The organism is Cohnella suwonensis (assembly GCF_042655365.1).
In the GTDB taxonomy this organism is placed as follows: Bacteria; Bacillota; Bacilli; order Paenibacillales; family Paenibacillaceae; genus Cohnella; species Cohnella suwonensis.
Genome location: NZ_JBHSMH010000025.1, coordinates 1 through 57,671 on the forward strand (window position 1 = coordinate 1; position 57,671 = coordinate 57,671).

At 47.7% G+C, this 57,671-nt stretch carries 55 protein-coding genes and 5 pseudogenes (1 of these 60 running past the window's edge); 49 read left to right on the forward strand and 11 right to left on the reverse strand.

The annotated features are described in order from the left end of the window. On the reverse strand, positions 1-191 hold a 191-nt coding region (locus ACFPPD_RS10090; RefSeq protein ID WP_378082086.1), incomplete at its 3' end, for an ATP-binding cassette domain-containing protein. Between the two features lie 131 nt (positions 192-322). Between ACFPPD_RS10090 and ACFPPD_RS10095 the strand changes: the two genes are divergently transcribed. From ACFPPD_RS10095 to ACFPPD_RS10200, 22 genes and pseudogenes are all read left to right on the forward strand, one after another. Further along, positions 323-628, forward strand: coding sequence for a PadR family transcriptional regulator (locus ACFPPD_RS10095; protein ID WP_378082140.1), 306 nt, complete (start codon positions 323-325; stop codon positions 626-628). After that, the gene (locus ACFPPD_RS10100; RefSeq protein ID WP_209748781.1) at positions 628-975 is read left to right on the forward strand and encodes a DUF1048 domain-containing protein; all 348 of its coding nucleotides are present in this window, start codon (positions 628-630) and stop codon (positions 973-975) included. The genes ACFPPD_RS10095 and ACFPPD_RS10100 overlap by 1 nt, the downstream gene beginning before the upstream one ends. A 12-nt stretch (positions 976-987) precedes the next feature. Beyond that, entirely contained in the window at positions 988-1,338 is a 351-nt protein-coding gene (locus ACFPPD_RS10105; protein ID WP_209748782.1) for a DUF1048 domain-containing protein, read from the forward strand. A 15-nt stretch (positions 1,339-1,353) separates the two neighbouring features. Next, positions 1,354-2,112, forward strand: coding sequence for an ABC transporter ATP-binding protein (locus ACFPPD_RS10110; protein ID WP_209748783.1), 759 nt, complete (start codon positions 1,354-1,356; stop codon positions 2,110-2,112). Next, positions 2,113-2,883 carry an ABC transporter permease gene (locus ACFPPD_RS10115; protein ID WP_209748784.1) on the forward strand — a complete coding sequence of 257 codons (771 nt, stop codon included), beginning with the start codon at positions 2,113-2,115 and terminating at the stop codon, positions 2,881-2,883. Positions 2,884-3,025: 142 nt separating this feature from the next. Beyond that, positions 3,026-3,585 (forward strand): annotated as a pseudogene (locus ACFPPD_RS10120) (amino acid permease); the annotation flags it as partial. Positions 3,586-3,935: 350 nt separating this feature from the next. Beyond that, positions 3,936-4,607 carry a Crp/Fnr family transcriptional regulator gene (locus ACFPPD_RS10125; protein ID WP_209748785.1) on the forward strand — a complete coding sequence of 224 codons (672 nt, stop codon included), beginning with the start codon at positions 3,936-3,938 and terminating at the stop codon, positions 4,605-4,607. Positions 4,608-4,619: 12 nt separating this feature from the next. Continuing rightward, positions 4,620-5,246 (forward strand): peroxiredoxin family protein, encoded by a 627-nt coding sequence (locus ACFPPD_RS10130; protein ID WP_209748786.1) that lies wholly within the window; start codon positions 4,620-4,622, stop codon positions 5,244-5,246. A 441-nt stretch (positions 5,247-5,687) separates the two neighbouring features. Then, positions 5,688-5,789, forward strand: a pseudogene (locus ACFPPD_RS10135) (VOC family protein); the annotation flags it as partial. Between the two features lie 437 nt (positions 5,790-6,226). Further along, positions 6,227-7,603 carry an ABC transporter substrate-binding protein gene (locus tag ACFPPD_RS10140; protein WP_209748787.1) on the forward strand — a complete coding sequence of 459 codons (1,377 nt, stop codon included), beginning with the start codon at positions 6,227-6,229 and terminating at the stop codon, positions 7,601-7,603. A 71-nt stretch (positions 7,604-7,674) separates the two neighbouring features. Beyond that, positions 7,675-8,577: a carbohydrate ABC transporter permease gene (locus ACFPPD_RS10145; RefSeq protein WP_209748788.1), complete on the forward strand. Its 903-nt coding sequence runs from the start codon at positions 7,675-7,677 to the stop codon at positions 8,575-8,577. Then, the gene (locus tag ACFPPD_RS10150; protein WP_209748789.1) at positions 8,574-9,410 is read left to right on the forward strand and encodes a carbohydrate ABC transporter permease; all 837 of its coding nucleotides are present in this window, start codon (positions 8,574-8,576) and stop codon (positions 9,408-9,410) included. Before ACFPPD_RS10145 ends, ACFPPD_RS10150 begins: the two co-directional genes overlap by 4 nt. Before the next feature lie 68 nt (positions 9,411-9,478). Continuing rightward, positions 9,479-11,239 carry a sensor histidine kinase gene (locus ACFPPD_RS10155; protein ID WP_209748790.1) on the forward strand — a complete coding sequence of 587 codons (1,761 nt, stop codon included), beginning with the start codon at positions 9,479-9,481 and terminating at the stop codon, positions 11,237-11,239. Next, positions 11,220-11,672, forward strand: coding sequence for a response regulator (locus tag ACFPPD_RS10160; RefSeq protein WP_209748791.1), 453 nt, complete (start codon positions 11,220-11,222; stop codon positions 11,670-11,672). The genes ACFPPD_RS10155 and ACFPPD_RS10160 overlap by 20 nt, the downstream gene beginning before the upstream one ends. An 11-nt stretch (positions 11,673-11,683) precedes the next feature. Next, on the forward strand, positions 11,684-12,817 hold the full coding sequence (locus tag ACFPPD_RS10165; protein WP_209748792.1) for a helix-turn-helix domain-containing protein: 1,134 nt from the start codon (positions 11,684-11,686) through the stop codon (positions 12,815-12,817). A 344-nt stretch (positions 12,818-13,161) separates the two neighbouring features. Next, positions 13,162-14,184, forward strand: coding sequence for a hypothetical protein (locus ACFPPD_RS10170; RefSeq protein ID WP_378082094.1), 1,023 nt, complete (start codon positions 13,162-13,164; stop codon positions 14,182-14,184). Positions 14,185-14,221: 37 nt separating this feature from the next. Continuing rightward, positions 14,222-14,929 carry a hypothetical protein gene (locus tag ACFPPD_RS10175; protein ID WP_378082097.1) on the forward strand — a complete coding sequence of 236 codons (708 nt, stop codon included), beginning with the start codon at positions 14,222-14,224 and terminating at the stop codon, positions 14,927-14,929. A 27-nt stretch (positions 14,930-14,956) separates the two neighbouring features. Beyond that, entirely contained in the window at positions 14,957-15,208 is a 252-nt protein-coding gene (locus ACFPPD_RS10180; protein WP_378082098.1) for a hypothetical protein, read from the forward strand. A 205-nt stretch (positions 15,209-15,413) separates the two neighbouring features. After that, on the forward strand, positions 15,414-15,602 hold the full coding sequence (locus tag ACFPPD_RS10185; RefSeq protein WP_209748793.1) for a zinc-binding dehydrogenase: 189 nt from the start codon (positions 15,414-15,416) through the stop codon (positions 15,600-15,602). Next, positions 15,580-15,780: a zinc-binding dehydrogenase gene (locus ACFPPD_RS10190; protein ID WP_378082141.1), complete on the forward strand. Its 201-nt coding sequence runs from the start codon at positions 15,580-15,582 to the stop codon at positions 15,778-15,780. Before ACFPPD_RS10185 ends, ACFPPD_RS10190 begins: the two co-directional genes overlap by 23 nt. 436 nt (positions 15,781-16,216) lie before the next feature. Beyond that, on the forward strand, positions 16,217-16,582 hold the full coding sequence (locus ACFPPD_RS10195) for a MarR family winged helix-turn-helix transcriptional regulator (RefSeq protein ID WP_378082101.1): 366 nt from the start codon (positions 16,217-16,219) through the stop codon (positions 16,580-16,582). A gap of 113 nt (positions 16,583-16,695) precedes the next feature. After that, positions 16,696-17,277, forward strand: a complete 582-nt coding sequence (locus ACFPPD_RS10200) for an NAD(P)H-dependent oxidoreductase (protein ID WP_209748796.1) — start codon at positions 16,696-16,698, stop codon at positions 17,275-17,277. 477 nt (positions 17,278-17,754) lie between these two features. On the opposite strand, the gene ACFPPD_RS10205 is transcribed toward ACFPPD_RS10200, so the two are convergent. Continuing rightward, positions 17,755-18,318: a PadR family transcriptional regulator gene (locus tag ACFPPD_RS10205; protein WP_209748797.1), complete on the reverse strand. Its 564-nt coding sequence runs from the start codon at positions 18,316-18,318 to the stop codon at positions 17,755-17,757. Positions 18,319-18,537: 219 nt separating this feature from the next. Between ACFPPD_RS10205 and ACFPPD_RS10210 the strand changes: the two genes are divergently transcribed. Beyond that, entirely contained in the window at positions 18,538-19,011 is a 474-nt protein-coding gene (locus ACFPPD_RS10210) for a tautomerase family protein (RefSeq protein WP_209748798.1), read from the forward strand. 140 nt (positions 19,012-19,151) lie between these two features. On the opposite strand, the gene ACFPPD_RS10215 is transcribed toward ACFPPD_RS10210, so the two are convergent. Further along, on the reverse strand, positions 19,152-20,024 hold the full coding sequence (locus tag ACFPPD_RS10215) for a helix-turn-helix domain-containing protein (protein WP_209748799.1): 873 nt from the start codon (positions 20,022-20,024) through the stop codon (positions 19,152-19,154). Between the two features lie 123 nt (positions 20,025-20,147). Here ACFPPD_RS10215 and ACFPPD_RS10220 point away from each other — a divergent pair, with 123 nt between their 5' ends. Continuing rightward, positions 20,148-22,040 (forward strand): beta-L-arabinofuranosidase domain-containing protein, encoded by a 1,893-nt coding sequence (locus ACFPPD_RS10220; RefSeq protein ID WP_209748800.1) that lies wholly within the window; start codon positions 20,148-20,150, stop codon positions 22,038-22,040. Positions 22,041-22,066: 26 nt separating this feature from the next. Here ACFPPD_RS10220 and ACFPPD_RS10225 read toward each other — a convergent pair whose 3' ends face one another. Together ACFPPD_RS10225 and ACFPPD_RS10230 are read right to left on the reverse strand one after the other, a co-directional pair. Further along, entirely contained in the window at positions 22,067-22,891 is an 825-nt protein-coding gene (locus ACFPPD_RS10225) for an AraC family transcriptional regulator (protein WP_209748801.1), read from the reverse strand. A gap of 29 nt (positions 22,892-22,920) precedes the next feature. Beyond that, on the reverse strand, positions 22,921-23,685 hold the full coding sequence (locus tag ACFPPD_RS10230) for a phytanoyl-CoA dioxygenase family protein (RefSeq protein ID WP_209748802.1): 765 nt from the start codon (positions 23,683-23,685) through the stop codon (positions 22,921-22,923). A gap of 191 nt (positions 23,686-23,876) precedes the next feature. Between ACFPPD_RS10230 and ACFPPD_RS10235 the strand changes: the two genes are divergently transcribed. The 3 genes and pseudogenes from ACFPPD_RS10235 to ACFPPD_RS10245 form a co-directional block, all read left to right on the forward strand. After that, positions 23,877-24,902, forward strand: coding sequence for a helix-turn-helix transcriptional regulator (locus ACFPPD_RS10235; protein WP_209748803.1), 1,026 nt, complete (start codon positions 23,877-23,879; stop codon positions 24,900-24,902). Between the two features lie 44 nt (positions 24,903-24,946). Then, positions 24,947-25,264 (forward strand): annotated as a pseudogene (locus ACFPPD_RS10240) (DinB family protein); the annotation flags it as partial. Positions 25,265-25,291: 27 nt separating this feature from the next. Next, positions 25,292-25,489 (forward strand): annotated as a pseudogene (locus ACFPPD_RS10245) (EVE domain-containing protein); the annotation flags it as partial. A gap of 108 nt (positions 25,490-25,597) precedes the next feature. Here the strand turns inward: ACFPPD_RS10245 and ACFPPD_RS10250 are convergent. Together ACFPPD_RS10250 and ACFPPD_RS10255 are read right to left on the reverse strand one after the other, a co-directional pair. Further along, positions 25,598-26,341: a pirin family protein gene (locus ACFPPD_RS10250; protein ID WP_209748805.1), complete on the reverse strand. Its 744-nt coding sequence runs from the start codon at positions 26,339-26,341 to the stop codon at positions 25,598-25,600. Positions 26,342-26,358: 17 nt separating this feature from the next. Beyond that, entirely contained in the window at positions 26,359-26,949 is a 591-nt protein-coding gene (locus ACFPPD_RS10255) for an isochorismatase family protein (protein WP_209748806.1), read from the reverse strand. A gap of 180 nt (positions 26,950-27,129) precedes the next feature. Here ACFPPD_RS10255 and ACFPPD_RS10260 point away from each other — a divergent pair, with 180 nt between their 5' ends. The 8 genes from ACFPPD_RS10260 to ACFPPD_RS10295 all read left to right on the forward strand — a co-directional run bounded on the left by ACFPPD_RS10260 (position 27,130) and on the right by ACFPPD_RS10295 (position 33,554). Then, entirely contained in the window at positions 27,130-27,474 is a 345-nt protein-coding gene (locus ACFPPD_RS10260; protein WP_209748807.1) for a winged helix-turn-helix transcriptional regulator, read from the forward strand. A 233-nt stretch (positions 27,475-27,707) separates the two neighbouring features. Then, positions 27,708-28,286: a TetR/AcrR family transcriptional regulator gene (locus ACFPPD_RS10265; RefSeq protein ID WP_209748808.1), complete on the forward strand. Its 579-nt coding sequence runs from the start codon at positions 27,708-27,710 to the stop codon at positions 28,284-28,286. 91 nt (positions 28,287-28,377) lie between these two features. Continuing rightward, positions 28,378-29,163 (forward strand): SDR family NAD(P)-dependent oxidoreductase, encoded by a 786-nt coding sequence (locus tag ACFPPD_RS10270; protein WP_209748809.1) that lies wholly within the window; start codon positions 28,378-28,380, stop codon positions 29,161-29,163. Positions 29,164-29,333: 170 nt separating this feature from the next. Further along, positions 29,334-30,389, forward strand: coding sequence for an alkene reductase (locus tag ACFPPD_RS10275; RefSeq protein WP_209748810.1), 1,056 nt, complete (start codon positions 29,334-29,336; stop codon positions 30,387-30,389). 24 nt (positions 30,390-30,413) lie between these two features. Further along, entirely contained in the window at positions 30,414-31,427 is a 1,014-nt protein-coding gene (locus ACFPPD_RS10280; RefSeq protein ID WP_209748811.1) for an NADP-dependent oxidoreductase, read from the forward strand. A gap of 10 nt (positions 31,428-31,437) precedes the next feature. Continuing rightward, entirely contained in the window at positions 31,438-32,448 is a 1,011-nt protein-coding gene (locus ACFPPD_RS10285) for an NADP-dependent oxidoreductase (protein WP_209748867.1), read from the forward strand. A gap of 16 nt (positions 32,449-32,464) precedes the next feature. Continuing rightward, positions 32,465-32,857 (forward strand): hypothetical protein, encoded by a 393-nt coding sequence (locus ACFPPD_RS10290; protein ID WP_209748812.1) that lies wholly within the window; start codon positions 32,465-32,467, stop codon positions 32,855-32,857. Then, positions 32,814-33,554 carry an SDR family oxidoreductase gene (locus ACFPPD_RS10295; RefSeq protein WP_209748813.1) on the forward strand — a complete coding sequence of 247 codons (741 nt, stop codon included), beginning with the start codon at positions 32,814-32,816 and terminating at the stop codon, positions 33,552-33,554. The genes ACFPPD_RS10290 and ACFPPD_RS10295 overlap by 44 nt, the downstream gene beginning before the upstream one ends. A gap of 104 nt (positions 33,555-33,658) precedes the next feature. Here ACFPPD_RS10295 and ACFPPD_RS10300 read toward each other — a convergent pair whose 3' ends face one another. Continuing rightward, entirely contained in the window at positions 33,659-34,438 is a 780-nt protein-coding gene (locus ACFPPD_RS10300; protein ID WP_378082111.1) for a PhzF family phenazine biosynthesis protein, read from the reverse strand. Positions 34,439-34,499: 61 nt separating this feature from the next. Beyond that, complete coding sequence (locus ACFPPD_RS10305) at positions 34,500-35,414, reverse strand: AraC family transcriptional regulator (RefSeq protein ID WP_378082144.1); 915 nt, start codon at positions 35,412-35,414, stop codon at positions 34,500-34,502. A 72-nt stretch (positions 35,415-35,486) separates the two neighbouring features. Between ACFPPD_RS10305 and ACFPPD_RS10310 the strand changes: the two genes are divergently transcribed. From ACFPPD_RS10310 to ACFPPD_RS10365, 13 genes and pseudogenes are all read left to right on the forward strand, one after another. After that, positions 35,487-37,016 carry a glycoside hydrolase family 31 protein gene (locus ACFPPD_RS10310; protein WP_209748815.1) on the forward strand — a complete coding sequence of 510 codons (1,530 nt, stop codon included), beginning with the start codon at positions 35,487-35,489 and terminating at the stop codon, positions 37,014-37,016. A gap of 266 nt (positions 37,017-37,282) precedes the next feature. Further along, positions 37,283-38,974, forward strand: coding sequence for an extracellular solute-binding protein (locus ACFPPD_RS10315; protein ID WP_209748869.1), 1,692 nt, complete (start codon positions 37,283-37,285; stop codon positions 38,972-38,974). A gap of 61 nt (positions 38,975-39,035) precedes the next feature. Further along, the gene (locus ACFPPD_RS10320) at positions 39,036-39,932 is read left to right on the forward strand and encodes an ABC transporter permease (protein ID WP_378082114.1); all 897 of its coding nucleotides are present in this window, start codon (positions 39,036-39,038) and stop codon (positions 39,930-39,932) included. Positions 39,933-39,950: 18 nt separating this feature from the next. Further along, positions 39,951-40,835 carry a carbohydrate ABC transporter permease gene (locus ACFPPD_RS10325; protein ID WP_209748817.1) on the forward strand — a complete coding sequence of 295 codons (885 nt, stop codon included), beginning with the start codon at positions 39,951-39,953 and terminating at the stop codon, positions 40,833-40,835. 82 nt (positions 40,836-40,917) lie between these two features. After that, positions 40,918-41,316 (forward strand): annotated as a pseudogene (locus ACFPPD_RS26970) (response regulator); the annotation flags it as partial. Positions 41,317-41,688: 372 nt separating this feature from the next. Beyond that, positions 41,689-41,991 (forward strand): helix-turn-helix transcriptional regulator, encoded by a 303-nt coding sequence (locus ACFPPD_RS26975; protein WP_417286513.1) that lies wholly within the window; start codon positions 41,689-41,691, stop codon positions 41,989-41,991. Beyond that, entirely contained in the window at positions 41,988-43,706 is a 1,719-nt protein-coding gene (locus ACFPPD_RS10335) for a sensor histidine kinase (protein WP_209748819.1), read from the forward strand. The genes ACFPPD_RS26975 and ACFPPD_RS10335 overlap by 4 nt, the downstream gene beginning before the upstream one ends. A gap of 308 nt (positions 43,707-44,014) precedes the next feature. Continuing rightward, a complete protein-coding gene (locus ACFPPD_RS10340; protein ID WP_209748820.1) occupies positions 44,015-44,908 on the forward strand; it encodes an ABC transporter permease in 894 nt (297 codons plus the stop codon). 3 nt (positions 44,909-44,911) lie between these two features. After that, complete coding sequence (locus ACFPPD_RS10345) at positions 44,912-45,805, forward strand: carbohydrate ABC transporter permease (protein WP_209748821.1); 894 nt, start codon at positions 44,912-44,914, stop codon at positions 45,803-45,805. Between the two features lie 55 nt (positions 45,806-45,860). After that, entirely contained in the window at positions 45,861-47,558 is a 1,698-nt protein-coding gene (locus ACFPPD_RS10350) for a type 2 periplasmic-binding domain-containing protein (protein ID WP_209748822.1), read from the forward strand. 111 nt (positions 47,559-47,669) lie between these two features. Further along, complete coding sequence (locus ACFPPD_RS10355; protein WP_378082118.1) at positions 47,670-49,481, forward strand: sensor histidine kinase; 1,812 nt, start codon at positions 47,670-47,672, stop codon at positions 49,479-49,481. Further along, a complete protein-coding gene (locus ACFPPD_RS10360; RefSeq protein WP_209748824.1) occupies positions 49,456-51,051 on the forward strand; it encodes a response regulator in 1,596 nt (531 codons plus the stop codon). The genes ACFPPD_RS10355 and ACFPPD_RS10360 overlap by 26 nt, the downstream gene beginning before the upstream one ends. A gap of 21 nt (positions 51,052-51,072) precedes the next feature. Further along, positions 51,073-51,966: a helix-turn-helix transcriptional regulator gene (locus tag ACFPPD_RS10365; RefSeq protein WP_209748825.1), complete on the forward strand. Its 894-nt coding sequence runs from the start codon at positions 51,073-51,075 to the stop codon at positions 51,964-51,966. On the opposite strand, the gene ACFPPD_RS10370 is transcribed toward ACFPPD_RS10365, so the two are convergent. Both ACFPPD_RS10370 and ACFPPD_RS10375 read right to left on the reverse strand, forming a co-directional pair. After that, a complete protein-coding gene (locus ACFPPD_RS10370; protein WP_378082147.1) occupies positions 51,900-55,514 on the reverse strand; it encodes a glycosyl hydrolase 115 family protein in 3,615 nt (1,204 codons plus the stop codon). The genes ACFPPD_RS10365 and ACFPPD_RS10370 overlap by 67 nt on opposite strands. 497 nt (positions 55,515-56,011) lie before the next feature. Further along, positions 56,012-56,455: a MerR family transcriptional regulator gene (locus ACFPPD_RS10375; protein WP_209748827.1), complete on the reverse strand. Its 444-nt coding sequence runs from the start codon at positions 56,453-56,455 to the stop codon at positions 56,012-56,014. Between the two features lie 243 nt (positions 56,456-56,698). Here ACFPPD_RS10375 and ACFPPD_RS10380 point away from each other — a divergent pair, with 243 nt between their 5' ends. Then, a protein-coding gene (locus ACFPPD_RS10380) for an NADH-dependent flavin oxidoreductase (protein ID WP_209748828.1) crosses the window boundary here: on the forward strand, positions 56,699-57,671 show its 5' portion. The gene runs 149 nt beyond the window's last position; only the first 973 of its 1,122 coding nucleotides appear in the window; the start codon lies at positions 56,699-56,701; its stop codon lies beyond the right edge, outside the window.

Here is a 57,671-nt window from a genome sequence, read left to right on the forward strand (position 1 = left end):
GCTTCTCTTACCGTAAACCAGGCATAAGTCGAGTCCTGGTCGGATAAGTAGGAGACAAGCGTGCTGATTCTTCGGTGCGCCTTCTCCCCATTTATGGTGATAGAACCGCCCGTTGGCTGAAGAAGTCCCGCAATGAGCTTTAATAAGGTGGACTTTCCGCTACCGTTATCTCCTACGATTCCGATGATCAAAGGTTACGGTTATATAAGGACCGCAATTGACAAACCAACTACTACGTGTTACTTTATAGCGGTAGTAAGTACTACTGAATATCAGTCATACAGAATAGCAAGGAGTGATTGTGCTGGAAAACCTAACGGAAATGCTCAAAGGGGTGCTTGAGGGCTGTGTCCTTGAAATTATTAGCCGCAAAGAAACCTACGGCTACGAAATCACGCGGCAGCTGAACGCCCTCGGCTTCGCAGATGTTGTAGAGGGAACGGTATACACCATCCTGATCCGGCTTGAAAAAAACAAGTTGGTGGAGATCACCAAGAGGCCCTCCGATATGGGACCGCCGCGAAAGTTTTTCGCGATCAACGACGCGGGGCTTGAGGAGCTGCGGAGGTTCTGGGACAAATGGGAGTTCGTATCATCAAAAATGATCGAGTTAAAGGAGAAAAGCTAATGAATTTTTGGGAAAAAATCACGGGCAGCGACATGACCAAAGAAATGAAAAATTTTGAATCGCGAGCCAAAAAGCTTCCGGCCGATTATCAAGCGGCATGGGAAAAAATTAATGCCAATCTTTGGCCGCACTCGGATTTCACCGGTCGCAACCTTATGCCAATTCTTGACGGCGTGCTCGGCTTGCTCGAAGAAACGGCGGCGGACGGTCAGAGTGTCCAAGAGGTTTTGGGTGACGATATCAAAGGCTTCTGTTCAGCGCTGGCCGGCGAAGAAGGGGCAAAGTCTTTTCGCGACAAGTGGCGCGAGCAACTCAACAAAAATATCGCTAAAAAATTAGGTAAATAGGAGGATAAAATAATGAGAATACAAGATATCATCGAAGGCAAAAAAAAGTGGCGAGCGCACGTGGCGCGTGTCAAAGCGCTTCCGCAAGATTATCAGATTGTTTATAAAGAGATTCAAAAATATCTCTTTAAGGTCGGCCCTGTTGAGCTAACCGAAGGGACGGGTTTGCTCTCGGGGATTATCGATCTTTTTGAAGAGGGCGCGGCCTTGGGGAAAGGCGTGCTCGAAGTGACGGGCATTGACGTAGCGGCTTTCTGCGACGATCTAATCAAAGATTCAAAAACTTACGCTGACATCTATCAAGAATCTGTTGACCAAGAAGTTAACAAGGCCATGAAAAAGGTTACGGATAAAACAAAGTAAAAGGGGGATATCGGGATGGAAAAAGCAATTCAAGTGAAGGGACTGCAAAAGTCCTACAAACAGCTTCATGTTCTCAAGGGCGTCGATTTCGAGGTAGAAAAGGGCAGTATTTTCGCCCTGCTCGGCTCCAACGGGGCGGGCAAGACAACGGTTGTCAAAATCCTCACCACGCTGCTCAAACAAGACGGCGGAACCGCCACCGTAAACGGATTCGATGTTGCGTCAAAACCCGAGAATGTGCGGCAGGCAATCAGTCTGACCGGGCAATTCGCCGCCGTGGACGAAATTTTGACCGGACGGGAAAATCTGATCATGATTGCCAAGCTGCGATACCTCAACAATCCGCGTCAGGTTGCGGACGACTTGCTTAGACGCTTCGGCTTGACAGACGCCGCCGACCGCAGGGCGTCTACTTATTCGGGCGGGATGCGCCGCAGACTCGACATCGCCTTGAGCCTCGTGGGTAATCCGCAGATCATATTCCTCGACGAGCCGACGACTGGGCTTGACCCCGAAGCTCGCATCGAGGTTTGGAAGATTGTTAAGGAGCTTGCCAACGGCGGCACGACGGTACTCCTAACCACGCAGTATTTGGAGGAGGCCGAGCAGCTCGCCGACCGAATTGCCATTCTGCATGAGGGTAGGATTATCGCTAGCGGCACGCTCTCGGATCTGAAAAAGCTGTTCCCGTCCGCAAAGGTGGAGTATGTTGAAAAACAACCGACATTGGAGGAAATATTCCTCTCAATCATCGGCAAAAAGGAGGCAAAGTAAATGGAGACGGCAAAAAACCACTTTTTCACCGATATTAGCGTTATGCTTGGACGTTCCATGCGCCATATTTTCCGCAGTATGGACACCATCATCACGGTCTGCATCACTCCGATTGCGATGATGCTGCTGTTCGTCTATGTGTTAGGCGGTGCCATTCAAACCGGAGCGGATAACTATGTGAATTACCTGTTGCCAGGCATACTGCTTATGGCTATTGCAAGCGGAATAGCCTATACGGCATACCGCCTGTTTATGGATAAGCAGCGGGGCATATTCGAGCGGTTTCACACCATGCCGATTTCACGTTCCGCCTTGCTTTGGGGGCATGTGCTGACCTCACTGGTATCCAACGCCATATCGGTTCTCGTCATCATTCTCGTAGCGTTGGTTATGGGCTTTCGTTCGTCCGCGGGAATACTGCCATGGCTTGCCGTAGCAGGCATACTCGCGTTGTTTACGCTGGCCTTAACTTGGGTCGCGGCGATTGCCGGACTATCTGCCAAAACGATAGAAGGTGCAAGCGCGTTTTCCTATCCACTTATCTTCCTACCGTTTATCAGTTCGGCGTTTGTGCCGACCGAGTCGATGCCGTCGGTCGTTCGCGCCTTTGCCGAAAACCAGCCGGTGACCTCGATCGTGAACGCCATCCGTGCGCTACTGTCAGGTCAGCCGGTGGGCAATGATATATGGATCGCGCTTGCTTGGTGCGTCGGAATTATGCTCGTAGCTTATATCTTTGCGATGCGCGCGTACAAACGGAAAGCAACTTAATGATTGCAGGTATTAAAATGATAGTGGTCAACAAAAACATCAAGTAAAGGGCCCTCCGCCAACGACGACGTTACTTGTTGTCAAAGCGCTCGCTTCACCAGTTTTGCTCGTTGAGATCGAGGCTGTCGCAGCGAAGTGATTCTCGATCATATTGATCATTTCTTTCAAAGGGAAGACGGAACATCTCATCCCGCTTTATGCCGTTGGCGTATTTATCCCATTTACCCTCTCCCAGTCGGGCATGGTTGTTAAATGGTTTCGCGAAAAACCCAAAGGATGGGTCACTAAACTATTTATTAACACGACCGGCGCTATTATCAGCTTTATCGTCTCCATGATGTTCTTCTTAACGAAGTTTGGGCAAGTTTGGCCGATATTGATTTTCTTGCCTTTGATCATTTATCTCTTTCATCGAATAAAGTTTATGTTCCTTTTGAAAGGGAAGACGAGACGGCATTCGAGGAAAAATGGCACAACTGGCAGCCTGACGTTCGACTTGTGACGTTACATTCTCCTTATAGAAACATTATTCAACCGTTGTCTAAGTTCATTGACACCGTTCAACGCAAGGCAGCGGAATACAATTACGCGGTCACCGTTGTTATCCCGCAATTCATTCCCAAAAAGGGTTGGCATAATATACTGCACAATCAATCCAGTCTTCTGATTCGAGCACACTTACTCCATCGAAGATTAGAATAAGCTAATGTAAAAGGAGGCGCGCTTGAATAGATCGGACTTCATATCCTGTTGTTCTCGATAGTAGATCGGATTGCTGTTCAGCTGCTTCAACGCTGAGCAGAGCAGTTGGCTATGAATGCCGAATTCAGGGAATTGCTGAATGAGCCAATTGACAGAGTGAGGTTCTGTTGTTGTTCTGAGAAAATAAAGTATTAGACTGAAAAATAAAGTATTAGATTGTGAAAATAAAGTTGTAGACTGGGGGCGAGCATTAAGCTAGCATTACGGTGGAGAAACGAGTGAATCATGAGGAAATATTCGGAAAAATTCAGCCTCCAAAGAAAACGAAATTTTAAGGATGGGAACAGAGCATGACTTCATTCGTCACGGATATGCGGTTGCTGGAAGTTTTCCCGTGTTTGAGGGATGTTTGCCCCGAGGATTGGGCTGAAGCGCAGCCGGATGTACGGACATTCTCTTCCAAATCGCGTATCTTTCAGCAGGAGGAAGCAACGTCCTATGGCATGTTATTGCTGAGAGGTAGCGCTCGCATCAGCCAAATAGGGAAGGATGGGAGCGAGCGGATTGTCAATAAACTTTACCCTGGCGAAATTTGTGCTCTCCTTGTGCTAAGCGGACTGAGCGGACGAGACTACCCAGCCGTCATCGAGGCTGAGACGGAGGTCGAGGCGCTTTTTGTATCCAAACTCAGCTTCCTCCGCTGGGTGCAAGAATATGAGTCGATCCGTAGAACCGTTTTCGGTACCCTGCTCGATGGAATTATGCATATGGGCGAGCAGATTCAAGCGAGGCAGACTAAACCGCTGGATATGCGGCTGGCTGAAGCATTGCTGAGTTCCACGTCGGAGCTGCAGCCGCTGCTCCGAATTACCCATTACGGGCTTGCCTCCGAGATTGGCACCGCCCGTGAAGTCGTGAGCCGTACGCTACAGCGATTTCAGCGGCAGGGGTGGGTGGAGACAGGACGAGGTTGGATACGAATCACCCGCCGCGCCGAATTGTTGGAGATGTTTGGTGACTAGGTTACAGAAGCGGTGCTGTTCTTCTGGTATATTGGATCAGTAAATCATTTTCCCAAGTCCAGGAGGTATCCACCGATGACTCACCAGCTTCAGCAGGGCATGATTGCCCCAGCATTCCGAACCGTCGACCAGTGCGGCAATCCCATATCGCTTGATAGTTATCGCGGCCGCAAAGTGCTGCTCGCCTTTATGCGTTTCTCCGCTTGCGCTCTTTGCAATTTGCGGGTGCATCATTTTATCGACCGATATCCGGATTGGCAACGACAAGGTATGGACGTCATTGCCGTCTTCGAATCGCCGGAGGCGAATATGCGGACTTACGTCGGAGCTCAGAACGCTCCGTTTCCGCTCGTCGCCGACCCGAAGGCGCACTTGTACGATTTGTACGAAGTCGAGATGTCCGAAGAGAAAGTACGTATGACAATGGCCGATGCGAACACGAAAACGTTCGCCGAAGAAGCGGTTGCTGCCGGCTTTGCCCTGACTCCGGAGGAAGGCTCAAACTTCAATCGAATACCTGCCGAATTTTTGATTGATGAGAGCGGTATCGTACGACTGGCGCATTATAGCCGCATTCTTACCGACCATCTCCCGTTTGCGGCGATCGACAGCTTTGCTGCAGGCGAAAAACGACCATGACAAAAAAGACAGTTGTTGTCTGGTGATAAAAATGTGTGGAACCAGAAAAGAATGTGTGGAACCAGATAAAAAGGTGTGGAACTAGTTAAAGTTGTGTGGAACCGGCTGGCGTGAGGTACGGCGGGTTGAGAAGTTATAACGGTATTTTTAAAGACGTAAATATAAGTGGAAAAAATACTACTAATTCCCACGAATAATCGGCTAATTGAAAACTAAAGGGAAAAAATGCATTTAATTCTTCCGAAACGCCTCCATTTGGCTTTGAGAAGGAAAATAAGTGTACTTTTTCCCTTTAGAAAGTCAGGATTTCGAAATACGGCTTATTTAAGTGCATGATTTCCCTCTATATGCTGGTTGAGAAGTTATAACGGTATTTTAAAAGCCGTCAATATAATGTAATCGAATAGCTAAAAATTTGATGAGAGACAGGAGTTAGATACGATGATAAAAGGTTTTGGAGGAATATTTTGGAGAAATAAGAATCTTGAAGTTATAAAAAAATGGTACAGTGAAGTATTAAAGATTGAAATAGAAAATTGGAATGACATGAGTTAAGTTGAGTTTTCATTAGGCTTGGGCATCGATTATCATCATTAATAAGTAGTTTGACGGAAAATACACCGACCGTGCAAAGCAATGGTCGGTGTATTTATTTTTATGTTTAACGAGGAGCCGATAACATATTTATGGGGAATTTTGCTCGGAAAAATGTAAGCATATTACATATTGATGTACAACCATTTCCCATGCAAGAACAAGTATTAAAAATCAATCGTATGGATAAACCGATACATGTATAATTCCTAGGCTGCCCGATTATGTGGATACTTGCGGCGGTCAGTAGTCGATTATACGGAGCTAAATTTTGTATGACAGTAATGAAATTGCATGTTTTCGTAAAGCGCTTTCATGGGATTCGACATTATTCGCAATTATAATTAAGACTGTAAGCGATTTAATACAAACGGGAGGTCAACTAAATGATAAAAGTAAACAAGGCACTGGGGTCTGCCCTAATCGTCACCTCCATGCTGACGTTGGCGGCGTGCGGCGGAAACAATGAGAACGCATCTTCATCGAACGGCGCGACAACGCAACCCTCTACAACGGCTGCTAACGGCGAGACGGCACCTGCGAGCGCTTCTGCGCCGGCTGAAAAGATTAAAATCACGATGTGGTCTCAGTTCGCCGATCCTAATTCCGCAGACGGTGGACAAATCGGATTCTACAAAGCGCTTGAGGCAACGAAAAAGCAATTTCCGAATGTTGAAATCGAGCATGCTGGTTATGCGAACGATTCCTACAAAACAAAAATCAAAGCGGCTTCGGCTGCTAATGAACTACCGGATATCTTCTTCGCATGGGGCGGTGGATTTTCCCAGCCCTTCGTAGAAGGAGATCGGATTCTTGCGATCGACGAATTGGCGAAAGCAGATGGCACACTCGATCGGATCGTTGGCGGTACGACCGAAAACTTTACTTATAACGGTAAGCTGTACGGGTTGCCAACAAATATCGCAACAGCACAGCTTTACGTAAATAAGGAATTGTTCGAGCAAGCTGGTGCCAAGTTGCCGGAAACATGGGATGATCTAATGGCAGCAGTCGCGGCGCTCGAAGCCAAAGGCATTCAACCGATCGCACTAGGCGCAAAAGACAGATGGCCAGCTATGTTCTGGAATGCGATTCTTAATCTTAGAATGGGCGGGGCAGAAGCATCCAGCGCAGCTCTGAAGAAAACAGGCTCCTTTGATACACCTGAGTTCGTTGAAGCCGCAAAGAAGTATAAAGAGTTGATCGATGCCAAAGCGTTCGGCGAGCGCTTCAATGGTACTTCTTATGATGATTCAGTCAATATGTTCTTGACAGGCAAAGCCGCTATGCTATTCATGGGCGCTTGGGTTAATGGACAAATCGAGGGGGCCGATTCGCTCGTCAAGGGTAAAGTCGTTCCAATTAAGTTCCCGACTATTCCAGGCGGCAAAGGCAATGCGGACGAGTGGTTCGGAGGTTCGGGCGAAACTTTCTTGATTAACAAGAATGTAGAAAACGTAGAAGCCGTATGGTCGGTTTACAAGTTCTTTATGGAGACGATGGCGCGCGAAGTATTCATCGCAGGTTCTGGCTCCTCGGCTTGGAAGGGCGATCTTGGCGATACTTCTAACGTGAACCCACTCGCACTGCAAATTGGTCAATTGTCTTCCACGGCAACCGGCTTCACTTATTGGTGGGATCAGTTATTGGCCGGCAATGATGCGGAGTCTATGTTCGGTGCACTAATGAATTTTATCTCGGGTAAGATTGAACCAGAAGCCTACACCAAGGAATTGCAAGAGAAAATCAATTCAGGGAAATAATATCCTTTGTAGAAAATACAAACTGGCGGCGGACTTAAACGCCGCCGGTTTTCAATTAGGAGTGGAGAAGTATGCATCAAGTATTCGGAGATAAGAGAGCGATTGCCGTTTTCGTCCTTCCCGCTCTGATCTTGTTCACGTTGGTAGGTTTCGTTCCAATCCTGCAGTCTACTTATTACAGCTTGCTCGATTGGGATGGGATTCAACCAGCGAAATTCGCGGGGATAGACGCTTATAAAGATCTTTTCATCACGGATAATTACGGATTGGGTTTCAATCGGTCCATCCTTAACACGCTTTTATTAGCGGTTCTCTCCGTATTTCTGCAGTTGCCTATCGCACTTGCGTTGGCCTTGATCCTCGCAAAGGGGGTTAAAGGCGAGAAGGTTTATCGTACCCTGTATTTCTTACCTGTGCTCGTCTCGTCTGCGGTTACAGGGGTTATGTTCTTAAAAATTTATAATCCTAACTACGGTGTGCTGAATCGGGTGCTCGAGAATATAGGATTAACAGCCTGGACACACGATTGGTTAGCGGATAGTAAGACGTCGTTGCTCAGTGTTTTGATTCCTGTCGTATGGCAATATATCGGCTATCATATGCTACTGTTATATGCAGCCATTAAAGGTATTCCCGATGATCTTTACGAAGCCGCGAAACTCGATGGGGCATCGGAAACAAGAACTGCCTTTTCGATAACGATCCCGCTTATTAAGCCGATGATGAAGGTTTGCGTTATCTTTGCAGTCATCGGATCTTTAAAGTTTTTCGATATGGTCTATATTATGATGGGTGGAAATCCAACTCCGGAAACTAGCGTCCCAAGTACGCTGATGTATACATCGATTTTCACGCGCAACATGTACGGCTATGGCAGTGCCATGGCAGTATTTATGGTCCTCGAGTGTCTCGTGTTTTATTTGGCGCTTCAAAAGCTGATCCGAACGCATGATGAGAAGGAGTCGGGCGTATGACTGCATCGAAGAACCGCATAATACACATTATTCTGCAAGTGGCACTAATTGCTTTCGCGATCGTGCAGTTTTATCCGCTCGTTTGGTTGGGTCTAACGTCATTTAAGAGTAATATGGAAATTACAGGATCAAACATCATCGGATTGCCTGCCAAGTGGTTGTGGTCGAATTATGACTATTCTATCTTCAAGATGCATATCGGACGTAATTTTGCGAACAGTTTGTTCTATACTTTAGCAACAGTCATCGCCTCCACCGTTCTATCGGCAATGGTCTCATTCGCGATTGTACGCATGAAGTGGAAGTTCAGTAAGCCCGTACTCACCTATTTTATGCTTGGGATGATGATACCCGTGCATGCCACGTTACTCCCGGTATTTCTTTTGCTAAAGCAAACGAGTTTGCTGGATTCGCCATGGGCCCTTATTATTCCATATACCGTTAATGCATTACCGGGTACGATTTTTATCCTGGTCGGCTTCTTCAGTGCCATCCCTCGCGAATTAGAGGAATCGAGCATTGTCGACGGCTGCAATATTTATCAGGTATTTTATAGTATTATGCTACCACTAATAAAACCCGCAATCGTGACAACGGCAATTTTTACTTTCCTGTCCGCTTGGAACGAGCTTATGTTCGCAGTCACCTTCATCAATGATCCGAAGCTTTCAACGATTACCGTAGCGATTAATTCGCTACAGGGTATCTATTCCTCGCCTCATGGCGCAATAGCCGCCGGTATGGTTGTGGCAACGCTCCCGACGATAGTTGTGTACTTGCTGATGAGCAAACATGTTCAAAAAGGTCTTCTCGCTGGGGCAGTCAAAGGTTAAGAATGATATGACCGCGCAGTTTGCAACGCTGTGCGGTCATATCCAATAGGTCGGAGCAGGAGGGACATATGAAGTTTACGCGCATCCGTTCTCTGATCAACGCCTATTATCTCGTTCTACTGCTCGTATCCATGTTGGTAAGTAGTCTCTTGTATCAAAGGATCAACGTTAAATTCACCGAAGAGAAGATCAGCGAAGTCTCGATGCAAACCCTGAACGCCATTCATGCCGGTGTTGAGTCGCTTACAGACAGCGCAAATAACTATTCTCAAATGATTGCTGCTAATAACACGGTTCAAGCGGTGCTAAGTAATCCCCTGCAGGAAGATATCGCGATTTCGACAGGATTGCTGAAAACCGCCTTGTATGATTTCATGCTAGCAGAACCCTCTATTTCATCGATCCACTTATTCGATAATTATGGAAATAATTATGATATTAGTCATAGGCCAGCTATGATACTTCAAGTTTCCAGAATCGAATCTACAGAATGGTATCAGGAGGTCGTGGACAAGCATGGAAAAGCGATATGGCGTAAAAATGCCGGAGGCATATATAAGTTAGGTACGAATGACACGGATTTCATTTCTTTGATCCGTGTCATTAATGATTTGAATAACTCGCGTCAAATCGGAATCATTGTAATTAATATTCCCGTCTCGGAGCTGAAGAAAAGCTACGAGCGTTCGGTGAACGCTGATAAACCGGATCTGATGATCGAATCTGAACATGAGACGCTAATCGGATTTGAACGTCCAAGTCTAACGGGGTTCAATGACTCCGATGATATCTCAATCCCACCGGTCGGAAGCGTTTATAAGACAGTAGGAGGACAACGATATTTGTTCTCCATTTTTGCATCTCCCGTGAACGGATGGAAGCTTACGAGCGCTCAGCCGCTAGGCGAGTGGGCCAGTCCTTATAAGCAATTCAATCTCGTACTTTTCCTGATTATGCTTTTTAATTTCTTATTCCTATTTATTGGCTCAGTATGGATCTCTCGCGTCATTACCATGCCGATTCTACATTTGCTTCGCTCAATGAAAAAGGTTGAGTTCGGAGAATTCAATCCGGTTCAATTCGAAGCCTTTACGGACGAGTTGAAGCAACTGCGCGACCGCTACAACAATATGATCGCCACGACTGAACAAGCGCTAATTCGAGAAAAAGAGGAGCAGGCTACAATTCGAAGGCTGGAGCTAGATATCCTTCAGCAGCAGATCAAGCCGCACTTTCTGTATAACACACTGGAGTCTGCGGGCTATCTTGCGCTTTCCGGAAGTAACCGGGATGCCTATTCCCTTATTACAGCGCTCGCGAGTTACTATCGCCGCAGTCTTAGTAAAGGAAGCGAAGTTATCACCTTGAAACAAGAAATCGAGATCGCACGTAACTACCTCAAGATTCAAGGAATCCGATATCCGAATATTTTTAATGATGAGTACGTCGTGGATAAAGAAGCTGAGGACATACTTATACCTAAGCTGTCGCTACAACCTTTGGTGGAAAATGCATTGTATCACGGCATAAGGCAGCTAGGTCAATGCGGCGTCATCAAAATTCTAGCCAATATAGACGGTAGGCGGTTGAAGGTGACGGTTGCTGACGATGGAGTCGGCATGGATAGCAAGACACTCGAGAAGCTGACATCCGGACAGACAGACGGTGGCGAAGCTAGTTTCGGCCTTCAAGGAACGCTCCGCAGGTTACAATTGTATTACGGAAAGGGTATGAGCTATACGATCGAAAGCGCACCGGGGAAGGGGACAATAATTTCTTTATTTATTCCGCTGTGGGAGGGAAGAGCGAATGGCCGTTCAAACGATTAAAGCGATCGTTGTAGACGATGAGGATAACGCTAGGAATCTCGTGCCGATTATCGTGGATTGGCATTCGCTTGGATACGAATTTGTAGGTGAGGCAACAAGCGGGAGCGAAGCGCTCGAGTTAATCGAGGCTGTTCGTCCGGATGTTGTTTTCACGGATATTAATATGCCGTTTATGGACGGTCTTGAGCTGAGCCGTCTGATCAAGATCAGGCATCCGCTCGTTAAAATAGTGATAATAACAGCGCATCCCGAATTCGAATATGCGAAGAAAAGTCTGCAAATCGGCGTTCAATCGTTTATCCTGAAGCCTCTGGAAGCCGAAGAAGTGGAGAGAGTTGCGCTGGAAATTAAGCAGAATCTCCATGAAGAGGCAACCCGGTGGAATGAGTATCAGCAGCTGCAGGAGCAACTGAAGGAAAATGCTGTGCATTAAAGGAAAAGTTTTTGAACGAGCTGCTATCCGGATTACTCGAGCCAGGTCAACTGGAGCAACGCTACGAGTATTATTTTCCTGAACAAAGCGGTCGTCAGTTTACGGTCATGGTGATGGAACCTGAGTCCCCTACCGGCACTGACGAAGAGCATAGGCTTTTGCTTGCGATGAGATGCAAAAGGTTTATTGACTTTGCACTGGAAGGCGAAAATGGGATCGAGATCTTCCATGATAATAGCCAGCGGATAGTTCTACTCTGCCGAGAGGGCGGGAAGGATCTCTCGGGGCTCTGCGAGCAGATTGCGCAATCGATAAGGGACAAGCTGAACTGCGGACTTGCGATCGGCGTAGGCAGTACGTACGTTGGACACGAGCGAATCAAGCAAACCTACAAGGAAAGCCTAGAGGCTTTGAGATATGGCAAGCTGAAGGGGAGCGGCATCGTCTTTTTCAACGACGATATTCGCTTTGAGGACCAATCGTTGGATATAAGAATGTCCGGAATCGAGGAAGCCGTATTTTTTATTAAGACGGGCATAGCAGATAAAGCCATTCAAGCCATCGATAAGCTGTTTCTGGAACTTTCGGCGGCCAAAGGAATTTCTGTCGAGCGGGCAAGACTTGTTGCAGTCCAATTCATTTCTGCGCTCTTAAATGCGTTAGATGAGATGGGCATTGGATCGGAGAATAATCAACGGCCTTTCGGTATTTTGCCTTACAAGCGGATCTTCGAACTAGACGGACTTCAAGCGATGAAAAGCTCGGTCATAGAAATTGCGGAGGATGCTATCGCTAGAATCAACAACGCAAGAAGCAGAAGAACGAATCGAATCATGGAGGAAGTGAAGGCATTGATCCATGAGGAAATAAATCAGCCTGAGCTGTCCTTGGCTTCCGTATCGCGAAGGTTTCATATGAATCCCAGCTACTTCAGCAGAGTGTTTAAGCAAGATGCGGGGGTTAGCTTCTCAGACTATTTGTTTAAGATTCGAATGGAGAAAGCGATGAAGCTGCTAAACGAAACGGATTCTAAGGCGTATCAGATCGCAGAACAGATCGGTATCAAGGATCCGTTCTACTTCAGTCACTGTTTTAAGAAATTTACGGGAATGTCTATTCAGGAATATAAGAAGAGCATGTCTTGAACCAACGAGAGGCGATTTTCGGACGAACGGATAACGAGCGGATTCAATTAAACGAAGACTCCGTTTGATACGGCGGCCCTCGAGATCGGAACAAGCCTGCAAAACGGCGCACAAGTCGTTCAATGGACGGATACAGGCGCGCTTGACCAGCAGTGGCAGTTAGTGCAAGTCAATTAGGCTGCGCCTTTATTGTCCTCGATTGCGGAATTGATTTGTTAGAAGTAATAATATTATATCTTTTCGTAAAGCGGTTTCATTCTCATCCTTGCTGGACCTTCTATAATGAACTCATCAAGGCGATTAGACGTTGGGAAATACATCGAGATGAAAGAGGTTGTTATACGATGGAATATCATGTGACAAAAAACGGTTCTGATCATGGACAAGGCACGCAACAAGATCCGTTCCTAACCATTAATAAAGCAGCCTCAGTTGCTGTGGCCGGAGATACGGTTATCGTTCATGAGGGCGTATATCGTGAATGGGTGAATCCCAAATATAAAGGACTAAGCGAAAAAAGACGAATTACTTATCAAGCTGCCGAGGGTGAAAAGGTTGTCATTAAAGGGTCGGAGCAGATCCTTAATTGGCACCTAGTCGGTAATAATATTTGGAAAGCGGAGTTACCGAATACGGTATTCCGCGACTTTAATCCTTATAAAGAAGAAGTGTTCGGCGATTGGCTCGTCACCGTTGAGGAGAAGAAGCATTTAGGGGACGTCTATCTAAATGGCATGTCTTTTTACGAGGTCACTTCCTATGATCAACTTGTTGATCTAATGGTTAGCACGGAAGTAAAAGACCTCTGGACGAATGAAATCGTCCCTCTTCATCACTCGGAACGGACTAAGTATGTATGGTTTGCAGAAGTTAACAATGACCAGACAACTCTATACGCCAATTTCCAAGGAGCGGATCCGAATCAAGAATTCGTTGAGATCAACGTACGCGGATCTTGTTTCTATCCGACGGAGACAGGAATTGATTATATTACCGTAAGAGGCTTTGAGATGGCACACGCGGCAACGCCATGGGCACCGCCGACCTCGGATCAGCCAGGTCTAATCGGCCCGAATTGGAGCAAAGGCTGGATTATCGAGAACAACATTATCCACGATGCCAAATGCAGCGCGATCAGCATCGGCAAAGAAGCCTCCACGGGGAATAACTACCGTTCAATCCGAAAAGACAAGCCCGGATACCAGTACCAATTGGAATCCGTCTTTACCGCTGAGCGAAAAGGTTGGAACAAGGAAACGATCGGATCGCATATCATCAGGAACAATACGATCTATGATTGCGGTCAGAACGCGATTGTTGGACACTTGGGCTGTATTTTTAGCGAAGTGCATCATAACCACATTTAGCAAAAATCTATTGTATCGTAATCACCGGGATTTATTTGTGGAGGTAAGCCATGGTCCCTGCATCGTTGACCATAATATATTGACTTCGGATTATGCGCTGGAGAACGTAGCCCAAGGGGGGGCGTACGTCAACAATCTTATCGGCGGTAAAATGATACACAGAAAAGTTTTAAACCGTTCCACGCAGTATCATCTTCCTCATAGCACGAAAATTGCCGGTTTTTCGCTTACTTACGGCGGAGATGATCGGTTTTACAACAATATTTTTATCGGTAAAGAAGGACTTGAAGGCGTCGGAACGTACCATTTCAACAACTATACGACGTCCTTAACGGAATACATTGATACGGTCCATAAACTGCACGGCGACGTTGAAGAATTCGAGCTCGTAGAGCAGCCCGTCTATATTAATAACAATGCCTACTTTCATGGAGCGCAGCCATTCGAAAGAGAGAATGATAAGTTGGTCGAGAACGGCTTTGCCCCTAATCTGACGATTATCGATCAAGGGGAAGAAGGGTATCTTTCCATCGAATTGCCCGAGGACTTCGAGAATTTTGGTGGTGCAGTTCATTCTACGGCGACATTGCCGCGGGTCAGAATCGTCGATGCGGAGTTCGAAAATCCGGATGGAAGCGATGTATTCTTGGATACCGATTTTTTGGATCAACCAAGGGCTCTGCAAAGTACATTGGGACCGTTCGCGCTTTTGAAGAAAGGCAAGAACTATATTAAGCTTTGGTAACCCTTGCGCAAGAGCTATAAACGGCTCATGAATTTAGAAGTTGAGATGAAAAAATCTGACTCAATCAGACAAGGGGCGCATTATTGGAAGCGCTTCAAGAGACAGTGGCCGCTTCATCTGTTCGTAGGGATGGGAATGCTGTTTCTGCTTATCTTTGCTTACACGCCGATGTTCGGGATTATCATGGCTTTCAAAAATTATAAAATTGTGGACGGAATTCATGGGATCTTTACGAGCGAATGGGTGGGGTTCAAGCAGCTCAAGCACCCCGATAAATGATGGACGCCGCTGCTTTATCCACGAAAGCGCTCTTTACCGGGCTGCGGCTTGCAGCCGTGTCGACGATCGGGATGGCGACGATCGTAGCCTTTATCAATGCCGGAGGCTTGGGCAGCCTTTTGTTCGATGGACTTCGTACGATGAATGTGGACAAAACCCGGAAATGTATTATACGGCGTATGCGTCGTTATTCGAGTGTCTCCGATTGGTCGCAGGAGAAACGCTGCCGATCCGAGGAGGAACCAGTTCTGTAGGGCTGGCCGCTTTGCAGCTTGCCAAAGCCGCAGGTGCGACCGTCATTTCGACGACAAGGGATAGCCGTAAAATCGAGTCGGTCAGGCAGGCGGGTGCTGATTATGCGTTGCTCGATAATGTCGGGGATATTGGGAAATGAATGGGAGATCATTGAGAAGCATAAAATCAAGCCGCCGATTGCCAATGTGTTCACGCTGGATCAAATCCGTGAAGCACATCGGTTGATGGAAAGTAACGCTGCAAGCGGGAAAATGGTTGTGGTCAATCCAAGATGGGTTTTAATATCCAGACATGAAGCCCGCTCGTTACAGAATTAAAAGAGCCCCACCATGGCGGATCATGATGGGGTAAAAGCTAAGGGGAGTTTGCAATACTTCTTAGTAGAACTTAGATCCAGCCGCAAGGATGATTACCAATAGAATGAAAAGAACAAGTACAAATGCAGCAGCTTGCATTCCACCATAAACAGCGCTCACAAAAATCACCACCGCTTTGATATTGTGATCTATTTATCACACGGTTAGTTTATGTACGGATAAATATACGGTCAGTACTTTCGCATAGACCAATCAATAATCCGCATATGTCCTCCTCGATTGAGATTCGTTCAGTCCGTTTCCATGTTTGCAAATGAAACATCGGGCTTGAATCCAGCAGCACGCTTGAAACAAATAGATATCTATGTATAATAGACGTATGGTCAAAAATAACGCAGCTTCAATGATCGGCAAGATTAAAGAGGCGGTCAATAAGATGATCGTATCTGAACTTGAAAAGAATGGAATTAAAGGCATAGTTCCTTCTCACGGGGATATTCTGGTGTTCCTTTATCAAAAAAACAGGTTCTCCGTCAAGGAACTTTCCGAGAAAATCCATCGCACGCAACCGACCGTCACGGTGCTTGTGAACAAGCTGGAGAAGTTGGGCTATGTGGAAAAAATTAAAGACAAGGAGGACAATAGGATCACATGGATTAAACTGGCCGATAAGGGCATTCAATTGCAACCGGTTTTTCAGAGCATCTCCGAGAAACTGAACGATGCCATTTACGGTGGTTTAACCGACACGCAGAAAGAGCAGCTTGAACTGATGTTAGAGAATGTATACCGCAGATTCTAAATTTTTTTTCGTCAAATAAATAGATGTCTATGTAATATCCGGCCGCATGCTAATTCCTGATTGGGGAAAGATAGCAAAACCAACTACATCGAAAAAAGAAAAGAGGATTTGAAATGGAACATCTGATCGTCTATGCTCACCCGAACCCTGACAGCTTCAACCATGCCATTCTCGAAACTACCGTTCGCACATTAAAGCAAAAGGGGCACGAAGTCGTCGTTCGCGATTTGTACAAGATCGATTTTCAGCCGGTACTGAAACCGCAGGATACGGCCGCCATGAAAGCGGGACAAACTCCGGAGGACATCAAAACCGAACAGGATCATATCGCCCAAGCGGATGCGATTACCTTTATATATCCGATATGGTGGACGGGGATGCCTGCAATTCTTAAAGGATACGTTGACCGAGTATTTTCATATGGGTTTGCTTATGCCTATGGTGAACAAGGAATCGATAAACTGCTGAAGGGGAAAAAAGGACTGATCATCAATACGCACGGAACGCCAAAAGATATTTACGATCAAATCGGCATGACGGCAGGACTTAAAATCACTTCGGATACCGGAATTTTCGATTTTACCGGAATTGAGCCCGTGGAACATTTGCTTTTTGGAAGTGTACCCAGTGCGGGTGAAGCGGCGCTTAAGGATATTTTGAAGCAGGTTGAAGCAAAGGTTGCTTCCGTTTTCTAGGTTCAGCATTTTTGAAGGGTAAAAAGGGCGGCATGGGATACTAATTCCCATGCCGCCTTTTACCATATTTATCGGTATTTGTATTATCCGGAACCAATTGATCAAAAATGTCCTGGTAATGATTGAGTTTTTTTGATCATATATTGGGCTCTTATTTTTGCTTCCTCTAATTCGGCAAAGGTGTCGGTTCAACCATTCAAATACCGGTGCTCTCCACCAACGGTACTCGAAGCGAGCAAGGCGTGGGTGAAAGTCGACGGCGGCAAGGTCGTCGGCAATCAGATCACCGTAGACGTCAACCATTTTACGAAATATGCGGTATTCGCCGTAAACCGAGACTGAGACAGTAGGCGCTAGGGCGCAGAAAGCAATCGCGCAAGCGGTTGAATTCCATAAAGAAAGTCCCGATGAAGTAACTCTCATCGGGACTTTTCTTTCTTGAGGGAATTAACGGCGCCATAAGTATTGACTTCAGTATTACTGTTCATTTTTAAGTGTTTGAATACTGTTTTCGCACCAGTTGATTAAACTGCTGAAGTGATTTTTCCCATATTGAACCGTAATCATCCAATATTTAAAGTTGTTATCCCTCGTCTCTAAATTCAAAAGCCACTTTTCGAGTTCTTCAAAAACCCTCAAACTTTCCTCTGATTTTCGTCGATGCTCTTCGATATGCAAGATGATCGTCTCCGGCGAAGAATTACTGCCGAAAAATACTCTCAATAGCAATTCGTTTTTTTTGAGCGACACGATTTGCTCCATCGGTTGAGCAAGCCAATTGGATAATGTCTGTCTCCCCTGGTCGGTGATGCTGTAGAGCTTTTTATCGGGCTTCCCTTTTTGACGAATGATTTTGACCTCAATATCGTTTCGATCCAGTAGTTCAGCCAGACTAGGGTAGATTTGTCCATAATTCTCATTCCAAAAATAACTTGTGCTCTGCTCCATGTGTTGTTTTATATCGTAACCGGTATGAGGGCCGAGAGTCAGTATGCCTAACACAGCAAACATCGTGTTTGTTTTCCCTTGCTGTTTTGCCATTTCCATTCTCCTTCCAGTTGGTGCAAACTGAGTTGGATTTATTATATCTCAATGAGGTGATTTTCACATCTTCTTTATATATTATTAAAATATATATTAAAATAATAATTTTAATTGACAAGGGTTATGAGTGGGTATAAATTTACCTTATCAAACTAATTCATGCGTGAATCGAAAATCATTTGATGAGATAGACACGCTAAAAAGGGAGAGTTCAAAATGACCATGATTAATGTTAATTATCCCGTAGGCCGTATTTCCGAGAAGCAGCGCAGTCTGTTGGCCGAAGCTTTAACCGATGCCGTACTTGTTCCTGAAGTCGGGCAATACTGCCCGCCTGCAAGGGAAGGATTCCAAGTTCATTTCACCGAACGTCCGGCCGATTGCATGGCGATCGGAGGGAAATTGTTATCGGAGCAGCCAGAACGCGATGTAATTGCAATTAATGTTTTGGTTATGGATGGAGATTGGCCGAATGAGGTCCGCAAAGAGGTGATTGAAAATATTTTGGGGAGTCTCGCCAAAATACTTGAGGTGCCAGAACCATCTCCGTCTTGGTGGGTAAGCTTCCAGGTCATCGATGAGGGAAGCTGGGGTTCTCGTGGAGGCGTACTCTCCGTTTTGGACTTGTTGGATTCAGGGGTTTTCACCGAGGAGAAGAAGAAGGCGATTCGGAATAATTTCTCACGGTAACCGATACAGTTAGCGACTTATCCGCTGAATCGACCTACTTCATCATCGTTGAATGACAAAATCGCCCTCCGCTTGGCCAACAGGCCAGGTTGAGGGCGATTTTTACATGACAATTCGATGAGCTTTTGGAACGAATATCGTTAACGATATAAATGATTCATATAGCAACTGGGCGATTCCCCTAATACCTTCTTGAAAACCCTGGAAAAATAAAACGGATTTTGAAATCCGAGCCTTTCGCTAATTTCCGAGATATTCAATGACGTTGTGCGTAATAGATGCAAAGCTTTATTCATTCTCAGCCGAGTATGCGCTTCAATGATCGTTTGCCCGGTTATTTTGGAGAAGGTTGCGGAGAGATGGCTGTAATTCAAATTCATGTATTCGCTCAGTCCTTTAGCATCAAATTCCTCTTCGGCATGCCGGATCAAATATGTCATGATACGTCCTATATGGGCTTCGGCTTTTCCCGACTTTGCCGCCTTCTCCCGGTTGACCGCCGACTGATGGAGGCCCAAAAAGAACTGGTAGACTTGCAGGCTGATTTCCGTCATCCGGTGCGCTCTTTGTATACGGCTGCTTTCGGTCATAGATTGTAAACGTTGTTCGGTAGTTCGATGAAGAGCAGCCGCGCCGAATTTAGGCAACTGAAGCGCGTACTGATAATGATCTGAGAAATAGTATTCCAGCTCGGGGCCAATGGACAACTGCCTTTTATATTCGATTCGCTCATCGACGATCGTCGTAAAATGGATCCAATACCAGGTCGTTCCGGGAAGGGTCTCGGGTCGGCCCCAATGATGAAGCCTCTTCTTCAGAAATAAATGTTCATTCGCCCCAACAAAATATTCGATGCCCTCCTCGATAACCTGCATGCCGCCTTCGGCGACGAACAGGAAGACATCATAATCCAGCACTCGATCCGGGTGCGAATACCAGTCATCCGTTCGATTGCAGCCTATATCCCGGACGAGAGGGAACCTGTCCGCCGTCAAATAAATATCCCGTTTCATCTTAGCAATCGCTCCAATCAAAAGTCCAAAAAAAGTATATATAAATAAAATTATATGCATTCAAAGTCTATAACCATCCTCTTACTATAATGAGTATACATCAAAAAAGAGTGAGGGATAAGGATGGTTGTGCGTTTCCAAGAATATGCCTATGGTCAAACTCGACTCGCCGAGGGACCGCTCAATGACCGTTTTGAAATCAATAAAGAATACGTCATGAGCTTAACGAATCGAAATTTGCTGCGCAACTTCTACCTTGAAGCCGGGCTTTGGAGTTACAGCGGCAATGGAGGGACGACCAGCGCGACCACGACGTCAAAGGATGGCCCGGAACATTGGCATTGGGGATGGGAATCTCCGACATGCGAGCTTCGCGGCCATATGATGGGACACTGGTTGTCCGCCGCCGCTCGAATTTATTCGCAGACTGGCGATAACCTCGTCAAATCGAAGGCGGATGACATCGTTTCCGAGCTTGGGCGCTGCCAATTTGCGATTGGAAGCGGTTGGCTAGCCGCATTCCCGGAAACGTATATGCATCGGATTGCGAACGGCAAATGGGTCTGGGCGCCTCACTATACCATCCATAAGTTATTGATGGGTCTTTATGAAATGTTTGTTCTAGCCGGGAATGAGCAGGCGCTTGCGATTATGGTCGGGATGGCCGACTGGTTTCAACGGTGGACAAGCGAATTTACCCGTGAACAATTGGACGAACTGCTCGACCTTGAAACGGGCGGAATGCTGGAGACGTGGGCTGACTTATATGGCATAACGAAGAACGAGAAGCATCTGGCGTTGATGTTATGCTATGATCGGAGGCGCTTCTTCGATGCGTTGCTTGCGGGTCGGGACGTGCTTACAAACAAACATGCAAATACGCAAATTCCGGAAATATTAGGCGCGGCGAAGGCATGGGAGGTGACAGGGATTGCGCGCTATCGGGAAATCGTCGAAGCCTTCTGGAAATGTGCGGTTACTGAACGCGGCTATGTCGCGACGGGCGCCGGTGACGATGCGGAGCTGTGGATGCCTAACGGCAAGATGAACCGAATGGGCGTCGGGCAAGAGCACTGCGTGAACTATAATATGATGCGTCTTGCTCATACGCTGCTTCGTTGGACAGGGGATCCGTCCTACGCCGATTATTGGGAACGGAGATTTATCAATGGCGTTCTGGCGCATCAACATGGCGAAACCGGAATGATCGCTTATTTTCTAGGCATCGGTGCGAGGAGTTCCAAGAACTGGGGGTCATCTACGCAGCATTTTTGGTGCTGTCACGGCACGCTTGTGCAGGCGAATTCGGCGTACACTGAGCAGATCTTTATGCAAAATGAACAAGGCATTGCCTTGGTTCAGTGGCTGCCCGCGACATTGAGGGCGAATATCGGAACAAGCTCGATCGAGCTAACGATTCGGCAAGACGGACAGCATGGACTGTATCCGCTTAACTCATGGAATGTGGAAGGAATGAAGGCGATTACGGAAGTGCATGTTCCGTCCATTCCCGAGCATCGACCAGATCGATTCATCTATGAAATATCGGTAAAGGCTTCAAAGATAACAGAGGTCCCTATATTGTTACGTCTCCCTTGGTGGGTTAGAGAGAATCCTACGATCACGGTTAACGGAGTCCCGTTGAAAGGGGAATGGCGGGCGAGCTCATTTGCCGAGATCAATCGTACGTGGATGGACGGTGATTTAATTCGGGTGGAATTCCCGAAATCGTTAACGGTCGAAGCGCTTCCCGGCGAGTCGGATACTTTTGCTTTTATGGACGGCCCAGTCGTACTGGCCGGCTTGATCGAAGAAGAGAGGCGGCTTCTGGGGGATCCTAGTCGACCGGAAACGCTGTTAGCTCCGGATCGGGAACGCAATCACAGTTGGTGGAATACCGGTTACTATCGAACGAAAGGTCAAGTTCGAGGGTTTCGATTCATTCCTCTTTATGAAGTCAAAGACCAGAAATACGCCGTATACTTTCCGGTCGAGCGCCATGTGCCGATGTCTTAGGGGATTTTAGTCGTAAAAAACGACGATTAGAGGCGAAATTGCATGCGATAGCTCGTGGGGCTGCACCCGGTTTTTTCCTTGAACAATCTAGCGAAATAATTCGGATCCCGATAACCGAGTTGCCAAGCGATTTCCGCGATGAGCCGTTCGCTTTCCTTAAGGAGCGCTTGGGCTTGATCGATTTTGATGCGATGCGCGAGCTCAAGGGGCGATAATTCCAAATGCAGCCTGCAAAGCTTTCGGAGATGGGAAGGACTTATGGATATCGCCTCCGCCATTGCGGACGCGGATGGTATCCTTCCCGATTCGGCGATAAAACGCACGAGTTTAAGTATCCTGTAATCGGCCTCATCCCACGCGGTAGGACAACGATTCTCGAAATCGATTCTTTCTAGCAGCTCTGCGACGGCAAGTTGAAGTCCGGCTTGAAGCACGAGAGCGCGCGAGAAGCTGCGACTTAAGGATGCCTGGGTCATTCGGTTAATGATCGGTTCGAGATTGGCATCGAGGTTTTCGAAACGTTGCGGCAGGTTCAACATCCGGGACCACGGCTTGCCGGGGAACAGCGAGATCGATGCCGAGAAATTGATGCTGGTCAGCTCTAGAACTTCGGAAGTCGACCGATAGGAAAGCCGGCTCCCCGCGGGCAGCAAGAAAAGACAACCGGAACCTCCCGATTGCCGTTCCTTTCCGATTGCGACTTCGCAGGTCCCTTCGCGGATATACCATAAGACGTTGTTCGGGAGGCTACCCAGCGTTCCGTTCCATTCCGGCGATAAGCGATACTCTGTTAAATGAAGGAATTCAAGCTTAAGCGATTCGACGAACAACGGCATGGCGCGTGGGGGCATTCGGTCCTCCGTTTTTCGAGCATTTATGTTCATTTTACAGGAGGATTGCCGCGAATGGAATCGTTGAACCGGCAACGGTCTTCTCCCGAGACGAGGAACGTGCGGATTCGGTCCGTGTTGCCGGTCCAACTTTCCATCTTGAACCGGACCGCCGGCGTCGTATATCGGACGGAGAAGGCGACTCTTGGAATGTCCGAATGATTCGGTTCGGACCCGTGGAAGAGCGCTTCGTTGAAAAACGCGAGTTGGCCCGGGGACATTTCCAGATCGACGGCTTTCTCTTCCTCCACAAGATGCGCGGGCAAGCCTTCGTCGAACAAGCTTTGATCATCATTCGTGTCGACATGCTCGGCCAAGCTCCCGTGCGTGCCTGGAATGACTCTCAAGCAGCCGTTTTCGCGCACGGACCATCCCAGACTCATCCATGCGGTGGCGTTGATCGCCGGTTCCATCGGCCAGAAATGGATGTCCTGATGCCATGGGATGACTTTCTGGTTGCCGGGTTCCTTGTACCAGAAGTGCATGGCCCAAAGCACGAGATCATCGCCCAGGATTTGTTTCATCGGTTCGATGATCGCGGGATGCGTGGCGAGTTCAAAAGCCCAACGATGACGATGATGCCAAGCGGACAAATCCACCGAAGTCGCCTTCGGGCGAAACTTTTCCTGTCCGAGCGCATGAAAGAAAAGTCCAACGTAATTGTCGGCTTCTTCGGCAGTCAAGCCTGCGATCGGACCGCTGTATCCGAGCTGCCGATAGTCGTTCAAAGAGAACGGGTTTCCTCTTACGATCATTAGGAATTGGCCTCCTCGATTGAGATACGTTCATTGTACAGCGGTTCGACCTGGCGCCACAGGCCATAATCCGATTATGTGTAGCACGATTCGATCAACTTTTACAGGGAGAAATTTGGCATGGAAAACGCTTATCCGAAGTTAGTATGAATTTTATTCGACTTGCATGACGGACAGCAGGGGAACAGATAATGAACAAAACCGATCGGCAGCTCGCCATAATGCTTGAGCTACAACGGAGCAAGGTATTGAGAGCGGAAGATTTGGCGTCTCTATTTGAGACTAGCGTGCGGACAATATATCGAGACATACACGCTCTGAGCGAAATGGGTATTCCGATCTTTGGGGCTTCCGGGCAGGGTTATTCCCTAATGGAAGGATATTTTCTTCCACCGGTCGGGTTTTCTGCTGAAGAGGCCGTAACCTTGCTTATGGGTACTGACTTTATCGAGCAGCGGTTGGATGGTGATTACGGAAGTGTAGCCAAGGAGGCTCGACGCAAAATTGAAGCTATCCTGCCGGAACCAGTGCGCGGCGAGTCGACGCGCGTTCGGGAAACGATGCGGCTTCTTCAGGCCGGCGAGCCGGTAACCGGCTGGAGGGAAAAGGACTATCTCGGACAAGCACGGCGGGCGATTATGGAACGCCGCAAATTACGTATGACGTATCTGAAAAAAATGCCGGAAACGGACGGCAATCGGAAGAGAACGCGTGAGGTCGCTCCATACGGATTGGTGCTTGTTCAGGGAAATTGGATTTTGATTGCACGTTGCGACTTGCGGCAGGAAATTCGGCATTTCCGGTTGTCGCGGATGACGGGGCTTACCGTATTGGAGGATCGCTTTCTCATTCCACACGGGTTTAACTTTAACGACTACCGTCCGCCGAACGACCGTAACGAACGGGTGCTGGTTCGGGCTAATCCCGAAATTGCGGACAAAATCGCTGAGACTTGTCATTTTTATTTGGAATTGACTGAGGAGCGGAAGGACGGTCTTTTAGTCAACTTTCTTGTCCGTCAGCCGGAGGAGCTGCTTCCTTATATCCTCGGCTGGGGCGGGGATGTCGAGGTGCTGGAACCGGAGTCTTTCCGACATCGGATTCGGGAAGAGGCCGAAAAAAATTTTAAAACGCTACTGACACGCTGTTGTCAGCAGCGTTTTTTTATATTGGGATTATATCCAAGAATGAATAATGAGGAGTTGTTTGATTCATAAGAAGTGAGGCGATAGTAGGACGTGCAACGGTAGACGCTATGGAGGAAAAAACGGAGAGGGGCAAGGAAGCCTTCGAACTAGGAAGTTTTCCGCCCGTTCGGATTCGGGTCCCTGCTTCACCGCAATACACCCCGAAACAGCCGGAGAGCAAGGAGCAGCTGACGGAAGGTTTTCGTGGTGTAGTGGAGCGGATGAAACGTAATGAATCCGCTTTGAGTAAAGTGCCCGAAAGCAAAAAGATTCTTCATCCCGGATTCGGCGCACTAAACGCCAATGAGTGGTTTTTGCTTATAGAAATGCATTACAGACACCATCTATTGCAGCTGGAACGTTTGAAAAATTTTTTAGGAAATAACGCATAAATGACTACGAAAGAAGGGGTCGAGGCGATGCAGAGCGCTATTGGCCAGCAAAGCCGCTGTTGGATTGGCGTTGTGTCTGCTTCTCATGTGAAACGGGCGGTACAGGGTGGATTCGCTCAGCTCTGCCATGGCAAGGCAGCTCCCTTGCGCCGTATGAGTCGTCATGATTGGCTGATCTACTACTCTCCACGAACGGACATGTCAAAGGGAGAGTCGCTCCAAGCTGAACATCCTAATGTCAATCAATAACCTAATGAGTAACGATAGTTCAATAAAACAGCGGCAGTCTAGGACTTTTTTTCTCGTCCATGGCTGACGCTGTTTCTTGATGGATTATCGTTTTCTTCCGCTGAATGGTCCTGCCAGCGTCATCGGAGCATCTAGCTTAACCTGGAACAGAACAAGAGAAGAATCTTTAAGAATATGAATCGTAGACATTTCAGAGGGAGAGTAAGTAACTGCATCTCCCTTATTCAGTACAACATCATTTATTGAAATGCTTCCATTCATCACGTAAAGCCAAGGTGCCATGCCCTCTATACTGGGAGCCTGCAACTGGGTGTCCGCTTTGGCATGAGCGTCATAAACCGCTACTTGTTGTCGAATTTCAAGCGGGGCCTCCGTTTCTTTCGGCCCTGCAAGCAATGTCCATTCTCCGTTAGTAGGAATGACAGAACGTTCATAGAATTGAACCTTCGGAGGAAGATCTGCCTTTTCCGGCCGAATGAAGATTTGCAGCATATCAACGGTACTATTCGGAGTGGATTCCTCATGGGATATACTTTTGCCAGCGTTCATCATCATTAAATGGTTTGGAGATACTTCAATCCGATGTCCTGTAGAATCTTCGTGAAGCATCGTTCCTTTCCACATATAACTAAAAATCTCATCATTGTTATGCTCATGCATTCTAACGAGCGCTCCTGCTCCCAGCGTTCCGCGATCTATCCTGCTCAGAGGACCAAAAGCATAATCTTCAAGCGAAGGATCTCCCCATATTAATCCTGGGCGCATCAAGCGAATTTGAAAAATTCCTTGATCGATATGATGGGCATGTTCAGCTTTAAATATGTGCATTGGATCTCCCCCTCGTCTTATAGCTTCGAAAGTATATCCACAAACATGATTTGAATAAGTTTTGCGCCATCTTCCGTTGTCCAATCTTTAGCTAATTCAGCAATCAACTGATTCGTGCTGGTCAAGGTTACGCCATTTGCTTCCATGCGGCGCAATGCTATTTCATCTGCGAATTTGGTTGGAGATCCGCCGGCATCCGCAACAACTTGAACATTATAACCATCTTTCACTGCGCTTAATGCTGGAAATACCGTACAAACGTCATTCGTTACTCCTGCAATAATTAAATTTTTACGACCAAGCTTCTTAACGGCATTCGCAAAATTAGGATCATCCATCGCATTAACTACACCAACACGCTGTATGCGCGACTCATATTCCTCCGGCAAGATGGTTTTCAATTCTTCCAGCAGCGGCCCTTGAGCTTGGCTTTCCAAACTGCTTGTAAGCAATACCGGCATGCCGATTGCTTTCGCCGATTTGGCTAGAACAAGTGCATTTTGCTTCATCTCTTCAAAAGAAATCGAACGTACCCAACCCATAGTTCCGATTTGGTGATCAATAAGAATCATAGCGGTATTTTCAGCTGTAAGTGTATTTGTTGTCATTGTCTTCATTCTCCTCTGAGTGTTGATGTTTGCCTGCAATTACTTGGTGTGGGAACAACGTCTTGTTCCAGATATATAAGCCGGCTATGTGTGTTATTATGAACCCATACATACATTATGTGAAGTAAGCACATAATAGTGGTATAGTATTAAAAAAGGTACTATTGGAGGCGGCTTAATATGGATGATCAATTCGAAGCATGTCGCGTGATCCCTGTACTTGAGATTATAACGGGCAAATGGAAACCCATTATTTTGCGTCACCTGATTAAGGGAGACATCAAGCGTTTTAGTGAGTTGAGAAGCTTGATCCCCGAAATCACTCAGCGGATGCTTACCTTGCATTTGAGGGAGTTGGAAGAGCAGCACATCATTCAAAGGGTTGTTTATCCGCAAGTTCCGCCCAAGGTTGAATATTCCATTACCGAGCATGGTCGAACTCTTGAGCCCGTGTTGGAAGTCATGAATGAATGGGGGAACAAGCACTTATTATTCATGCAGGGGATAGAGAGAGTGAGCGAGTAACCCGAAGAATTTACATTAACGGAGCAAATGGTCGAAGCTCTTGGTGTAAAGCCTATCGAAATCTATCTGGCAGAGATTTAATGTATGTACTTGCTGCGGATTTGTCGGTGACAGGGTAACCATCAGCGGATCAGCAGTTTTATATTCCATTGCAGATCTACAAATTAAGGAATAAGCTCTTTTCTTTACTGATCGTTCCCAATATGTTATATTGTTGACGGGAGGGAATCGGAATGGCCAGAAGCAAGGAGTTTGAAGAGTCCGCGGTATTGGATAAAGCGATGAGGCTTTTTTGGGAACAGGGTTACGAGAAGACATCCATGACCGATCTGGTCGAGCATATGGGAATCCATCGCAGAAGCTTGTATGACACATTTGGCGACAAACATACGCTATTTCGGAAAGCTTTGGATCGTTATGGCAATAAAGTCAGCGCCCCGCTGGCGGGAGGAGTTAAACGCTCCAAGACTGCAGCGGAAGCTCTTCAGTTTCTTTTTGACTTGACGATTCGTGGAGAAGGGGACTCGCCTTCCGGCTGCTTAATAGTGAATTCGGCTGTGGAATTGGCAGCGCGCGATGCCGATGTAGACACAAAGTCCACTGAAGCGTTCACAACCGCAGAGCAGCTACTCAAGGATATTATTCTTTGGGGGCAGCGGGACGGTGAATTTACTTCTGATTATGATGCTGGGGAACTGGCGGAATATCTGCATAATGTATGGGTTGGGTTAAGGAGTATGGCAAGAACCTCGATTCCTAGAGAGAAACTTCACCGTATAGCCAACATATCAATGAAGCTTTTAGAAAAATGATTAGATTATTATTTTTTCACATTACTAGAATGATCGTTCTCAAATTTATGTGGGTAATTATGAGTCCTAAAAATAGAGGTGAGCTTGAAGGATGAGAAAAACTGTACTTATCACGGGAGTATCGGGCGGGATTGGTAAAGAGTTGGCGGATCGTTTTGCCAAGGATGGATTTAATTTAGTACTGGTGGCGCGTAGTGAGGGGAAGCTTTTGGAGCTTGCGAAGGAATATCGGAAGAAACATGGCACCCAAGCGACGGTCATCGCCAAGGATGTCGCGTCACACGGCGTACCGGAGGAGATTTTCACGGAACTCAAGGAGAAGGGGATCGTCGTTGACTATCTTGTCAATAATGCCGGCTTCGGTTTGTACGGGACATTTTTGGAGACGAACTTGGAGCAAGAGACGAATATGATTGACGTCAATATAAAGGCTCTAACGATTATGACGAAGCTGTTCTTGCCAGATATGGTCAAAAGGGGCCAAGGGGGCGTGATGAATGTAGCTTCATTGGTGGCTTTTTTTCCGGGCCCTATGATGTCGGTTTACTACGCGACGAAGGCGTATGTGCTGTCGTTCACCGAGGCTCTTGAAAACGAGTTGAGCGGCACGGGTGTGACTGTGACGGCGTTATGTCCGGGATTGACGTCAACCGGCTTCGTTGATCGTTCGGGTATGGGTGATTCGAAACTATTCCAGAGTGGCGCTATCATGGAGGCAGGTCAGGTAGCTGAGGAAGGGTATCGAGGCTTCTTACGTGGCAAGACAATTATTATGCCAGGGGCTCGAAACCGATTGATGGCGTTCCTTCCGCGATTGATGCCGCGCAAGATGGTGACCCGTATGGTCAGATCCACACAGGACAGAGCGAGACACTGACCTGATTTTCTATAACATCCAAAGGAATGCTAAATCTTCTGCTGACGACTTATTGGTCGCCAAAATAGAACGATCATTCTTGAATTATCAAAATCAAATCTATCCCGTAATTTCAGAATTCTAAATCCAATTGTACGTCCGTGCAACTCATTTGATTAGGAGGAATAAAAGTGGAGAAATTATGGAGCAAAACGAGAATTGGAATAATGGAATTGCCCCATCGGTTAGCGATGGCGCCAATGACACGTAGTCGAGCGCAAGAAGATGGTACAACGGGAGAGCTAACTTCGCTTTATTATGCTCAACGTGCATCCATGGGACTTCTTATTACGGAAGGTGCACAACCTTCAGACGATGGTCAAGGTTACTTATGGACACCTGGGATCTATACTGAAAAGCATATTGAAGGGTGGAAAAAGGTTACTGATGCAGTGCATGAAGCAGGTGGATTTATGTATATCCAATTGATGCATGCCGGTCGTATGTCACACCCCGACAATACACCGCATCATCGTCAAGCCGTTGCACCATCCGCAATTGCACCCGGTGTAGAAATGTTTACTGCTACAGGCATGCAGGACATACCTGTTCCACGCGAGTTAAGTAAAGAGGATATTCAAACGACAATTGCAGATTTCCGTAAAGCAGCGGCGTCAGCTATTGCAGCAGGAGCTGATGGTGTTGAAATTCATGGCGCCAATGGTTATCTGATCAATCAATTTATCGGAGAAAATTCGAACACACGGACGGATGAATACGGAGGATCTGTAGAAAATCGTGCTCGTTTCGCGATTGAAGTAACGAAGGCCATCGTCGAAGAAATTGGAGCAGAGAGAACGGGCTTCCGCATTTCGCCAGGGACACCTCTTGGTGGGATTCAAGATGGTGAACAAGGTCCTGATCTTTACCGTTACCTGACGCAAGAATTAGCTAAATTGAATTTATCTTACCTTCATATTATGCACCTCGGAAACGAAGAACTGCTTCAAGACATTCGATTTTTATGGACGAATCCGTTGTTAGTCAATCGGGCTGGACGGGCACTGGAAAATCTTAGCGTTGATATCGATAGTGGTCTTGCTGATCTAGCACCCGTTGGTGCATGGTCATTGGCTAATCCAGATTTAGTGCAACGGCTTAAAGAAGGGGCTCCATTAAATGAAGCAGATCCTGCAACATTCTTTGGTGGCGGAAGCAAGGGTTATACGGATTATCCTACAAGGTAACTCAACGGAAGGATACTGATTAAAATGAAAAAACTCATGAAGGCAGCTCAGATCACCAAGTACTCAAAAAAAATCCATGCCCAAGTCAATGACATTCCAATTCCTGAAATCGATGACAACGAAGTTTTGGTAAAGGTCAAAGCTGCAGCGGTCAATCCACTTGAAATGCTGGTTATCACAGGTAGCGTCAAACTGGTTCAAGATTATGAATTTCCGTTAACGCTTGGTAATGAATTGGCAGGCGTTATCGAAAAAGTCGGAAAAAGTGTGACAGACTTTCACGTAGGCGATGATATCTATACACGTCTCCCACTGAAAAAAATTGGTGCTTTTGCGGAATATGCCGCAATTGACGCTGCCGCAATTGCTCCCATGCCAAAAAACTTATCCTACGTGGAAGCCGCTGCTGCAGCATTGACTGGACTTACAGCATATCAAGGCTTACATGAAGAACTTGAGGCACAGCCCGGAAAATCTGTTTTCATTCCAGGTGGATCGGGTAGCTTTGGTCAAATGGCTGTCCCAATCGCAAAGGCAATGGGTCTAAATGTCATTGTTAGTGGCAACTCACAAGCATGCGAACGCACTTTGGAAATTGGTGCAGACCAATATTTGGATTACACAAAGGAAAACTATGTTGACTTGTTGTCGAATGTCGATTATGTGATTGATACCCTGGGGGCCAAAGAATTTGACAATGAATTAAAAATCATTAAACCGGGCGGAAGATTGCTCTCTCTCAAAACAGGACCAAATAAACGTTTCGCAGAAGACAATAACTTTCCATGGTGGAAACAAAAGCTATTTTCTGTTGTTGGCGCAAAGTACGACAACAAAGCCAAGAAACACGACGTGGAATACCGCTTTATCTTCGTTCGTTCTGACGGTACACAACTAAAAGAGATTACCAAAATCATTGAAAAAAACAACATTGTTCCGCTGATTCATCCAACACTATTTACTATAGGCAACGTAAATGAAGCGCTAGAACTAGTCGCAAAGGGACGTCCAAAAGGGAAGGTGATTATTAATTTGTGAGGAGAACATGATGAAAGCAGTCCAAATATACGGCTACTCGAAAAAGCTAGAAGCTCACATCAACGATGTACCTATTCCTAGAATAAACAAGCATCAAGTGTTGATCAAAACATATGTGACGGGCGTTGACCCACATCTTATATTAGCGATTAAAGGAAAGGTGCGCATTTTTGACCGCTATAAATTTCCGTTAACACTTGGGATTGAACTTTCAGGTGTCATTGAATCGGTTGGCGAAGCAGCGACAGACTTTAAAAAGGGCGACAGAGTATATGCACTAATGCCACTAGATACTATGGGTGCCTTTGCAGAATATGTTGTTGCTGATGCAAATATCGTTGCGAAAATGCCCAAACATCTTTCTTTTGAAGAAGGCGCTGCCATTCCATTATCGGCTCTGACAGTTGTTCAGGCATTCGATGTACTGAAAGTAAAACCTGGCGCAAAGCTGTTCATTCCTGGTGGAACAGGCGGATTTGGGCAAATTGCCATTCCGTATGCGAGATCAAAGAAGCTTTTTGTAGCTGTCAGTGGTAGTGAATCATCTCGGCGTTTTGCGCTATCCATTGGTGCTGATCAATTCATCGACTATCAAAAGCAAGATTATGTTGAGGTGTTGAAAGATTTCGATTACGTGATTGATACCCGTGGTGTAAGTGAGTTCAGGAAAGAATTACGTATATTAAAACCTGGTGGAAAATTATTGTCATTGAATGCTGTGCCAAATGCACGTTTTGCAATTCAGCATGGCGGATTTTCAACGATACAGAGAATTCTTTTTGGTGCGATCGGAATGCCGTTTGATATAGCGGCACATCTTCAACGGAAAACGTATGATTTCTTATATGTTCAACCTAATGGCAAACAACTAAAAAACATCACCCAGTGGATTAATGAAGCAGGTATCAAACCAACCATTGATTCGACATTTGCTTTTCCGCAAGTGAGCGAAGCGATTGCCAAAATCGCACAAGGGACAGCTCAAGGAAAGATTCTTATGACTATACAAGAGGGAGAATAAAGGAGTGTTGATTAGCGTGAAATTTTACGATTCTCCTCAAGCAACGGTTTCATGGAATGAGACTGTTAAGGCAGTTGTTATCGAATGGAAAGGTTTTGCCCTGGGGGAACAATATCGAACACCATTAAATAAGTTGTTGGAATTAGCGGTGCAAAAGCAGAGCAACAAAGTGCTGTACGATACCCGCAAGCTGTCCGCCATTTCGCCAGATGACCAGAATTGGGTCGCCCAGGATTGGTATGCAAGATCACTGGAAGCCGGGCTCAAATATTCGGCGGCTGTCATACCTATTAAAGTAATAGCTAAATCCAGTTTAAATCGAATGGTATCAGGGCTGGAAGTATCTAATCCCTCAGAGGAATTCGATGACATTGATGAAGCCATTCAATGGCTATCTGCAAAAAAATAACGGGCTAGCAGAAGCTCTTCACAAACTTGGAAACAAAGTGATTATCTCTGGTCGGCGTAAAGAGCGTCTGGAGGAGACGCTCAAAGCGAATCCCGGCATGTCCGCAGTGGAACTGAATGTACAGGATCCCGCAAGCATTAAGGCGGTCGCCAAGCAGTTAATCGAAGAATACCCGGATTTAAATGTCTTGTTTAACAACGCCGGCATCTCGATGTTCGATAACCCGGCGGGCGTGATTGACGAAGATGTTTTGGTTTCGACTGTCACGACGAACTTGCTCGGGCCGATCCGTATGTCGTCTGCGTTAATGGAGCATTTGAAATCCAAAGAAGAAGCGGTTATCATCAACACGACTTCGGTACTTGGATTCGTGCCGCTGGGGACGGCCGCTGTGTATTCTGCGACGAAAGCAGCGCTCCATTCCTATACGTTGTCCCAACGGTACATGCTTAAAGATACATCGGTGAAAGTCCTGGAAATTGCGCCGCCATTGGTTCAAACGGAAATGACCAATAACGATCCGCGAGCGATGTCTCTTGCATCATTCATTGAAGAAACGATGAAGGTACTTGGGACGGATACGGACGAGGTTCTGGTGGAAGAAGCGAAAATGCTTCGAAATAGCCCGGGCCCGAACGAAGGCGTTATTGTGACTCAGTTAAACGATATGCTATCTGAACCGCCAAAGGGTCATTAATCTTGGTTTTGGAGATCGTCCGGATATAAGTAGAAACAGCGATAGCCGAGGAGTTAAGTTTACTCCTAGGCTATCGCTGTTTTCGTACGATAATCTCTTTTCAGTTAATCAATTAGCAATTCAGCAATAGAGTAAAGGACAGCTGTTCCGCTGATCTTCACACGGTCTCCTTCCAGACGGCAGTGAAGCGTTCCTCCACGCTTGGAAAGTTGACTTGCCAACAGCTCTTCTTTACCCAAACGTCCTGCCCAGAACGGAATAAAGTTGCAATGCGCAGAACCGCATACCGGATCTTCATTAACATTTAATTTTGGGAAGAAGCTTCTGGAAACAAAATCAGATGTAGTCCCTTTAGCAGTTACCAGTGCCCCAAGTCCATCGGGTAAGTTCTTCAACTTCGAGTAGTCTGGTGTCAGATTTCGTACCTGATCTTCGCTATCCAATACAAACATGAGATCTCTGCTCAGATACGTCTCGATTGGAGTCACGCCTAGTGCTTCAACCATGTCGAGAGTTAATGTGAATGGCTCAGGCATACGGCTCGGGAAGTCCATCTCGTACAATTCTCCCTTTTTAATAACAGTTAATTCTCCACCCAGGGTATGGAAAATAAACTGTTCAACGGCAGGCTCATAGTAGTTGGCGATTACATAAGCGGTAGCGAGAGTAGCATGACCGCAAAGTTCGATCTCTTCTGCAGGCGTAAACCACCTTAGGCGGTAATGATCTCCTTCTTTTACAGCGAAAGCTGTTTCGGAGAGGTTATTTTCTGTTGCAATTTTTTGCATGGTATCTTCTGAAATCCATTCCTTCACGATACAGACGCCAGCGGGATTTCCTTCGAATAATTTCTCGGCGAACGCGTCTACAACATAATATTTCATTAGCATACTCCTCCTTGTTCTATACAAACTATCATCCAAGTGTTATATCATTAACCGATTATTACTCATAATAAATGGCATGATAAGGGAATTCCAGCCTCTTCATTCGATAATCCTTCGGTGTCATGGACATATACGCACGAAATACTTTACCGAAATAGCTTGTACTTTCGAAGCCGCACCGCCCCCCGACCTCATGGATAGGCAAATCCGTGGTTCTGAGCATAGCAATAGCTACCTCCATTCGTCGATCTCTCAGGTATGAAAGCGGCGAGGTTTGCTCGGACTTCTGGAACAACCTGCATAAGTGATGCTTGTTGATCCCGCAATGCTCGGAAAGCGTGTCCAGTGTCAAAGGCAAAGCATAGTGTTCTTTCATGAAACTCTTTGCCTTTTGAATCACCGTACTTGAATTGGCACTGATATCCTTGCTTAGTTCTCTGCTCGTTTGGACCAAAGTAAGCATCCACTCATATACTTGGACGGACAAGAGGTATTTGTCTGTAACCTTCTCTTCGGCAATCATTCGCAGGAGCTTCCAGAAGCTATGAATCAAGGGAGAGGCTGCATCTCTGCGAATGATAGGCCCTTCTTGCTCTACCACGAGATCCCAGATGCGGTTCGCTTCTTCCCCGCGTATATTCAGCCAAATGACCTCCCATGGTTCTTGGTGATCCATGTAATAGTATCGGTGCCTGCTTGGAACTTTGACAAGAAATCCCGTGCCTTTAGGTAAGGGAATACACTGTTGTTCATAATCAATATAGCCTTGACCGCTAAGCGTATATTGAAAAATAACATGTCCGCAGTCCGGGCGTTCATCACCTGCGAAGCTATACTCAGGACTATGAATCTTTTGCCAACCGATGGAGTCAATTGTCAAGATCGATTTATCTTCATTACGAAACGCATAAGAAATAGGTTCGATAATCAGATCACCCCATGCAACGAAAGTCAATTTTGTTATATTGTACATCACGACTTTAAGATTGTCTTCATCAACGCCTAACTATAAGATCATTGTAGTTAGAGGAGGTTTGGAGGCAACATGTATAAAGAAACCATTAGAATCAAGCTGACGGAAAATGAATATTGGTGGGGCGGGGCCGTCCATGATGGAACGCAAATGCCTTTTGGCAGCCGAAAGGTTCAGCGCGATCTGTTCGGGGACCTTGCCTATAATCAAGCATGCCCGCTGCTTCTCTCGAATAAGGGAAGATACGTCTGGTCGGAGGAACCGTACCGTTTTTCATTTGAAGACGGAGAGTTGATCATTGAAGGTATACCGGGAGCGATCAAGGTTGAAGAAGTCGGCAGTCATTTGCGCGATGCGTTTCGCCATGCGTCAAAAACGTATTTCCCGCCTGCAGGCACATTACCGGATCTCCGGTTTTTTACCGTCCCCCAGTACAACACCTGGATGGAAATGAGCTACCGTCCGACGCAGGAAAAGGTACTCGCTTATGCCGAAGTGATCGTCGCGCACGGGCTGCCGCCGGGTATTCTGATGATTGACGACAATTGGCACGAAGACTATGGGACGCTTGCGTTTCACCATGGCCGGTTTCCTGACCCAAAAGCCATGATCGATCGGCTGCATGAGCTTGGATTCCGCGTGATGCTGTGGGTCTGCCCGTTTATCAGCCCTGACGGAGAAGTATTTCGTTTCTTGCGAAAACAAGGGTACCTTCTGAGGAGCGCGGATGGGAAGCCGGTCGTTCGCGAATGGTGGAACGGGTTCAGCGGTATTCTGGACGGTACGAATCCCGAGGCGGTGAGCTGGTTTATCAGGCAATTGGATCGGCTTATCGAAACCTATGGGGTCGATGGATTTAAACTGGATGCGGGGGACCCTCAGTATTACAAACCGGATGACATTAGCGCACGGCCGGCGACGCCGAACGATCAGTCCGAAGCTTGGGCACGTCTAGGCCTTCAATTTGCCTTCAACGAATACCGAGCCTGTTGGAAGCTCGCGGGCCAGCCGCTTGTGCAGCGATTGAGCGACAAAAACCATAGTTGGGGTTCAGACGGGCTTGCCAGTTTGATTCCGAATGGACTTGCGCAAGGGTTAATCGGATATGCATTCAACTGCCCCGATATGGTCGGAGGCGGTCAGTATGAGGATTTAATTCGGCCTGAATTCCAAGTGGACGGCGAGCTCTTTGTTCGTTACGCGCAATGCTCGGCACTGTTTCCGATGATGCAATTTTCCACCGCGCCTTGGAGAGTACTCGATGAACCGCATTTAACGTGGTGTATTGAAGCAGCCAAACTCCACTGCCGCATGGGACCCGAGATTGCGGAGCTGGCTCGGCATGCTACTAAGACAGGCGAGCCGATCATGCGACACATGGCTTATGTATTCCCGGAAGGGGGCTATGAGAGGGTAAATGATCAATTCTTTCTTGGCAACGATATCTTAGTAGCTCCGGTTTTGCAAAAAGGCGCGGTAGTACGAAAGGTCTTATTCCCGCATGGAACGTGGTATGGCGACGATGGCAGTCAGGTTATGGGTCCTTGCGAAGTTGAGGTTCAGGCTCCGCTTTCCAGGCTGCCATGGTTCCGCCGAATATAACTAAGCGTCGACCCAGCCGGCGCTTTCCGCTGTTCATGTAGATAATTGTCGTTCAGATCGTAGACATTTGTCCGAAAGGGCTTCGAAAGTTCGCGCCGTCAAGCCGGTGCGACCATGCATTTGTCTCCCTAAATCCGAAACCGCTTTCTGCACAGGAAGGCGGCTTTATTATGATAGCTTAAATAGGCAAGTTCCAAAATAAACGTGGAAAGAAGGGGTTTGGGTTGAAACGGAAAAAGATTCCGCTCGTTCTGCTGGCTGCCTCCATGGTTGCTCTGAGCGCATGCGGCAATAACGACAAAACGGAGAACGCTTCTCCGGCAAGCAGTCCGGCAGAGACCGGCAGCACCGCGACTGCACCCGCAAGCAGTACTTCGGCGGCGAACGATCCATTCGGCAAATACGACCAGACGCTCACCATCAACATCGGGAAATCCGTAGACCCGTCGGACAAGAGTTTGCCCGCCGGCGACACGCCGGAGAATAACGAGTTTACCCGTTACGTCAAGGACAATTTGAACATTGAGACCAAGATCGCCTGGATGGCCGCTAACGGCAAAGATTACGACCAGAAAGTGAATCTTTCCATCGCCAGCAACTCGCTTCCCGACGCCATGACCGTAGGCGATACCCAATTGCGGCAAATGGTCAAAGCGGGCATGCTGGAGGATTTGACGCAGACATACAACGAATACGCATCGCCGCAGATGAAGAAGCTCATGGATAAGACGGAAGGCCTGGCGCTGCAATCGGCCACGTTCGACGGTAAGCTGTACGCCATCCCGAACATCAACCCCCAGTCGGACGGGGTCCACACGATGTGGATCCGCAAAGATTGGCTGGATAAGCTTGGCCTGGAAGTGCCCAAGACGCTGGACGATCTGGAGAAGGTGGCGCAAGCGTTCGTGGAGCAAGACCCGGACGGCAACAACAAGAAGGACACGATCGGCATCTCCGCCCCGCAAAGCGGCGGCAGGCTGTACGCGGATTTCCTGGGCTCGACTAACAACACATTCGGATTCGACCCGATTTTCAGCTCGCTCCATGCTTATCCGGGATACTGGATCAAGGATGCCGGCGGACAGCCGGTATACGGCTCCATTCAGCCGGAGACGAAGACGGCGCTGGCCGAGCTGCGGGATCTGTACGCCAAAGGGCTGATCGATCCGGAGATGGGCGTCCGCAAGGATGCGACGGAACCGGTCGTCGCCGGCAAATCCGGCATTCTCTTCGGTCCCTGGTGGCTGGGCTATTGGCCGCTGCCGGACGCGCTGAAGAACGATCCGAAGGCGAATTGGCAGTCGTACGCGGTGCCGCTTGACGCGAACGGACAATTCAATGCCCACATGGCCGCTACCACCTCCAACTGGCTCGTCGTCCGCAAGGGTTATGAGCACCCGGAAGCGACGGTGAAGATGCTGAACCTGCTCCTTCGCGACGAAGGGCCTAAGTTCAGCGCATCGACGGTGAATATAGCCAACTATCCGTTGCGTATCGTTCAAGCCGCGGTGGATGATACCGAGTTCACGGCGCAGGCGCTCCGCGAGGTGCTGGCGGGAACGAAGCTGCCTGCTGATTACGACAATATGACCGAATACAAGCTTCTGAAGAACGACCTGGCGAACATCAAGAAGGTGAAGCTGGAGCCGTACGACAAGCTGGATATCGACGCATGGAATCCATCGGCCGATCTGGGCAACTGGAGCCGCCTGTACTCGCTGATGGTCGGGATTCCCTATTACAAAGGGGATTACAATAAGGTTTACAGCCTTGCCTACTCGCAGACGAAGACAATGGAGAGCCGCTGGGCGAACCTGAAGAAGCTCGAGGACGAGACGTTCCTGAAGATCATTATGGGATCGGCGCCGCTGGACGATTTCGACAAGTTCGTGACCGATTGGAAGAAGCAGGGCGGAGATCAAATAACGCAGGAAGTAGCGGAAACCGCTCAGAAATAAGCTTCGTACGAGGGCGCCGGCATGGCCGGCGCTCTTACTTGTAGAGAGAGCCGAAGGAGTGATGAGCTTGAGGAATCGCAGTTTTACCAAACATTATTATGTCATGCTTCTGCCCGGCTTCGTTTGGCTGATCTTGTTCAGCATCGTTCCGATGTTCGGAATCGCGATCGCATTCCAGGATTTCAACCCTGGCCGCGGATTTTTCCGGTCGGAATGGATCGGGCTGGACAATTTCGAATATTTGTTTTCGCTCAATGACAGCAAGACGATTTTCATCAATACGATCGTCATCGCGGTAGGGAAAATCGTCGCGAATCTGATCGTTCCCTTGACGTTCGCGTTAATGTTGAACGAGCTGCGAGTGACCGTGTTGAAGCGTTGGATCCAAACGATCGTCTACATGCCTCACTTTCTGTCTTGGGTCATCCTGTCTGGAATTCTGCTTGACATTTTTTCTTACCACGGGCCGGTTAACGGAATATTAGCCTTGTTCGGCGTTGATCCGATCATCTTCTTCGCGAAACCCGGTTTATTCCCCTTCCTCGTCATCGGAAGCGATACGTGGAAAGAATTCGGGTTCAATACCATCATCTACTTAGCCGCGCTAACCGGCATCAATCCCGCGCTCTACGAAGCTGCCGCCATGGACGGCGCTAACCGATTTCGGCGCTTGCTGCACGTAACGCTGCCGGGGATTACAACGACGATTGTCCTTCTATCCGTGCTCAGCTTGGGGAATGTGCTGAACGCCGGTTTCGACCAAATTTTCAATCTGTACAACCCGATGGTGTACTCGACGGGAGATGTCATCGACACGTGGGTGTACAGGACCGGACTGCTGAACTTGCAATACGGACTGGCGACCGCGGCCGGATTGCTGAAATCCGTCATCAGCTTCGTCCTCATCGTCCTCTCGTACATGCTCGCATCCAAATTCGCCAACTACCGCATTTTCTAATCAAAGGGGGGACTGGGCATGGTTTTGGAAAAGTCTTATGCATCCAAACTGTTCGACGTCTTGCTGATCGTGATCTTAATCTTCATCGCGCTCCTATGCGTTATGCCGCTGTGGTATACGCTTGCCGTCTCGCTTAGCGACAAAGCCGCCGCTGCCGCGGGGGACGTTGGATTATGGCCGGTCGGATTCAATCTACACTCGTATAAGCAAATCATGGGCGATGCGAAATTTTTCCATTCGTTCCTGGTCTCGGTGGAACGGGTCGCATTGGCCGTGATCGTCAGCATTGCCGTCATCGTACTGATGGCTTATCCGCTCTCCAAGAGTACGCAAGAATTCCGGCTTCGCAACGTGCTCATGTGGATATTGGTCTTCACCATGCTATTCAACGGCGGCTTGATTCCTTGGTACATGACCGTCAAATCCTTGCATCTCATCGACAGCATCTGGGCGCTCGTGCTCGGCGGCAGCCTCCCGGTCTTCCATGTCATTCTGGTCGTCAATTTTTTCCGCAATTTACCTAAGGAGATGGAAGAGGCCGCTTTGGTGGACGGTGCAGGCCCGTGGCTCATGCTGATCAAGATGTTCATCCCTCTATCCGTGCCGGTTGTGGCTACCGTCACCTTGTTTACGATCGTTTTCCATTGGAACGAGTTTTTTAATGGTTTGGTGCTAACATCGAGGGAGAGCCATTATCCTCTTCAAACCTATATCCAGCAATTGGTCGTCGTGATCAATACGCAGACGATGACGGAGGATCAGCTCAAGACGCTGAACGAACTGTCCAATCAAACGCTGAACGCAGCGAAAATCTTCATCGCGATGGTTCCCGTGCTGGCGGTTTATCCGTTCCTGCAACGGTTCTTCATACATGGCATTACGCTGGGATCCGTCAAAGAGTAACAGTTTCCATAAGATAAGGGATGAGAAAGGGGACATGAATCGATTATGATTTAGCTAACGGGACGGGGGAGGTGATTCGGATATGATCAAAGTTCTCGTGGTGGATGACGACAGACTGGTTCGCAAGGGGATCATCTCGGCCATGCCTTGGACGGATTTCGATATGGAAGTGATCGGAGAGGCGGCCAACGGCGCCAAAGCGCTCGAGTTCCTGGAGTCCCATGAAGCGGAACTGCTGGTGACGGATTTGGCCATGCCGGTCATGACGGGAATCGAATTGATTCGAACGGTGCGCGAGCGATATCCGCATATGCATATCGTCGTGCTGACCATGCACCAGGATTTCGAATACATTCAGGAAGCGCTGCGGCTCGGGGCCATCGACTATATCGCGAAAGTGCAGCTCGAGCAGGAAAAGTTCGAGGAAGTACTCGGGCGGATCGCTGCCAGAATGCGTGAACTGCGGCCAACGGAGAAACGCCGGGAAGCTTCCGAAGCCGACGTAAGCAATCGTAGCGAGATTTCGGAAGAAAAGCTGGTCGAGTTGAAACAGCGTCTGTATTCCTATGAATGGTTCCAAAACGAAACGTTGTTTCGCGAGATGCTGGAGGAGTGGAAGTCGCTGCAGCTGCCGCAAACGAAGTGGATCGCACTGCTCTCCGAATGGATATACGATTGGAACCGCGTATTCGGGACGGATGCGTTCGCAAAAATCGAGCTACCTGAAGCGATCGCGAACGGGGAAGAGGCGAAGATTTGGCTCACGCGAATCCGGCAAGACATCCGCGACCATATTCGCAAGCGGAATGTCTCCCCGGAAGTCGCCGGCGCCGTCATGAAATCGGTCGACCTCATGCAAGCCGGTCTGAGCCGGCAGATCACGGCCGCGGACATCGCATCCCAGGTCAACATAAGCAGAAGCTATTTCAGCCAATGCTTCAAGGAGATCGTGGGCGTCACCTTTAACGAATACTTGCGGAATATTCGAATCGAGAAAGCGAAAGCTTACTTGATCGGGTCGGGCCGAACCGTCCAATGGATAGCCGAACATACGGGTTATATGGACGAGAGGTATTTCAGCCGCATCTTCCGCGAGCAGACCGGGAGTCTGCCCAGCGAGTTTCGGAAGTCGTTCCGGGACGGGGGATCGCGATGACTTTGAAAAAGAGGATCGTGATCTTGTTTCTTCTGTGCTCCATGATTCCCTTTGTCAGCATTGGCATCATATCCTTCTATTCCATTGATTCCATTCTCTCCAACAAAGTCCGCAAAGGGTATGAGAACAATCTGGCGCAAGTGGAGATGTCGCTCGAGAATACGTTCAGCAACTTGAATCATGTGTCGCAGCAATTGGCCTTCGAGGGTACGATCGGCCAGCAGCTGGGTCAGCTGTTGTCCACCCGCGAACCGTTCGAGCGTTCGCAAATTACGGAGCAATTGAAGAGTCAATTGAGCCTCGTCACGTTCACGAATCCGAACATCGGGCTGATTTTGTATCATTTCACTTCGGATAAAAGCATCAAGTTCGAGAATTTTCCCGTGAAGGACGATTTCGACTTGGACAAGCTCCCCCTGCTGGCCCAATATTACGGCATCAGCTACTACGGCCCTCATATCAGCAACAGCAGGCTCGATAACCAGTACGTCCTGTCGGCGCTTCGGAAAGTGGACTTGCCGGACAGAGACGACGTCTACATCTATATCGAAAGCGGGCTTCATCTGACTCAGAATCTGCTTGACAGCGATCAGTATGGCAATGCGGTGTCCCACCTCATTCTGGACAATAACGGTAGAATCGCCTATACCGAACTACCCGATCAATATAGAAGGAACGAAATCTTCGCCGACAATCGCGGCGGTATGATGTCCGGCTCGGACGACGCTAACTACTGGTTCAAAATCAAAAGCGCGCAGGGCTGGAGCATCGTCTCGATCGTCTCCAAAACGAAATACGACATGGAAATCAACCGTTGGTACGTTCAAATGGCGGTCTTTTCGCTTTTCTTCGTTTTGATCGCGTTCGGATTAGCCGTTTTGCTGTGGAAAATGTTGTACAACCCTTTGAATAAATTCAACAAGGAGATCAAGCAATTCAACCCGAATTCCCCCCATACCCAAGACGCAACCGATCCGACCCGAATCCCCGAATTCGATCACCTTCTCCTGCATTTACGGTCGATGAAGGAACAGATCCGGGATTTGTTCCGGGAAATCGAGAGGAAGGAGAGGGTCAGGGCGGATTTGGAAGTCGAGAAATTGCTTTATCAGATCAATCCCCATTTTCTTATGAATTCTCTGGATACGGTTCATTGGCTGGCCGTCATGAACGGACAGACCGAGATCGACAAGCTTGTTTTGGCTTTGAACAAGCTTCTGCATTACAACTTGGGCAAACTCGGTCAAACTACCACCATCGGGGAAGAAGTAGAGGCACTAAGGCAATATTTGATCCTTCAGCAAATCCGTTACGATTTTCAGTTCGATGTTCAAATCCTTGTGGATGAAGAAACAATGAATACGATGATTCCGCGCTTTATTCTGCAGCCGCTGGTGGAAAACTCGCTGTATCATGGCCTCAACGACGACGGCTACATTCGCGTGCAAATCCGGAAGGCGGAACAAATCGAGATTCAGGTGCAGGACAATGGCGCCGGCATGTCGCCGGAAACGATCCGCCAGTTGCTAGATTCGGAGCAGACCGCCCAGCGCAAAGCAGGACTCGGGATCGGCATGAACTACGTAAAGCGAATGCTTGCCGCCAAGTACGGAGAAGCGGCCAGGCTGGAAATTCAGAGCGAACCGGGCGAAGGGACGACGATTTTCATGCTGTTGCCGGCGGAGGAGCCCCAAGGAACGGACGAAATCGCCTAGGCGTTTGCGGGTATGTCGCCCATCGAATATGCGAACGACCTGAGGATACAGAAAGCCAAGTTGTGACGTCTGGAGTATAGTCTTGTCCAATTAGTCGACGCGAAGAAGAACTGCGCTGCGTAAGCGCAGTTCTTTGTTGTATACGACAGTCAAGCGGAAGAGGGGACTTCTTCCGACACATGACTAGTGTAAAGAGACCTACGTTTTAACGACAAACATCATATCAAAACGATAGAAATCTAATCGTTGTTAGGTTTCTCTCCATCTGGTCCAAAAGTAGAATAAGGATACAGACAAGGAGGGGGCGCATGATCGCAAAGGTATATAAGTATCGCTGGCAGTACATCATGATTTTGCCGGCAGTTGTGTTGCTTTTTCTGTTCAGTTATATTCCGATGGCGGGCATCCAGGTCGCGTTCAAGGACTTTACGATCGGGTCTACGATTTGGGGAAGTCACTGGGTTGGTCTTGACAATTTCTCTTTTGTCCATGATCCGCAATTCTGGAAAATCGTTCAGAACACTCTGTATATTTCGGTTCTGAAATTCGTTTTCGGATTTCCGGCGCCGATTCTTCTCGCTCTAATGATCAATGAGGTTACGCATCCAGTCTTTAAGCGGTTCGTGCAGTCGGTCAGCTATTTACCGCACTTTTTCTCCTGGATCGTGGTGGCCTATATCCTGCAATCCTTCCTGACCTTGGACGGCGGATTTGTAAACGATTTCATCGTACGGTTGGGGGGAGAACCTATCTTCTTCCTGGGCTCCACGGAATGGTTCCGTCCCATGATCGTATCGAGCGGCTTGTGGAAAGAGGTCGGCTGGAACACCATACTCTACCTGGCAGCGATCTCGACGATCGATCCGCAGCTTTATGAAGCCGCGAAAGTCGAAGGCGCTGGCAAACTCTCGCAGATACGCCACATTACGTTACCGGGGATCATGCCAACCATATCGATCGTTCTGATTTTAAGCATTCCGAGCTTAATAAGCGTGGGCATGGATCAAATCTATCCGATGATGAATTCGGCGAATCAGGAGGTCGCGGATGTTCTCGATACCTACGTACTTCGCAATGGGCTCCAGCAAGGCTATTTCGGAATGGCTACCGCCGTCGGTTTGGTATCCTCAGTCATAGGTCTCCTTCTCGTCGTGACGACGAACTCGATCTCCAAGAAAATCAACGGAGAGGGGCTATGGTGACGGATGAAAACGACTGCGCTTGAAAGGGCGGGACAAGGTCTTATCGTTGCCCTGCTGGCACTGATGTGCGTTTCGATTCTTTACCCGTTTCTATATATGCTTGCGATTTCGCTTAATTCCGGGGCGGATGCTGCAAGAGGCGGCATTTACCTCTGGCCGCGTTCGTTTACTTGGATCAATTACGAAATCGTTCTAGGTAACGAGGTGATCCGCCATGCCTATCTGGTCACGATAGCGAGAACGGTTGTAGGTACGTTTGGCGGACTTGCCGTCACACTATTGGCCGCATACGGGTTATCGTATAAACAACTTCCGTTTCGAAATGGCATTCTGACCTATATTCTCATCACCATGCTGTTCAATGGCGGATTGGTCCCCTTCTACATCCAGCTGTTTAAGTTGGGACTGACCAATAACTTCTGGGTATATATCATCCCTAGTCTATTCTCGGCTTGGAATATGTTCGTTATGCAGAAATTCATACAGGGAATTCCCGAAGCGATGATCGAATCGGCCGAACTGGACGGTGCAGGTCCGCTCAGGATCCTGCTTCAGATCATCGTACCGCTTTCGAAACCGATGCTAGCCGCACTCGGACTCTTTACGGCCGTGTTTCATTGGAACGATTGGTTCTCCGGAGCCTTCTATGTCAGCGACCAGAATTTGATCCCGGTACAGACGTTCCTGCAACAGCTGCTGTCGGCCCAAGACTTGTCAGCCGTTCTGGGCTCCAATAATAATCAGGAGGCGCTCGCTCGAGCTTCCTCGGTGAATATCACGCTGATGTCGATTAAAATGGCCACCGTGATGATCAGCGCGCTTCCGATTCTTACTATTTATCCTTTTCTGCAGAAATATTTTACCAAAGGCGTTATGATCGGTTCGGTCAAGGGATAACTCTCGGGTATAAGGCATCTTCCATATACCAACATTAAAAAAGGGGAGGCAGAACATGAATTTAAAAACTAGGGGTATCAAAAGCACATTGGCACTAATCTTGACAGCCATGGTTATCCTGACGGCCTGCTCAGGTAACGCCAAAACCAATGGCAATGCAGCTTCCGGACAGAACAACGCTGCAACGGGTTCGGCAAGTCCGCAGAGCTCGACGGATACGGCGAGCACCGGCAGCTTTAAGCTTTGGGAAGGCTGGACGGCAACGGTTAACAACAACAGCCTGGTTCAGGAATATTGGAGAACAGAACTGGGTCTTGATGTCAAAATTGAAGCAACGCAGGGGGACGCCCTCACTGCGCTTAACCTCAAGCTGAATTCGGGCGGCTTTGATGATGCGGCTATCTTCAATAGGGGTCAGGTTGTCAATGATGCTATGAAGCGTTCCAACCTCATTCAGCCGCTCGAGCAGTACTTTAACATGCCGGAGAAGTATCCTAATCTGGCAGCCATTCCGAAGGAATATTTGGATCAAATGAAGGATGCCGACGGACATATTTGGTCGATTCCCTCATGGTTCGATAAAGATCTGTCTAATCCTTGGCCGAACTGGGCTTCCAGCGCGTGGTATATCCGAACGGATATTCTTGAGAAAGTTGGCATGACGGAGAACGACCTCAAGACGCTTCAGGGCGTAGAGACTTATTTGGAAAAGGCAGCTCAGTTGAAGGATGAATCGGGCAAGAAGCTCTTGCCGCTCGGTATTCTAACGGATGCATATGACGAAAATGTTGTTCTGGCTACTTTCGGCGTAACGGTCGGTTCGGCGGGAGGCGTTACTCCGGTACAAAAAGACGGCGACAACTTTATCTTTGAGTTTGACCATCCAGGGTTTAAAGCGGCATATAAGTGGATGAACAGCATGTATCATAAAAAGCTTATTGACCCCGAGGCGCTTACCGATAAGAAAGAAAGGTACAAGGAAAAGAACAAGAGCGGCCGGTATGCCATGAACATCGGTGCCTTCTGGAATTTCGATCAGTACATTTGGGAGACGTTAGATGGCCCGACTGCGCCTGGTTGGTATTATAAACCGATTCCGTACCCTCAACTAGAAGGCGTTGCCCAGCTTGGCGCCATTCAAATCGTCAACCCGTATCCTGGCTTCGATACGTATATCAGCAAAAACACGAAGAACCTGGATGCTATTCTCAAGTTCTATGATTACACGTTAACGCCGAAACCGGAGCAGAACCAGAGCATCACTGAAGGACCTGTCGGCAAATACTGGGATTGGATTGATCAGCCTTACGGCAAGTGGAAGTTTACGGACCCTAAATATAAAGAGATGCGCAACTCTGGAGATCCGGCCAAGAAAGCGCAAGTGACGCCAGATCTATGGCAGCTTACGACCTACAGCAACGAGTGGTACGCCTGGTGGAACTACGGAGAGAGCGAACATGCGGGATTTGCGAAAACAGCCGAGTTTACCAAGCAGATCGGTCAGATGGGCACAACCCGAGTCGCGGAAAATTACGACATGGTGAAGGCCAAGGCGGGAGGCGTTTGGGAGAAGTATACGCCGGAGCTGGATAAAGTGTATAAAGAGTATCGGGCCAAGCTGATGATGGCCAAGGACGATGCGAAATTCGAGCAGGTTTGGAACGATTTCACTTCTGCTCTCGAGAAACGCGCGCACTGGAGCGAACTCAAGCAAGAGTGGAACGTATTGTACCAAGAGATGAACAACAAGTAAGAAGAATTAGACGCTTTATGCTTGCGGCGGAGCAGCCCCTCGAACGGGGATGCTCCCTTTGCAGTTTCCCGAACGTGTAACGATCCGGTAAGAAGAATGGGAGAATGCCTAGTGCGACGCTGGATGGAGAGACATATCATCCGTTTGACCCGCTCCATGAATCTTCGCGGCAAAATCGTCGTGTTTTATGGACTGGTCGTATTCATTCCTACGGTTATTTTGGGAGTGGGGGCCGGCTATCTGGCGCTTCAAAACGTCAGGTCCAACTATATGCTCACGATCAGTGAAGCAGTAAGGCAGACGGCGCAGAGCGTCGAGTTCCGGAAACAAAGCTACGATCTTCTTGCGAATCGGGCGGGTACGGACGGCGAACTCATTTCCAGGCTGGCCCGGACTTATGAGAATATGGAGGACCGGCTTGAATCCGTAAATTACGTTGATCGTTCGTTCCAGCTCATGAGCCGGTATTTGCCCGGAATCTTTATCTTTCGGATTTATCATGACAATCCCACCCTCGTTGAAGACGGAGGGCTGCTATGGAAGCCGGCCGACCGATCATTGGCAGGAGTGGACGAGATGTCCTGGTACCGCGGCGTCATGAACTCGCCATTCGTACTGCAATGGTCTGACGTACCGGGAGACAACGCCCAACTGGTCGTTTCGAGAAAAATAATGAATGCCAACGTGGATGTCTTAGGCGCCATCTATATGCTCCTGGATTATGACAGCGTATTCGGCGAGTTGATGGATCGACCTTTTAAAGGCTCGGGAAGCTTGTATCTCTTGGATGAGAACGATCGAATCGTCGCAGCCTCGGATCGTTCCATGATCGGCGAGCCGGTTGCGGCTACCGCGCTGTCCAAGCTCTGGGCGAGCGTTGACGGCGCCGAGAGCATCACGGACGATGGCGAGTATTTTACGGTTCGGCGCATTAACGGAGAATGGAAAGTCGCCGCGCTTATTCAGATGCGGCAATTGGAGAAACAATCGGCCATGACCGTGTACAGCATCGTGGCCATCACGGTGTTCTTCCTTTTCCTCTCGACGTTCCTCGTCTTGATCGTACTGAAGAACGTCGTTCTGCGCATTCGCATGTTGGGCCACCGGATGAGCGATATCGCCGAGGGCGATTTCGACGTAACCGTCCGGAGCCGAAGCCGAGACGAGGTCGGGGACTTGGAAGTCATGTTTAATCAGATGGCCGGTCGACTCGGGAGCTTGGTCGAGATGCTTAGCAGTGCCAAATTAAAAGAGAAAGAGTCGTCGTTTCAGGCTCTTCAAGCGCAAATCAATCCGCATTTTATCTATAATTCGCTTAGTCTGCTCCAGTGGCGGGCTCTAGATCAAGGGGATCAGGTTCAGGTGGAGACCATCGAAGCCCTGACGACCTTTTACCGATACGCACTTAATAACAAATCTAACGTTACGTTAATCAAAGATGAATTGGAGCATGTGCGGGCTTATCTGGACATTCAACAATTCCGCTATCCGGGACGCGTTCGCATCGATTGGGACGTGGATAATGAAGTGTTGGAATTGTATTCGATTAAGCTGATCTTGCAGCCTATCGTTGAGAATACCTACATTCATGGGCGAATCTTTACGCGTCCCGACTCCGGTATTGCCATCGGTATCCAGCGATACAATAACGAGGTACGCTTTCAAGTGAGAGACAATGGGATTGGCATGGACCCTAACACGCTGGCACTCATTCGGAACGGAGAAAAAGCGGGAACCGGCAATGGTTTCGGGCTTTCGAACATACGCGAACGCCTTCAACTGTATTTTGGCGACGCCGGGAAACTGAGGATAGAAAGTGCGCCCGAAGCAGGGACGGTAGTCACGATCGAGTTGCCTGTCTGTACGGACAAGCCGCACATTCAACGGGGGGATGATCTTGCTGCAAGCACTCATTGTGGATGACGAACCATCTCATGTTCAGGGGCTAATACGGCATATCCCATGGGAGAGTCTCGGTTTCACCGTTCCGCTGACCGCGGAAACAGGCGAATCGGCACTTTCTGTCCTTCAAGGCAGTAAAATCGATGTGCTGATCACCGATGTATCCATGCCCGGCATGAACGGGATCGAACTCGCTGCCGCAGCGAAATCGATACATCCGGACATTCAGATTCTGATCATCAGCGGCTACAATGAATTCGAATTTGCGCAGGAAGCCATTGAAGTGGGAGCGCAAGGGTATGTGCTGAAGCCGCTTAAAATAGGGGAAATCGAGCGTAAGCTAACCGCGTTCCGGCAAACATTGGAGAACATCAATCAAATCAACGAACAGACGTTATATCTTAGAGCGATGCTGTCGGATAGTCGGGAGTTGCTCAAGGAGTCCTTCCTTTTTGATTTACTGGAAGACGAGCCTATGGAGGAGGACATGCTGGCATCTTGGTGCCAACTACTAAATCTCCCCAGCTTAAATGAAGGAATTCTGCTCATTGTAGCCGAACTTGATGATCATACCGCTTCAGGCAGAGACGCCAAAAGCCGGCTTATGCTGAGCTCGGCTCTTCTGCAATCGGTTGCCGTATCCCTGCAAAATATGGGCGTCGTCCTGGTTTCGGCGCTTAAACCCGACGGGGTTGCAGCCATATTGGTGAATCCGACGACCGATAAGAGGATCTTTATCGATAAACAAATGAGTTTCGTTCAGGACTATATGCGGAATAACCATCAAGCGTCCGTTACGGTTGGAATCAGTCGGGATGGACGCGAATGGACGGAGGCCGGGCAGCTTTACCGGGAGATCAAGTATACAGTCGCCGATGCTCGGCAGAGCGGGACCGGTATGCTCGTACACGTCGGAAGATCGGAGCAGAAGGCTTACGAGGACTTTAGAACGCGTGAAATCCTGCTTCCCGGCTTGCTCGCGCTCGCGGAAAGCGATGAGCCGGATCGGCTGCTCGAAGAGGTCGGGCTGGCATTTGAGGAAATGGACATCCAATCCCAATCGTTCGCTTATATTCAGTCTTTCAGCATAAGCTTGCTTGGCGAGCTGTCCCGCAAGCTATGGAATGATATGGAAGCGATTACCTGTCTGAGCAACCGTGCCTTTCATCGGCTATTGGAATGCAAAACAGTCGGTTTGCTGAAGGACATCGTTCTCGAATATATCGGCTCGGCTTTCGTGCTTGCGCGGAAAGAGCGAACGCTTCAGCAGCATCACCTGATCAATCGCATCGCCTCCTATATTGAAGATCAACTGCCGATCAGCGTGACGGTCAAGCAGCTGGCGGACATGTTTCATCTTAGCGCAGGACATTTGAGCGTATTGTTCAAGAAGGAAACAGGGCTGACGATTTCCGACTACGTAAAGGGCTTGCGAATGAAGAAAGCGAAGGAATGCCTTCAAGACCCCACAATCAAGATTTACGAGGTAGCGGAGCGAGTCGGCTTTCAGACTCCGGCTTACTTCACCTATCAATTCAAGAAGAGCGAGGGCTGCACGCCTCAGGAATATCGAGACCGATATTACCGCTGACATTAGGGGGGCAGTTAGTTGATGAGCGCATTTCCCTCGGACGGATTGGAATTTCAAACCGTTACTACAAATAAAGCATTAAATCCCGATTTCCATATTCATAATGCTTATGAGCTTTATCTTCTGCTGGAAGGCGATCTAAACTTTTATGTGCATCAATCGTGCTACCATCTCAAACCGGGAGCTTTGATGATTCTTAATGACCTTGAGATGCATAAGGCGGTTTATTCTACGGATGGTCCATACAAACGTATCTTCATCCATATTCCTCCCGCCTTCCTTCATCATTATTCAACGGAGCAGACTGACTTGACTGCCTGCTTCGTTAAACGCGAGACAGGTTTGCGAAATTTCATTCAGCTAGAATCGGAGCAAGTCCATTTTTTTACCCAGCAAGTCCATGAGATGCAAGAGGCACGCCAATCTAGATATTTTGGAAATGACGTCTTGATCGATTCCTGCTTACTGCGGATCCTTATCATGGTAAATGGGTTATTTCAGGTAGAGGCTTTCAACGACGGTTTATCGGTCCATTATCCGCCGAACGTGAAGGAAATTATAACGTATGTTGAGGAACACATTCTTGAACCGTTATCCCTCGATCAGATTGCATCGGCGCTTTCCCTGAACAAATATTATCTCTGTCGTATTTTCAAGAAAGAAACGGGTACGACGATTTTTCGCTACATTCTGTTGAAGCGGATCTCATTGTCACGAATATTACTGGCGGAAGGCAAGAACGTGACCGAAGCTTGCTTTCAATCCGGATTTCAGAACTATACCAATTTTATTACCGAATTTCGCAAGATTACAGGTTATACGCCTAAGAAATACAGAAATATGAAAGTCTATTCTCTTGCGGAATCTTGCCACTGGGCGTCCATGGGCGGCAGTTCGTTGCCGACGGTTAAATAAATTCGGTCCACCCTGAGCTGCGACTTTCTTGCTAATATGGAAAACACATGCTCGCCTGTGGTTAATTCCATATCGGATATCAGGCACCAGTAATACGCTTGCGCGGTGTTGTACGTATTCAGATCGCCCTTTCCCAGCAGCTTCGACAGCGGCGTCGCTACGCCGTCAACCGACAGGTAGCAGGAATCGGACTTGCTATTGTAATGCCTGACCAGCAACCAAACATGGTATTCGCCCGGAGTGCGGATATTCATTCTATAGTGCATTCCGGGAGCATTCTCCGGATTTTCCCACAAGATCCCGGGTTCGGCGACATGCATGGCAAAGCCCGTTCTTCCGTTGGTTTCCGCCTGCAAGTGGCTCCATGATTTATTACTCCCGTCATTGCTGGGCGTAAGATAAGCATTGCTCGAGTTTTCCAAAGCATATTCCGCTTCGATCGCCACGATTCCGCCCGATTCGATAAATACGCCGGAGCCGAATTCCCGGAGCACATCCTTTTCACCGCGGCTATTGCAAAGGTTGGCATACCGTTTTTCCCCTAACGCCATCTGCGGGCGTTCCTCTAAAAAAATCGGGTCGTACATTTTAGAAGAATCGCTAGTCGCAAATAAAACGCTTGGAGGCGGAACTTCGTCCTCATTTGTTCTATACAGTTCATTACACAGTTGTTCGAGTTCATGCCAATCGACGTCGGGGCTCTCGGTTCCGTGTTCGGCAACCGGCCTATGGTTATGCCAGCTGGTCATAGGTCCTATATTTGACAGCCTTCGAGGGCTCGTATAGAGCACAAGCTTGGTGATGGTCACATAATGATCGACCATATAAAGCTTCAAACAGTGCGCGCCGGCAGACAAACAAGGAAGCTCCACCGTCATTTTCTCCCCGTTATCCACGACGCATTCTTGCCATTGGCCCAACCATTCATCGCGAATATCCGATTCCATCATAACAGGTTCATTGTCGTCAATGCCGATGCCAAAACGAATTCTGCCCGTGGAATTCAGCGTAAGATAACGGTATATTTCCAGCTGAAACTTCCCGCCTTGTTTTAAATAAAGGCCGTATTCCAAATAAGGATTGTCTGCAAGCTTTCCGTCGATCGAGACTAATTCCGAATGCCATGCCATCACGGCGGCGCCTTCATATCTTCCGATACCCGGCACCGTTACCCAGCCGCAGCTTCCCGCTCCGGTTTGTTGACCATCGCGGTAGATATTCCTGTTATATTCGGCGGCCGATATCGACACATATCCGTCCGACTCCGCATATCCGGAGAGACCCTCCGGTATGGGCATAGCTTCTTCTACTTGAACCCGTATCGGGATAACCGTACCATCCTTATGATCATGGACCGTAAGAAGTCCTTCTTTACCCGAATGCTTCTCTGGATCTATGACGGATACGAGAATTCTCTTTTCCGTTTGTACGGTTCCGTCCTTTTCCGAAAGAACGATCCAGTCAGCTCCCTCTTTAACCTCGATCGTGAATGGAATGCTTCCCGTTCCCTGGTTTCTGATCTCAAGCCATTTTTGTCTTTGACCATAGATGGAGAAGCTCAGCGTCTCCTCCTCGTTCCAAAGACTAACCTTCATGCCGCTTCCGCCGATTCTCAATGCGGGCTTTCCCGCAGGATACATGGCAGTAGGCGGCGGCGGATAACTCTCAGGCGTGAGGATTAGGTCCCACTTGCCATCGCTCATCTTCTTGTTATAGAAGTAAAGCATTCTCCGTTTGTAGTTCGTCACTCTTTTGGAATACTCCACATACCTGTCAGCCGCCTGCATGTTTCCTCTATCATAAACAAGCGTACTTCTGTCGGCGTAATAGTATTCAAGATTCGTGTAATAGGAAGCATGGATTTTCATCAAGAACAGTTGGAAGAAGGCGGGGCGCTCCTCGTCGGGAAGACTGTTCAATATGGCATTTCCCCGTCGGAAAATATTCTCCAGACGCATCAGTCTGCGCCCTGCTTCATCACCGTATACGGTCTGTGAAAAGACATGAGAGGTCATGTGTTCGATTTTCCGGACGTTGGTTGCCTGGGCAAAGGCTTCATACAATTTCGCGGCTTCCGCCCCGTGATTGCCCGAAAAATTGGAGTTGATCCAATGCTCGGTAAATTGCAGCGCGTCCTTGGTTATTCCCGTTTCTTTGCCTGCTTCCCAACCGTACCGCAGGAAAAATTCCATATCCTGCTCGAGGGGCTTCAGGCCGCCTACATTCAGAACCCATACTTTCCTTATTCCCGACTCGTAGGACTTTCTTAATTCATTTCCAATGTGAGCCAAGGGGGTAGAACCGATAAAGAGATAGCTCATGCCCGTTCCCGGGTGCGCCCAGTAAGAACAATGGTAATACAGTCCGTGCCCGCCTCTTCGTCCGCGTTCCGCCTCATTCGGATAACGCCGCATATAGCCAAAGTTGTCATTTGCCCAAATAAGGGTCATATCATCGGGCAAGTCAAGGCCCCGGTCGTAAAGCGCCAGCACCTCTTTATAGGGGATAAAGGTTTTTAAAGCCTCTTGTCCGTTGTTCTCCCCAAGCACATCGATTAGGATCTGCCTTTGATCCTTAATGACCTCACTTAAGAGACTGACCTTCGCTTCTATCTTTTCCTCCTCATTCATCGAAGGATCTTCATCGATCGTCTGCGTTTGAAAGCCGGAATCATGGATTCCCCGCATGCCCATCGAATAACACACTTCGTAGTTTCGATTCTGTTCAACGCTTTCCCGCCAGTATTCTTTAAGAATGTCCCGATTTCGCCCTTCGATGGAATAATCATAGACGGCATCGGTATAGCCCTTGCTTGTCGTCCATGGGATCCATTCGTTTTGATTGCTGCGAAGCAGCATATCGCAGTGGGAAGTCCCAACGACAACGCCCATTTCTTCCGCCAGTTTTCCGTTTTCGGGATTTCCATTAAAATAATTAACGTGCATGGCCGGCCAAATATAATTCGCCTTCAAACGAAGAAGCAGCTCGAATATTCTCCGGTACGTTTCAGGCCCGATCGTGCCATCTGAGGTATGCAGCTTTGCCCAGTCGTCCAGTTCCTCTTCATCGTTTAAGAAGATGCCTCTGTACTTGACGGATGGCCAATCCGCTTTGGAGAAGTTCAGAGGGATACGGAACGCGTTTTTCGTTTTGACGGGCACATCCGCCCAGTAATACCAAGGCGACATGCCCATGGCCTCGCACAAGTCATAGATCCCGAAAATGGTGCCGCGTCTGTTTGTTCCAATAATATAAAAAACGCCGTCCACGACTTCTTGGAGAAAAGCTTCCCAATGGAAGGAACCATCCTCCATCCTAAGTTTATCCAGCGATAACCTCTTGTTGCTTGTCATTTCTTCTATCTCTTCATTATCTATCGTTCCGATTATGATACTGCATTTATCCATCTCTTTAGAAAGTACGGCCTTGCAGCCGCACGTCCAACCGATATCCCGCAAGAGATTTTCTACCGCGATTTGTACGGCGCGGGTTTCTTTTTCCGATACATAAATGGTTACGGTATGGTTCTTTTTAAATAACTCTAGCATCAAAACCGAACCTCCCTTTATCATGAACTTGTTTTGGCGATCAAGATCATTATAAAGCGGACTTTATGAAAGAACTTTGCGTACATTGTGTTTTTCCTTGTAGATATTGCAGTTTGGCGTGCTTGATGTGTTACATTATTTACGGGTATCATCTTGACACGCGGAAGAAGGATTCGAACTTGCGACTACATGGGAAGATCAAAATTTTCATGTTCGGTAGTTCGTGACCGATTGGAAGAAGCAGGGCAGAGATCAAATAACGCAGGAAGTAGCGGATACCGTTTAGTTCCTAGGAGTTATAGATGTGGGCAGTCTACCATGGCTGCCCGTTTCATGCCCGCACATCATAGTCGTTAGACTGCTGATAGAAGATGACTCCTGTCCGTTAGGATAGGAGTCATCTTTTTTATGCCAATTTGATGTATCGATCGGATTCATTAATGGAGTTGCGGCGTTATTCCGGTAATCTCCGCCATAGTTTCAAGCATAAGAGGCTTTTACGCGAACGATTCAATAGTGACTCCAGCTAACTTATCCTCAGACAGGTGACATTTAAAGTTATGATTAGGATTTTTCCTAACTTCTTCTTTCTGAAGTTCATACATTGCTATTTTATAGGTTAATTCTTCCATGTGCTTTAAGCTTTCTTCAATTTTATTCTGCAATTCCGATTTATGCTGAATCAACATTTCATTTCTTTGCAAGAATGTAGTATTCCCTAATTCATAAAGATCCTTATATTCTTTTATTTTAGTTAGCGGCATTCCTGTCTCTTTGAGACAACGAATAAAAGAAATCCAATCTATATTTTGTTCGGTATAAACTCTACGACCTTTTTCATCACGAGATATATTTGTTAGAATCCCTTGCTCTTCATAAAATCTAAGCGTCTTTGCAGACACATTTAAATTCTCCACTACATATTTCATTGAATACAACATTTACTTGCCCCCGCTTAGTTACAGTTACTGTAACTAAAAAGATATCATAAAGGAGAATGAAAATTCAACAATACTCTATATAGTCATATGAAAAATAAAGTTTGACTTCCTGTAACGTCAACCAAATATACTAAACCACAACTTGTAATAAGGGAGAGTTGCGATGGCTCAGAATAACGTATGGTAAAAAGAAGTCAGACAAACTTTCAACATTAGAAAAATATTTAAGAGAGAGGTTAAGAAATGAATCCCAAATACAGTAGCTTATTTGAATCCTTCACATTCAGAAGCGGAATAACTATTAAGAATAGAATCGTTATGGCGCCTATGACAACCTGGTCAGGTAATGACGACCTTACCATTTCGGATGACGAGGTAAAGTATTATGCTCAAAGAGTAAATGGAGTAGGACTCGTCATAACAGGGTGTACTCATGTTACACCTAATGGGCAAGGTTTTACGAATGAATTTGCCGGATACAATGATGAATTTACTCCAAGTTTACGAAAATTAGCTGATGCAGCGAAAAGTGGAGGCTCACCTGCGATACTACAGATTTTTCATGCGGGTAATAAAGCCTTGCCTGGATTGGATGCAGTTAGTGCGAGTGCATTGCAAGCCGAAGATACTCCTTTTGGTCCAAGCGTAGTAACAAGAGGGCTATCACATGAGGAAATCTTGTCGATTATACGTGCTTTCGGCGACACAACAAGACGAGCGATTGAAGCTGGATTTGATGGCGTCGAAATTCATGGGGCTCATGGATTTTTAATTCAAAATTTCTGGTCGCCAGCGACCAATCAACGAACGGACCAATGGGGAGGAACACTTGAAAATCGTTTGCGTTTTCCATCGGCAATTATTGAAGAAATCAAAAAGGTCATTGAAAAACATGCTACAAAACCATTCATTTTAGGATACCGATTTTCCCCTGAAGAATCCTCCAAAGTGGACGGATTACGCATGAAAGACACGTATGAATTAATTGATCGGCTTGTTGAACAGGATTTAGATTATATACATGCTTCATTAGATCATGTGCTTTCAAAGCCAGTAGATAGTCAAGATGAAAAAACACGGCTTGAATTGATTGTTGAAAGAGCAAACGGTAAGGCACCTGTGTTGGCTGCTGGTTCCATGATAACACCAGATGATGCGCTTAAAGCTATGGAATTAGGATTGCCGCTATTCGCGATAGGTCATGCGTTAATTATGA

Bases quoted from the DNA above. Each gene is read 5' to 3' on its own strand.
- ACFPPD_RS10340 (WP_209748820.1), top strand. From the start codon at position 44,015: ATGATCGCAAAGGTATATAAGTATCGCTGGCAGTACATCATGATTTTG.
- ACFPPD_RS10325 (WP_209748817.1), top strand. From the start codon at position 39,951: ATGGTTTTGGAAAAGTCTTATGCATCCAAACTGTTCGACGTCTTGCTG.
- ACFPPD_RS10310 (WP_209748815.1), top strand. From the start codon at position 35,487: ATGTATAAAGAAACCATTAGAATCAAGCTGACGGAAAATGAATATTGG.
- ACFPPD_RS10215 (WP_209748799.1), bottom strand. From the start codon at position 20,024: ATGAAACGGGATATTTATTTGACGGCGGACAGGTTCCCTCTCGTCCGG.
- ACFPPD_RS10265 (WP_209748808.1), top strand. From the start codon at position 27,708: ATGGCCAGAAGCAAGGAGTTTGAAGAGTCCGCGGTATTGGATAAAGCG.
- ACFPPD_RS10305 (WP_378082144.1), bottom strand. From the start codon at position 35,414: ATGTACAATATAACAAAATTGACTTTCGTTGCATGGGGTGATCTGATT.
- ACFPPD_RS10255 (WP_209748806.1), bottom strand. From the start codon at position 26,949: ATGACAACAAATACACTTACAGCTGAAAATACCGCTATGATTCTTATT.
- ACFPPD_RS10350 (WP_209748822.1), top strand. From the start codon at position 45,861: ATGAATTTAAAAACTAGGGGTATCAAAAGCACATTGGCACTAATCTTG.
- ACFPPD_RS10235 (WP_209748803.1), top strand. From the start codon at position 23,877: ATGAACAAAACCGATCGGCAGCTCGCCATAATGCTTGAGCTACAACGG.
- ACFPPD_RS10115 (WP_209748784.1), top strand. From the start codon at position 2,113: ATGGAGACGGCAAAAAACCACTTTTTCACCGATATTAGCGTTATGCTT.
- ACFPPD_RS10145 (WP_209748788.1), top strand. From the start codon at position 7,675: ATGCATCAAGTATTCGGAGATAAGAGAGCGATTGCCGTTTTCGTCCTT.
- ACFPPD_RS10205 (WP_209748797.1), bottom strand. From the start codon at position 18,318: ATGGCAAAACAGCAAGGGAAAACAAACACGATGTTTGCTGTGTTAGGC.
- ACFPPD_RS10295 (WP_209748813.1), top strand. From the start codon at position 32,814: ATGACATTGATGAAGCCATTCAATGGCTATCTGCAAAAAAATAACGGG.
- ACFPPD_RS10160 (WP_209748791.1), top strand. From the start codon at position 11,220: ATGGCCGTTCAAACGATTAAAGCGATCGTTGTAGACGATGAGGATAAC.
- ACFPPD_RS10335 (WP_209748819.1), top strand. From the start codon at position 41,988: ATGACTTTGAAAAAGAGGATCGTGATCTTGTTTCTTCTGTGCTCCATG.
- ACFPPD_RS10300 (WP_378082111.1), bottom strand. From the start codon at position 34,438: ATGAAATATTATGTTGTAGACGCGTTCGCCGAGAAATTATTCGAAGGA.
- ACFPPD_RS10095 (WP_378082140.1), top strand. From the start codon at position 323: ATGCTCAAAGGGGTGCTTGAGGGCTGTGTCCTTGAAATTATTAGCCGC.
- ACFPPD_RS10150 (WP_209748789.1), top strand. From the start codon at position 8,574: ATGACTGCATCGAAGAACCGCATAATACACATTATTCTGCAAGTGGCA.
- ACFPPD_RS10190 (WP_378082141.1), top strand. From the start codon at position 15,580: ATGTCGGGGATATTGGGAAATGAATGGGAGATCATTGAGAAGCATAAA.
- ACFPPD_RS10315 (WP_209748869.1), top strand. From the start codon at position 37,283: ATGGTTGCTCTGAGCGCATGCGGCAATAACGACAAAACGGAGAACGCT.
- ACFPPD_RS10140 (WP_209748787.1), top strand. From the start codon at position 6,227: ATGATAAAAGTAAACAAGGCACTGGGGTCTGCCCTAATCGTCACCTCC.
- ACFPPD_RS10365 (WP_209748825.1), top strand. From the start codon at position 51,073: ATGAGCGCATTTCCCTCGGACGGATTGGAATTTCAAACCGTTACTACA.
- ACFPPD_RS10260 (WP_209748807.1), top strand. From the start codon at position 27,130: ATGGATGATCAATTCGAAGCATGTCGCGTGATCCCTGTACTTGAGATT.
- ACFPPD_RS10105 (WP_209748782.1), top strand. From the start codon at position 988: ATGAGAATACAAGATATCATCGAAGGCAAAAAAAAGTGGCGAGCGCAC.
- ACFPPD_RS10370 (WP_378082147.1), bottom strand. From the start codon at position 55,514: ATGCTAGAGTTATTTAAAAAGAACCATACCGTAACCATTTATGTATCG.
- ACFPPD_RS10320 (WP_378082114.1), top strand. From the start codon at position 39,036: ATGAGCTTGAGGAATCGCAGTTTTACCAAACATTATTATGTCATGCTT.
- ACFPPD_RS10280 (WP_209748811.1), top strand. From the start codon at position 30,414: ATGAAAAAACTCATGAAGGCAGCTCAGATCACCAAGTACTCAAAAAAA.
- ACFPPD_RS10270 (WP_209748809.1), top strand. From the start codon at position 28,378: ATGAGAAAAACTGTACTTATCACGGGAGTATCGGGCGGGATTGGTAAA.
- ACFPPD_RS26975 (WP_417286513.1), top strand. From the start codon at position 41,689: ATGCAAGCCGGTCTGAGCCGGCAGATCACGGCCGCGGACATCGCATCC.
- ACFPPD_RS10110 (WP_209748783.1), top strand. From the start codon at position 1,354: ATGGAAAAAGCAATTCAAGTGAAGGGACTGCAAAAGTCCTACAAACAG.
- ACFPPD_RS10220 (WP_209748800.1), top strand. From the start codon at position 20,148: ATGGTTGTGCGTTTCCAAGAATATGCCTATGGTCAAACTCGACTCGCC.
- ACFPPD_RS10125 (WP_209748785.1), top strand. From the start codon at position 3,936: ATGACTTCATTCGTCACGGATATGCGGTTGCTGGAAGTTTTCCCGTGT.
- ACFPPD_RS10180 (WP_378082098.1), top strand. From the start codon at position 14,957: ATGAATTTAGAAGTTGAGATGAAAAAATCTGACTCAATCAGACAAGGG.
- ACFPPD_RS10195 (WP_378082101.1), top strand. From the start codon at position 16,217: ATGATCGTATCTGAACTTGAAAAGAATGGAATTAAAGGCATAGTTCCT.
- ACFPPD_RS10155 (WP_209748790.1), top strand. From the start codon at position 9,479: ATGAAGTTTACGCGCATCCGTTCTCTGATCAACGCCTATTATCTCGTT.
- ACFPPD_RS10250 (WP_209748805.1), bottom strand. From the start codon at position 26,341: ATGCACATATTTAAAGCTGAACATGCCCATCATATCGATCAAGGAATT.
- ACFPPD_RS10345 (WP_209748821.1), top strand. From the start codon at position 44,912: ATGAAAACGACTGCGCTTGAAAGGGCGGGACAAGGTCTTATCGTTGCC.
- ACFPPD_RS10375 (WP_209748827.1), bottom strand. From the start codon at position 56,455: ATGTTGTATTCAATGAAATATGTAGTGGAGAATTTAAATGTGTCTGCA.
- ACFPPD_RS10170 (WP_378082094.1), top strand. From the start codon at position 13,162: ATGGAATATCATGTGACAAAAAACGGTTCTGATCATGGACAAGGCACG.
- ACFPPD_RS10285 (WP_209748867.1), top strand. From the start codon at position 31,438: ATGAAAGCAGTCCAAATATACGGCTACTCGAAAAAGCTAGAAGCTCAC.
- ACFPPD_RS10225 (WP_209748801.1), bottom strand. From the start codon at position 22,891: ATGCCCCCACGCGCCATGCCGTTGTTCGTCGAATCGCTTAAGCTTGAA.
- ACFPPD_RS10100 (WP_209748781.1), top strand. From the start codon at position 628: ATGAATTTTTGGGAAAAAATCACGGGCAGCGACATGACCAAAGAAATG.
- ACFPPD_RS10210 (WP_209748798.1), top strand. From the start codon at position 18,538: ATGACCATGATTAATGTTAATTATCCCGTAGGCCGTATTTCCGAGAAG.
- ACFPPD_RS10230 (WP_209748802.1), bottom strand. From the start codon at position 23,685: ATGATCGTAAGAGGAAACCCGTTCTCTTTGAACGACTATCGGCAGCTC.
- ACFPPD_RS10200 (WP_209748796.1), top strand. From the start codon at position 16,696: ATGGAACATCTGATCGTCTATGCTCACCCGAACCCTGACAGCTTCAAC.